Source organism: Arenibacter sp. F20364, assembly GCF_023015905.1.
GTDB lineage: Bacteria > Bacteroidota > Bacteroidia > Flavobacteriales > Flavobacteriaceae > Arenibacter.
This window is the reverse complement of the sequence record NZ_JALKBD010000011.1, coordinates 1-57671: the sequence shown is the minus strand read 5'-3', so window position 1 is coordinate 57671 and position 57671 is coordinate 1. Positions and strand designations below refer to the sequence as shown.

The 57671-nt window shown below is 38.6% G+C and carries 46 protein-coding genes and 1 tRNA gene (1 of these 47 running past the window's edge); 29 read left to right on the top strand and 18 right to left on the bottom strand.

All coding sequences use genetic code 11. The annotated features are described in order from the left end of the window. Positions 1-689: the beginning of a 1-deoxy-D-xylulose-5-phosphate synthase gene (locus MWU84_RS10970; RefSeq protein ID WP_246901621.1), read on the bottom strand. It extends 1090 nt beyond the left edge of the window; the window shows 689 of its 1779 coding nt (coding positions 1-689); its start codon is at positions 687-689; the stop codon falls past the left edge of the window. Between the two features lie 152 nt (positions 690-841). On the opposite strand from MWU84_RS10970, the gene MWU84_RS10965 reads away from it, so the two are divergent. After that, entirely contained in the window at positions 842-1291 is a 450-nt protein-coding gene (locus MWU84_RS10965; protein ID WP_246901525.1) for a nucleoside deaminase, read from the top strand. Between the two features lie 185 nt (positions 1292-1476). Here MWU84_RS10965 and MWU84_RS10960 read toward each other — a convergent pair whose 3' ends face one another. From MWU84_RS10960 to aspS, 4 genes are all read right to left on the bottom strand, one after another. Continuing rightward, positions 1477-1671, bottom strand: a complete 195-nt coding sequence (locus MWU84_RS10960) for a cold-shock protein (RefSeq protein WP_246901524.1) — start codon at positions 1669-1671, stop codon at positions 1477-1479. A 91-nt stretch (positions 1672-1762) separates the two neighbouring features. Then, positions 1763-2014, bottom strand: a complete 252-nt coding sequence (locus tag MWU84_RS10955) for a hypothetical protein (RefSeq protein ID WP_246901523.1) — start codon at positions 2012-2014, stop codon at positions 1763-1765. Between the two features lie 14 nt (positions 2015-2028). Continuing rightward, a complete protein-coding gene (locus MWU84_RS10950) occupies positions 2029-3822 on the bottom strand; it encodes a chloride channel protein (RefSeq protein WP_246901522.1) in 1794 nt (597 codons plus the stop codon). 54 nt (positions 3823-3876) lie between these two features. Next, complete coding sequence (gene aspS / locus MWU84_RS10945; protein ID WP_246901521.1) at positions 3877-5625, bottom strand: aspartate--tRNA ligase; 1749 nt, start codon at positions 5623-5625, stop codon at positions 3877-3879. Positions 5626-5804: 179 nt separating this feature from the next. Between aspS and MWU84_RS10940 the strand changes: the two genes are divergently transcribed. From MWU84_RS10940 to MWU84_RS10930, 3 genes are all read left to right on the top strand, one after another. After that, positions 5805-8777 carry a SusC/RagA family TonB-linked outer membrane protein gene (locus MWU84_RS10940; RefSeq protein ID WP_246901520.1) on the top strand — a complete coding sequence of 991 codons (2973 nt, stop codon included), beginning with the start codon at positions 5805-5807 and terminating at the stop codon, positions 8775-8777. Between the two features lie 17 nt (positions 8778-8794). After that, positions 8795-10075, top strand: a complete 1281-nt coding sequence (locus tag MWU84_RS10935; RefSeq protein ID WP_246901519.1) for a RagB/SusD family nutrient uptake outer membrane protein — start codon at positions 8795-8797, stop codon at positions 10073-10075. Positions 10076-10276: 201 nt separating this feature from the next. Continuing rightward, complete coding sequence (locus tag MWU84_RS10930) at positions 10277-10627, top strand: nicotinic acid mononucleotide adenyltransferase (RefSeq protein ID WP_246901518.1); 351 nt, start codon at positions 10277-10279, stop codon at positions 10625-10627. A 282-nt stretch (positions 10628-10909) separates the two neighbouring features. Here MWU84_RS10930 and MWU84_RS10925 read toward each other — a convergent pair whose 3' ends face one another. From MWU84_RS10925 to MWU84_RS10910, 4 genes are read right to left on the bottom strand one after another with little or no spacing between them, the layout of a single operon-like run. Continuing rightward, positions 10910-14398 (bottom strand): efflux RND transporter permease subunit, encoded by a 3489-nt coding sequence (locus tag MWU84_RS10925; protein WP_246901517.1) that lies wholly within the window; start codon positions 14396-14398, stop codon positions 10910-10912. 7 nt (positions 14399-14405) lie between these two features. Then, complete coding sequence (locus MWU84_RS10920; protein ID WP_246901516.1) at positions 14406-15575, bottom strand: efflux RND transporter periplasmic adaptor subunit; 1170 nt, start codon at positions 15573-15575, stop codon at positions 14406-14408. A gap of 31 nt (positions 15576-15606) precedes the next feature. After that, positions 15607-16947 carry a TolC family protein gene (locus tag MWU84_RS10915; RefSeq protein ID WP_246901620.1) on the bottom strand — a complete coding sequence of 447 codons (1341 nt, stop codon included), beginning with the start codon at positions 16945-16947 and terminating at the stop codon, positions 15607-15609. A 43-nt stretch (positions 16948-16990) separates the two neighbouring features. Next, on the bottom strand, positions 16991-17596 hold the full coding sequence (locus MWU84_RS10910; RefSeq protein ID WP_246901515.1) for a TetR/AcrR family transcriptional regulator: 606 nt from the start codon (positions 17594-17596) through the stop codon (positions 16991-16993). Positions 17597-17755: 159 nt separating this feature from the next. Between MWU84_RS10910 and MWU84_RS10905 the strand changes: the two genes are divergently transcribed. Then, positions 17756-18730 (top strand): polyprenyl synthetase family protein, encoded by a 975-nt coding sequence (locus MWU84_RS10905; RefSeq protein ID WP_246901514.1) that lies wholly within the window; start codon positions 17756-17758, stop codon positions 18728-18730. Positions 18731-18772: 42 nt separating this feature from the next. On the opposite strand, the gene MWU84_RS10900 is transcribed toward MWU84_RS10905, so the two are convergent. From MWU84_RS10900 to MWU84_RS10885, 4 genes are all read right to left on the bottom strand, one after another. Then, positions 18773-22183, bottom strand: a complete 3411-nt coding sequence (locus MWU84_RS10900; protein WP_246901513.1) for a HEAT repeat domain-containing protein — start codon at positions 22181-22183, stop codon at positions 18773-18775. A 66-nt stretch (positions 22184-22249) separates the two neighbouring features. Continuing rightward, positions 22250-23398: a lycopene cyclase family protein gene (locus MWU84_RS10895; protein ID WP_246901512.1), complete on the bottom strand. Its 1149-nt coding sequence runs from the start codon at positions 23396-23398 to the stop codon at positions 22250-22252. A gap of 134 nt (positions 23399-23532) precedes the next feature. Continuing rightward, positions 23533-24024: a thioredoxin family protein gene (locus tag MWU84_RS10890; protein WP_246901511.1), complete on the bottom strand. Its 492-nt coding sequence runs from the start codon at positions 24022-24024 to the stop codon at positions 23533-23535. 2 nt (positions 24025-24026) lie between these two features. Continuing rightward, positions 24027-26330, bottom strand: coding sequence for a TonB-dependent receptor (locus MWU84_RS10885; protein ID WP_246901510.1), 2304 nt, complete (start codon positions 26328-26330; stop codon positions 24027-24029). Between the two features lie 79 nt (positions 26331-26409). Between MWU84_RS10885 and MWU84_RS10880 the strand changes: the two genes are divergently transcribed. From MWU84_RS10880 to MWU84_RS10860, 5 genes are all read left to right on the top strand, one after another. Beyond that, entirely contained in the window at positions 26410-27072 is a 663-nt protein-coding gene (locus tag MWU84_RS10880; protein WP_246901509.1) for a metal-dependent transcriptional regulator, read from the top strand. Further along, positions 27069-27890 carry a ZIP family metal transporter gene (locus MWU84_RS10875; RefSeq protein WP_246901508.1) on the top strand — a complete coding sequence of 274 codons (822 nt, stop codon included), beginning with the start codon at positions 27069-27071 and terminating at the stop codon, positions 27888-27890. Before MWU84_RS10880 ends, MWU84_RS10875 begins: the two co-directional genes overlap by 4 nt. Before the next feature lie 71 nt (positions 27891-27961). Next, positions 27962-28366, top strand: coding sequence for a hypothetical protein (locus tag MWU84_RS10870; RefSeq protein WP_246901507.1), 405 nt, complete (start codon positions 27962-27964; stop codon positions 28364-28366). A gap of 33 nt (positions 28367-28399) precedes the next feature. Next, positions 28400-28813, top strand: a complete 414-nt coding sequence (locus tag MWU84_RS10865; RefSeq protein WP_246901506.1) for a DUF2141 domain-containing protein — start codon at positions 28400-28402, stop codon at positions 28811-28813. Positions 28814-28845: 32 nt separating this feature from the next. Next, the gene (locus tag MWU84_RS10860; RefSeq protein ID WP_246901505.1) at positions 28846-29232 is read left to right on the top strand and encodes a DUF423 domain-containing protein; all 387 of its coding nucleotides are present in this window, start codon (positions 28846-28848) and stop codon (positions 29230-29232) included. A gap of 3 nt (positions 29233-29235) precedes the next feature. Here MWU84_RS10860 and MWU84_RS10855 read toward each other — a convergent pair whose 3' ends face one another. The 4 genes from MWU84_RS10855 to MWU84_RS10840 form a co-directional block, all read right to left on the bottom strand. Continuing rightward, positions 29236-30768 (bottom strand): carboxypeptidase-like regulatory domain-containing protein, encoded by a 1533-nt coding sequence (locus tag MWU84_RS10855; protein WP_246901504.1) that lies wholly within the window; start codon positions 30766-30768, stop codon positions 29236-29238. A gap of 708 nt (positions 30769-31476) precedes the next feature. After that, on the bottom strand, positions 31477-33714 hold the full coding sequence (gene feoB / locus MWU84_RS10850; protein WP_246901503.1) for a ferrous iron transport protein B: 2238 nt from the start codon (positions 33712-33714) through the stop codon (positions 31477-31479). After that, positions 33711-33953 carry a FeoA family protein gene (locus MWU84_RS10845; RefSeq protein WP_246901502.1) on the bottom strand — a complete coding sequence of 81 codons (243 nt, stop codon included), beginning with the start codon at positions 33951-33953 and terminating at the stop codon, positions 33711-33713. The genes feoB and MWU84_RS10845 overlap by 4 nt, the downstream gene beginning before the upstream one ends. A 193-nt stretch (positions 33954-34146) precedes the next feature. Then, a complete protein-coding gene (locus tag MWU84_RS10840; RefSeq protein ID WP_246901501.1) occupies positions 34147-34821 on the bottom strand; it encodes an SCO family protein in 675 nt (224 codons plus the stop codon). A 162-nt stretch (positions 34822-34983) separates the two neighbouring features. Here MWU84_RS10840 and rseP point away from each other — a divergent pair, with 162 nt between their 5' ends. From rseP to MWU84_RS10745, 19 genes are all read left to right on the top strand, one after another. Then, positions 34984-36300: an RIP metalloprotease RseP gene (gene rseP / locus MWU84_RS10835; protein ID WP_246901500.1), complete on the top strand. Its 1317-nt coding sequence runs from the start codon at positions 34984-34986 to the stop codon at positions 36298-36300. Between the two features lie 104 nt (positions 36301-36404). Further along, positions 36405-36478 (top strand) — tRNA-Asn (locus MWU84_RS10830). 341 nt (positions 36479-36819) lie between these two features. After that, on the top strand, positions 36820-37113 hold the full coding sequence (locus tag MWU84_RS10825; RefSeq protein WP_246901499.1) for a helix-turn-helix domain-containing protein: 294 nt from the start codon (positions 36820-36822) through the stop codon (positions 37111-37113). A gap of 32 nt (positions 37114-37145) precedes the next feature. After that, complete coding sequence (locus tag MWU84_RS10820) at positions 37146-38342, top strand: primase-helicase family protein (protein ID WP_246901498.1); 1197 nt, start codon at positions 37146-37148, stop codon at positions 38340-38342. Between the two features lie 49 nt (positions 38343-38391). Then, positions 38392-38613, top strand: coding sequence for a hypothetical protein (locus tag MWU84_RS10815; RefSeq protein WP_246901497.1), 222 nt, complete (start codon positions 38392-38394; stop codon positions 38611-38613). Beyond that, positions 38597-39457: a toprim domain-containing protein gene (locus tag MWU84_RS10810; RefSeq protein WP_246901496.1), complete on the top strand. Its 861-nt coding sequence runs from the start codon at positions 38597-38599 to the stop codon at positions 39455-39457. Before MWU84_RS10815 ends, MWU84_RS10810 begins: the two co-directional genes overlap by 17 nt. A 213-nt stretch (positions 39458-39670) precedes the next feature. Further along, positions 39671-40231, top strand: a complete 561-nt coding sequence (locus tag MWU84_RS10805; protein ID WP_246901495.1) for a BfmA/BtgA family mobilization protein — start codon at positions 39671-39673, stop codon at positions 40229-40231. A 566-nt stretch (positions 40232-40797) separates the two neighbouring features. After that, positions 40798-43869, top strand: a complete 3072-nt coding sequence (locus tag MWU84_RS10800) for a type I restriction endonuclease (protein ID WP_246901494.1) — start codon at positions 40798-40800, stop codon at positions 43867-43869. Positions 43870-43924: 55 nt separating this feature from the next. Further along, on the top strand, positions 43925-44902 hold the full coding sequence (locus MWU84_RS10795) for a virulence protein RhuM/Fic/DOC family protein (protein WP_246901493.1): 978 nt from the start codon (positions 43925-43927) through the stop codon (positions 44900-44902). 21 nt (positions 44903-44923) lie between these two features. Continuing rightward, a complete protein-coding gene (locus tag MWU84_RS10790; protein WP_246901492.1) occupies positions 44924-46549 on the top strand; it encodes a class I SAM-dependent DNA methyltransferase in 1626 nt (541 codons plus the stop codon). Next, positions 46542-47792, top strand: coding sequence for a restriction endonuclease subunit S (locus MWU84_RS10785; protein WP_246901491.1), 1251 nt, complete (start codon positions 46542-46544; stop codon positions 47790-47792). Before MWU84_RS10790 ends, MWU84_RS10785 begins: the two co-directional genes overlap by 8 nt. Continuing rightward, complete coding sequence (locus tag MWU84_RS10780) at positions 47789-48499, top strand: hypothetical protein (protein ID WP_246901490.1); 711 nt, start codon at positions 47789-47791, stop codon at positions 48497-48499. The genes MWU84_RS10785 and MWU84_RS10780 overlap by 4 nt, the downstream gene beginning before the upstream one ends. A 138-nt stretch (positions 48500-48637) precedes the next feature. Continuing rightward, positions 48638-48862: a hypothetical protein gene (locus MWU84_RS10775; RefSeq protein WP_246901489.1), complete on the top strand. Its 225-nt coding sequence runs from the start codon at positions 48638-48640 to the stop codon at positions 48860-48862. A 9-nt stretch (positions 48863-48871) separates the two neighbouring features. Continuing rightward, the gene (locus tag MWU84_RS10770) at positions 48872-49168 is read left to right on the top strand and encodes a hypothetical protein (protein WP_246901488.1); all 297 of its coding nucleotides are present in this window, start codon (positions 48872-48874) and stop codon (positions 49166-49168) included. Continuing rightward, positions 49165-49884 carry an AbiV family abortive infection protein gene (locus MWU84_RS10765; protein WP_246901487.1) on the top strand — a complete coding sequence of 240 codons (720 nt, stop codon included), beginning with the start codon at positions 49165-49167 and terminating at the stop codon, positions 49882-49884. The genes MWU84_RS10770 and MWU84_RS10765 overlap by 4 nt, the downstream gene beginning before the upstream one ends. Continuing rightward, positions 49885-51837, top strand: a complete 1953-nt coding sequence (locus MWU84_RS10760) for an AAA family ATPase (RefSeq protein ID WP_246901486.1) — start codon at positions 49885-49887, stop codon at positions 51835-51837. It abuts the gene before it with no gap. Continuing rightward, positions 51834-52823, top strand: a complete 990-nt coding sequence (locus MWU84_RS10755; RefSeq protein ID WP_246901485.1) for a hypothetical protein — start codon at positions 51834-51836, stop codon at positions 52821-52823. The genes MWU84_RS10760 and MWU84_RS10755 overlap by 4 nt, the downstream gene beginning before the upstream one ends. Position 52824: 1 nt before the next feature. Beyond that, entirely contained in the window at positions 52825-55476 is a 2652-nt protein-coding gene (locus MWU84_RS10750; protein WP_246901484.1) for an AAA family ATPase, read from the top strand. After that, positions 55469-56695 (top strand): McrC family protein, encoded by a 1227-nt coding sequence (locus tag MWU84_RS10745; protein ID WP_246901483.1) that lies wholly within the window; start codon positions 55469-55471, stop codon positions 56693-56695. The genes MWU84_RS10750 and MWU84_RS10745 overlap by 8 nt, the downstream gene beginning before the upstream one ends. Before the next feature lie 413 nt (positions 56696-57108). On the opposite strand, the gene MWU84_RS10740 is transcribed toward MWU84_RS10745, so the two are convergent. After that, positions 57109-57597 (bottom strand): Cthe_2314 family HEPN domain-containing protein, encoded by a 489-nt coding sequence (locus MWU84_RS10740; RefSeq protein WP_246901482.1) that lies wholly within the window; start codon positions 57595-57597, stop codon positions 57109-57111. Positions 57598-57671 lie beyond the last annotated feature (74 nt).

The window sequence follows — 57671 nt, the reverse complement described above, 5'->3', positions numbered from 1 at the left end:
TTCAGCTCATTTAATAGGGAAACCAAATCGTGGCCATCTATTGGGCCCCAATAGTTAAAATTTAGACATTCAAATATGTTCTCGTCCTTGGCCGTACCTTTTTTAACATTGGTAAGGTATTTTTTCAAGGCACCTACACTGGGGTCAATCCCTATGGCGTTGTCATTTAGGATAATAAGGATATTGGCATTGGTGTCACCAGCATGGTTAAGTGCTTCAAAAGCCATACCACTGGCTATAGAGGCATCACCAATGACGGCAATGTGCTGAATATTCATTGCGCCCTTTATTTGCGAGGCCAAAGCCATGCCCAAGATTGCTGAAATGGAGGTTGAACTATGTCCGGTGCCAAAATTGTCATAGGGACTTTCTGCGCGTTTTGGGAATCCACTTATTCCTCCCAATTGTCTATTGGTATGGAATATGTCCCTACGTCCCGTCAATATCTTATGTCCGTATGCCTGATGTCCAACATCCCAAATTAGCTTGTCATTAGGCGTGTTAAATACATAGTGCAGGGCTATCGTTAGTTCCACAACGCCCAAGCTGGCCCCCAAATGTCCTTCTTTGGTGGCTACAATGTCTATTATAAATTCCCTTAATTCTTGGGCAAGATGTATTAAATCGACTTTTTCTAAGGTTCGAATATCCTCAGGGCCGTTAATATGTTGTAGAATTCCCTTGGGCATACTAAAAATGTTATGCAAAACTAATGTATTTAAGCATTGAATGTTGTGTTTTTTAGTGTCTGATTATAGGTTTTTCAGAATATTTTAAACAAATGGTAATTTTTTTGACCCTTCACCAATATTGTTTACTATTGTGGCTTAAATTGTTAGGTATGATCAATCCTTTTGATGACACTTATTTTATGAAAAAGGCTTTACAGGAGGCGGAAGCGGCTTTTGAAAAAGGAGAGGTGCCTGTTGGGGCCATTATTGTTGTTGAGAATAGAATTATTGCAAGGGCACATAATCTAACTGAGCTTTTGAAGGATGTTACTGCCCATGCCGAAATGCAGGCCATAACGGCAGCAGCCAATTTTTTGGGAGGGAAATATCTTCATAATTGTACCCTTTATGTAACCCTGGAGCCATGTCAAATGTGTGCGGGGGCCCTTTATTGGAGCCAAATTTCCAAAATTGTCTATGGGGCCAAGGATTTGGATAGGGGCTTTACGGCCATGGGAACTAAAATACATCCCAAGACCGAATTGGTGAGTGGGATTTTGGAGGAAGAAGCATCTGAAATATTGAAGCGTTTTTTTATTCAGAAGCGCAACTTGAATTAGAAGGGGGCCTTCTGAACTTGCCAAATCGGAATTGATAAAAGGCCAAAAAAGCACTACTTATGGGAGTGGGGCAGACGGTTTAATAGTGTTGGAAAGGTAGATAGGGTGTTGAATTGTTGTTAGAAAGCAAAAACCCCCAGCGTTGGACCAAGGGTTTAAAATTCTGTTTAAAAAATAGAATAATGTTAGCCAATTACCTGCACTTGAGCAGCAACTATTCCTTTACGCCCTTCTTCTTCATGGTATTCTACTTTGTCTCCTTCGTTAAGTTCAGTTCCGTTTAATGCAGTAGCATGAACAAAAATGTCCTTACCGGTGTCGTCGTTGGTTATGAAGCCATATCCCTTGGATTCATTAAAAAATTTTACTGTTCCAGTCATTGCAATGAAATTAAAATAATAATCGTTTAGATTACTAATTTATGTTTTTTTGGGCAAAATTGAATATAATCAATTTAAAAAAATACGAAAATTACTGGTTGTCAGTAGTTTCCTTTTCCTTTCCCTGCATTTTTCTGATGTTTTCCTCGGTAAGCATATAATCCTTCATTTTTTTGCCTTTACTGACCTTGATAAGAAATAGGGGCATGGCCACCAAAAATATTCCGACCGTACCAAAACCGATGCATTTATTGGATAGGGCCAAATCTTCATCATTTATGCTAAAGCCGTAAATGATGGAAGCTAAGGAAGCTAAAAGAATTAAAGAAATAAGATACTTCATTCTCAACAGGGGTTTTATGAGGTTAAATTTATCAATTTTCTTCTATAGGCGGTCAAAAGCTTGGACTTGGAGATAAAACCAACATACTTTTCATCTTTAATAACTGGTAGGTTCCATGCTCCGCTACTTTGAAACTTCTCCATTATATCCGTCATTTTATCTTTGTCCAATTCAATAATTTCCGGGGGAGTGTTCATTACATCTACTGCCTTCACTTCCTTGTACAATTTCTGATCGAACATAATAGGGCGTATGTCATCCAATAAAATAATCCCTAAAAGGGTGTTGTCTTCCTTGTCAATTACAGGAAATATATTTCTATTGGATTTTACGACCGCCTGGTGTACAATTTGTCCTAAGTTCATTTCAGGATAAATAGGGACAAAGTTGTTTTCAATAACTTTATCAATATCCATTAAGGTCAGTACGGCATGGTCCTTATCATGAGTTATTAATTCCCCTTTCCTGCCCAATTCCATGTTGTAGACAGAATGTGGGTGCACGTATTTGGTTATGGAAAACGAGATGGCAGAGGTGATCATAAGTGGAATAAACAATTCATAACCCCCGGTTACTTCGGCTATAAGGAATATTGCGGTAAGGGGAGCGTGGAGTACCCCAGCCATAAGACCCGCCATACCTACCAAGGTAAAATTACTTTCAGAAATTTGATTGGGAAAGATTCCAATACTGTTAATTACTTTGGCAATGCAATTGCCCATTATGCTGCCCATAAATAGTGTTGGGGCAAAGATTCCCCCAACTCCCCCTGCACCGAAGGTCAGGGTACAGGCTATGATTTTGAAAAAAACCAATCCGGCAAGCAGCCCAATTACTACCCATACATTGGCAAGGTCTAAATGAAAAATATTGTTTTCCAATACCTTTTCTGGGTGGCCTAAGATGAGGTTGTTGATAACATCAAAACCTTCCCCGTAGAGTGGGGGTACCAAATATACCAGAATACCTATGGCAATTCCCCCATAGAGCAACCTTTTGATTGGGGAAGCTATTTTGTCGAATATTTTTTGGGTCCGTTCATATACTTCCGTGAAATAAATGGAAGTCAATCCCGCAAATAATCCCAGTATGATGAAGAAGGGAATGTCGGATATTATAAAATCGTCCTCAATTTTAAAGGGCAAGAGTATATCGCTTCCAAAGAAAAAGTAGGACGTAATGATTCCTGAAAGGGAAGCTAGAAGCAAGGGCAGCATGGAGGCGATTGTTAGATCCAGGCTAAATACTTCAATGGCAAAAATGATGGCGGCAATAGGGGCTTTGAATATGGAGGACATGGCTCCTGCCGCAGCACATCCAATAAGTAAGTTCCTTGTAGTCTGGTTAACGTGGAACATTCTGGAAATATTGGAACTTATTGCTGCCCCAGTGGCCACAGTTGGGCCTTCCAGACCTACCGATCCCCCGAAGCCAACGGTAATGGGAGCTGTTAAAATGGACCCGAACATCTGATATTTGCGCATGATTCCCTTTTTTTTGGAAATCGCAAAAAGGGTTGATGGTATGCCGTGGCTCACCTTGTTGCGGATGACGTATTTAATGATCAAATAAACAAGGGTAAGGCCAATTATAGGGAAAACGAAGTAAAATGCAGTGTGGTAATACCTTACCAAATTGCCTTCCAATAAATGTTGGAAAAAGTGGGTGAGGTTCTTAAGGACAACGGCAGCTATCCCAGAAGTAAAGCCTACCAAAATACTGAGCAGGTGAGTAAATTGCGTTTGGGAGATATGTTTTGCGCGCCAAACCAAAAAATTGTTCAGCCAGGATTTTTTTAGTGCAGCCATGATTCTGAAAAAAATCCTGCAGCGTTAGAACACTGCAGGATTTTAAAGATAAGATTATAAATCCAATTTTAGGTGAAGTTCCTGCAACTGAGAACTGTCAATGGGGGCGGGGGCATCGATCATGACATCGCGACCACTGTTGTTTTTTGGAAAAGCAATAAAATCCCTTATAGTTTCCTGACCACCTAAAATGGCCACCAACCTATCCAGCCCAAATGCCAAACCACCATGGGGAGGTGCCCCGTATTGAAAGGCATCCATTAAGAAGCCAAATTGAGCCTTTGCTTCCTCCGCACTAAAGCCAAGATGTCTGAACATGGTAGCCTGTATTTGCTTATCGTGAATACGTATGGAACCCCCTCCAATTTCATTGCCGTTCAACACCAAATCATAGGCGTTGGCCTTTACAGCTCCTGGATCGGTATCCAATAACTCCAACTGTCCTGGCTTGGGGGACGTGAACGGATGGTGCATGGCATGGTAATGACCTGTTTCCTCGTCCAGTTCCAATAACGGAAAATCTATGACCCAAAGCGGAGCGAACTCATCTTTTTTACGCAACCCTAAACGCTGGGCTATTTCCATTCTAAGAGCACTTAATTGTGCCCTGGTTTTATTGGTATCACCGGATAGAACGCAGATTAAGTCCCCTGCCTTTGCTCTGGTGGCTTCTGCCCATTTTGTAAGATCTCCCTGATCGTAGAATTTGTCTACCGAAGATTTGAAGGAGCCGTCCTCGTTATATTTGGCATAGACCATTCCTTTGGCCCCTATTTGTGGCCGGCGTACCCAGTCTACAAGCGCGTCAATTTCTTTTCTAGTATAGGCTGCTCCCCCAGGGATGGCGATACCCACTACAAGCTCGGCTTCGTTGAATATTCCAAAATCCTTATGTTGCACAACGGCATTGAGTTCGCCGAATTCCATTCCAAAACGGATATCCGGTTTATCGTTACCATATTTTTTCATGGCCTCATCAAAAGTCATTCTAGGGAACTTGTCTATGGAGACCCCTTTTATTTCTTTTAACAAATGCCTGGTCAGTCCTTCAAAAACATTTAAAATATCTTCCTGTTCCACAAAGGCCATTTCACAGTCGATTTGTGTAAATTCCGGTTGCCGGTCCGCCCTAAGGTCTTCATCCCTAAAGCATTTAACGATCTGAAAGTACTTGTCCATCCCCCCGACCATTAACAACTGTTTAAATGTTTGGGGCGATTGTGGCAAGGCATAGAACTGGCCTTCGTTCATTCTGCTTGGAACTACAAAATCTCGGGCACCCTCCGGGGTAGATTTTATTAAATAAGGTGTTTCCACTTCAATAAAACCTTGGTCGGAGAGATATTTTCTAACCTCAATGGCTACTTTATGCCGAAAAATGAGGTTGTTCTTTACAGGATTTCTACGGATGTCCAGATATCGGAATTTCATGCGGATATCTTCGCCGCCATCGGTCTGGTCTTCTATGGTGAACGGAGGAACCAGGGATTTGTTAAGTATTTTGATCTCAGAGACCAGTACTTCCACATTTCCCGTAGGTATGTTTGGGTTTTTTGAAGTTCTTTCAATTACGGTTCCTTGGACCTGTATTACAAATTCGCGACCCAAGGATTTTGCGATTTCCATAATCTCTTTGGAAGAACGTTCCTCATCAAAAATGAGCTGGGTAATACCATATCGATCCCGAAGATCGGCCCATACCACAAAACCTTTGTCCCTTACTGTTTGTACCCATCCTGACAAGGTTACTTCTGCCTGTTGATGGGTTTCCCGCAATTCACCGCAATTATGACTTCTATACATCTTTTTATATCGTCTAAGAAAAGGCAAATGTAAGAAGTAATAGGGTAAGCTGAAAAAAATATACGCAATTAGGATATTGTAAAAATGTGTAACAAAATTTTGTCAAATTCTAATTTTTTTTAGAGAATATTAACAAAACTTACTTATTTTAGTATATAATTCTAACGAAACTTAATAATATGAAACAGAAATTAATTAAGAAGAACATGTTCTTATTTTTCTTAATGGCACCTTTGTTGTTATTGGCTCAGGATGTTGTTAGAGGAACGGTAACAGACTCGGGTCTGGGAGATCCACTTCCTGGGGTAAATGTGGTTATTAAAGGAACCACTACGGGGACTACTACGGATTTTGATGGTAATTACGAACTTTCTGTCGATAGTTTTCCATCCACGCTAGTGTTTTCCTCTTTGGGGTATGCCTCCAAGGAAATGCAGGTAAGCGGGCCAAGTACTTTAAATGTGGTTTTGGACGAATCGGCAACCGGTTTGGAAGAGGTTGTTGTAACGGGTCTGGCCACATCGGTTAAGAGAAGTAATGCGGCCAATGCTGTTGCTTCGGTATCTGCCGACGAGTTAACGGGGAGGACGCCTCCTCAAACTTTGGACGGTGCCTTGGCCGGGAAATTTGCGGGTGCGCAAATTACAGCCGCCTCCGGAGCACCTGGGGGTGGGATGTCCGTAAAATTAAGAGGGGTAACCTCCATTAATGGGCAGGGTCAACCACTGTATATTATAGATGGGGTATATGTGAACAATAATAGTGTATATGCGGGGGGATTAAACGAAATTTCCAATGCTGCAGGTGGAGGGGCTTCCTCTACCGATTCACAGGATAATGCATCGAACAGAATTGCAGATATTAATCCAGACGACATTCAAAATATCGAGATTCTTAAAGGTGCTTCTGCCTCCGCAATTTACGGATCAAGGGCAGCGGCCGGTGTAATTATTATTACAACTAAGAAAGGGAAGGCTGGGAAAACAAAAATAAATGTTTCACAGGCATTAGGATGGAATGAGGCGGTAAACCTGCTTGGACAAAGAAATTGGACCGCGGCCTTGGCAGAGAGTGTTTATGGAGAAGGGGCCTTATATACTGCAGCTGAATCTGCGGGAAGATTAAGGGACTATGAGAAGGTGATATATGGTGAAAAAGGATTTATCACCAATACCAATGTTAGTATTTCAGGTGGGGGCGAAAAGACCTCATTTTTTGGGAGTTTTACCAATAATGAGGAAGATGGAATTGTCAAGAGGACAGGAGCTTCCAAACAATCGCTTAGGTTAAATGTTGACCATAGGATAACAGACGATATTAAATTATCCTTGACCGGAAATTACTTGAAGTCCAGTGCGGATAGGGGATTCTTTAACAATGACAACTCCAATACTACTATAGGTGTTTCCCTTTTGTTTACTAGACCTTGGGACTATTTGCTTCCCGATGCGGATGGTAATTATCCTGATCACCCTGCTAATTCCTCCAATCAAATTCATACCCGTGATGTCATGACAAATAATGAATCTGTAAGCCGATTAATAGCAGGTGGGGCTTTGGATGTTAATTTATTTAGAAATGAAAATCAAAGTTTGAAAATGATTTTAAAGGCCGGTGTTGATACCTATACCCTAAAAACCACAGTTTTTTTTCCAAGGGAGTTGCAGTTTATGAGTCCAACCGTAGGGGGAGTTGATGGTTTGTCCTCTGACGGTACTACCCAGAATACCGATGCGAACTTTTCGGGATTTTTGGTACATAATTTCCGGACAGATAATGAGCTTAGCTTTACCACCCAAGCGGGTGTTACCAATGAACAATTCTCCCAAAATACAGTTAGGGTTACTTCAACAGGTTTAATAGCTTCGGAGCAAAACGTGGATCAGGCAGCCAATGTTAAAGTGGACCAATTTAGGTTGGAGCAGGAGGATGCTGGTTTTTTCGTTCAGGAAGAAGTTAATTACCAGGATAAAATTGTTGGAACCCTTGGTATAAGAGGAGATAAGTCTTCCAATAATGGTGATGCAAATAAGTTGTTTTACTATCCAAAAGCCTCAGTGGCGGCAAATATCCACAACTTTGATTTTTGGAATGTTGAACCGATCAATCAGATTAAACTGAGGGCAGCTTACGGGGAAGCAGGTAACTTTGCTCCCAATGGGGCGTTATTTACAACTTACATCAATTCTTTGATAAGTGGTAATGTAGGGATTATTACCCCTGCAACCCTTGGAGATCCATCTATACAACCTGAAAGACAAAAGGAGTTTGAAGTAGGTTTGGATGCAGGATTCTTTAACAACAGGGTAACCATGGAATTCACTTGGTATAATAAAAAAGTGGAAGACCTAATACTTCAGGCAGATAATGAGCCTTCCTCTGGACACTCTTTTCGTTGGGCCAATGCCGGTTCCCTAGAAAATAAAGGAGCGGAAATAGGTTTAAACGTAAACGCCTTTGACACGGAAAATTTTTCCTGGGATTCCGGTATAATTTGGTTTAGAAATAGATCGGAAATAACGAAATTGACTGTTGCTTCCTTTGATACCCAAGGTTTTGGTACCGGTTTGGGAACGTTTAGGATAGAAGAAGGTAAAAGTGCCACCCAGATTGTTGGGAATGACGAAAATGGTAACGTTGTGGCATTGGGAGATGCCGAGCCCGATTTTCAAATGTCCTTCAATAATAATTTCAAGTACAAAGATTTTACACTGTCATTTTTTTGGCACTGGAAGAAGGGGGGAGACAATGTAAATCTTAGTAGGCTGCTCTCGGATTTTGGTAACACTAGTGCCGATTACGATGAGATGAATTTGGACCCATCAGGAACTTTGAACAATGGTGATTATAGAAAAAGTGCATTTGGAGCGGGTTTTGCCGATCCCTTTGTTGAAGATGCATCTTATTTAAAATTAAGGGAGATAGGGTTGTATTATAACCTTCCGGAAAACACGTTACAGAAACTATTTAATGGCAATGTTTCCAATGTAAAAGTTGGACTTTCAGGACACAATATCATCAATATTTTTGATTATAACAGTTATGATCCAGAGGTATCCAATTTTGGTTCAGCTGCCGCAGGGATAGGAATTGAAGTGGCGCCATTTCCATCGTCCAAAAGATTTATGTTTCACTTGTCAATTGGACTATAACATTTAAAAATAATACTATGAAAATCACAAATAAAATAAAAGTTCTATTTATGACCATGATCGGACTGCTGGTTTTTGGTTGTACCATTGAAGATGGGAAAGATCTTAATGGACCGGAAACCGCATCTATTTCGGAAGGAGTATCCAGACCTGAACTTCCTCAAGTGGTATCTGGAATTTTAGCCGACATGAGAGATCGATTGAATACGCAGGTAGATGTTATTTCTGTAGTCGGAAGGGATTATTGGAGACATCAGAGTTCCGATCCCAGATGGACGGGAGATCTTATGACAGGTGTATTGGATGACAATGCCTTTTATCTTACAACTCCTTACGCCGCCAGATATGCGGTAGTGAAGGAATGTAACCTTCTGCTGGAAGGTTTGGAGAACACTACAACAGATTTTACCGATGCCGAGAAAGGGGCTATTAGGGGGTTTGCCAATACCATAAAAGCACATGAATTGTTGACCGTATTAAACATGTTATATCAAAATGGTATACGTACGGATGTAGCCGATCCTGATAATTTGGGAGGTTTTGAGGGCTACGATGCCGCACTTACCACCATTTTGGACCTGTTAAACAGTGCGGCCACGGATCTGGCTACTGGTGGTGATGTTTCCCCAAATACTTTGGGGGTTTCCTATTTGGAATTTAATAGGGCTTTGACGGCTAGGGTAGCGGCTTATCAAGGGAATTATTCACTTGTACTCAGTGCCTTGGACGATTCTTTCATGGACTTCACGGAAGACATGTACCTAGGGGCATATTACCAATTTGCGGCAGCGGGTTCGGATGAATTGAATCAGCTATTCTTTGCCCTTAATTCTACCGGAGCCAACGCTAGAATTGCACATCCGGATTTTATTAATTCGGCGGAGGCAGGGGATAATAGGTTAAATAAGGCCGTTTTAAGAACTGATGGACCACTTAATATTGCTGATTTAACCCCAGGCACCCATGATGTATATATTTATGAGTCCAACACGGATCCTGTAGCCATGATCAGAAATGAGGAACTAATTCTTTTATATGCCGAGGCTAATATGACCGATAATCCCGGAGAAGCTGAAATGGCGATAAATGTCGTTAGAAATGCTGCTGGACTTGGCCCAGTTGTTCCAGGCAGTGTGGATGAGGACAGGCTATTGTACGAACGAAGATATTCCTTATTTGCCGAGGGTCATCGCTGGATAGATTTAAGAAGGTTTGATAGACTGGATGAGTTGGTAATAGACAGGACGGGAGACAATAGGGTAACACAATTTCCTATCCCACAGAATGAGGGCCAATAATTTGGCTATGTAACGTAGCAAATTATCGATTAAAACAGAAGCTCCCTATTTCAGGGAGTTTCTTTATTTTGTAAATACTTCAAAAACAGGTATTTAGCGACTCAATGTAAATTTAATGTTAACTAAAGGTTTATTTTTCGTAAAATATATGTATCTTTATTTCGTTAAGAGATTATTGATAAATTTAAAATCCCAAATAAAATGAAAGGAATAACACTAATTTTTGCACTAATATTTTCAGTTGTAATCAACGCACAAGATATAAAACCTGAATTTGAACAAGATGGTGAAATGTTAAAAGCCACTTACTTTCATGACAACGGAGTAGTTTCCCAAGAGGGTCAATTCCTTAATGGAAAACTTCATGGGGAATGGAAAATGTATGATGAAGATGGAAAGAAAATTGCTATGGGGGAATATTCCGATGGAAAGAAATCAGGAAAATGGTTCTTCTGGGATGCCAAAAAATTAAAAGAAGTAGATTTTGTTGATAGCAAAATAGCCAATGTTACCGAATGGAACAGTGTGGGTCAATTGGCAGTCAATAAATAATAATTTTTTTTTGAATTGGAAACCCGGCGTATATCGCCGGGTTTTTTTGTTTTGGATCTTGCCGGAATCCGTTCTGGAGCGCATTATTCGTGTAAGGGAGAATGATATTAGACCATAATATTGCTTCCAAAGGCCAAGTTTTTCTTAAAGGCTTCTGGAGCCGATAATTCCCCGGGTATTTCCCTAACAGGGCAGTTGTCTTGTTGGACAAAGTACAGGTTTAGTGCAAAAAAAGAGCCGGTTTTGTCAAAACAGGCTCTTTTTTATTTGGGAGCAAATAACCTAGGCAGCTGCAACTTCCTTAGTTTTTGGCTTACCAATTCCTCTAACCCCTATTTTTATTCTGTAGGTTATGTTAAACAGCACAGGTACAATAATCAACGTTAGGAAGGTGGCTACGATCAGACCAAAGATTACAGTCCAGGCCAATGGTCCCCAAAATACTACGTTGTCCCCTCCCACGTATATATGCGGGTTAAATTCCGAAAACAAGGCAAAGAAGTCGATGTTCAATCCGATTGCCAAAGGGATCAACCCTAAAACAGTGGTGATGGCCGTTAATAAAACCGGCCTAAGTCTGGCTTTTCCTCCCTTAATAATGGCTTCTGTTGCATCTTCCATTGTCAATAGGGCTTTATCGTCCATGCCTAGTTTAACCTTTCTACGGTCTATAAGAATCTGGGTATAGTCCAATAGAACCACCCCATTGTTCACCACAATACCGGCCAAGGAAATTATTCCCATCATCGTCATCATGATCACAAAAGACCATCCAGTAATCATTAGACCTCCAAATACCCCAATAAAACTTAGGAAAATGGCTATCATAATAATCAGTGGTTTGGAAATACCGCCAAACTGAAATATCAATATCAACATAATAAGGCCCAGACCGGTGAAAAATGCTCCTACAAGGAACATCATCTGTTTATTCTGCTCTTCTATCTGCCCCGTATAGTCTATTTTGATATCGGCAGGAAGGTTTTTAAACTCTTCCATTTCCTTTTGAATCTCGGCTACAATGGCTGCCGCATCCGTAAAACCAGGTTGAAGTCCGGAATATACGGTTACTACACGTTTATTGTCCCTGTGCTTAATGGCACTAAAGGCCGAAGTATTTCTTTCGGTGGCCACAGCAGAAATAGGAATTTCCTTGATTTTGCCCGTAGATTGGTCCCTAAAAATAATATTTTGGTTGAAAAGGGCACTTTTATTATATCTTAAATCTTCGCTAAAGCGGACATTGATATCGAAATCATCCCCATCTTCCTTAAAGACTCCGGCTTTTTCACCAAATAGGGCCCTACGCAATTGGTTCCCCACTTGCCCTACAGAAACCCCTAGTTCACCTGCCTTCTTACGGTCTACGGCAACTTGCATGGAGGGCTTGCTTTTGTTTACGTCTATTTTTATTTCTTCTATCCCCGCAATATTCTTAGTGTTTATAAAATTTCTTATATCCTCGGCGGTATTGATCAACTGGTCGTAATCTTTCCCTTCCAATTCAATGTTAATAGGATAACCTGCCGGTGGGCCATTGGCTTCTTTTTCCACGGAAATGGCTACACCTGGATAAATACCACTTAGTCCGGACTGAACCTTGGCACGGATCTCCTCAGTATTCATGCCTCTTCTGTACTTGAACTCGCTAAAGTTAACGGTGACCTTGCCCTTATGTGGCATTTCTGCTGAAGAACCTCCATCTGCCAAAGGATTGCCCGCTCCTTCCCCTACTTGAGATACGGCAGAGGTCATCATAAAGTTTTCACCATTGTCCATATACTTATCTTCGTTGATAATGGCATATACTCTTTTTTCAATATCAAGGGTAATTTCATTGGTTTTTTCTATGGCCGTCCCCTCAGGATATTCTATATAGACATATATTTCATTGGGGATGTTGTCCGGGAAGAATTCTATTTTGGTCCTTCCGCTACCAACTGACATTCCGAATAGCATAAATACCACTACCAAAAGCATTGCCGTTATCCCAAAATACCAGTATACATTTTTCCCCCTCAAGGCATGTACCAATCTTACCTCATACCAGTTTTCAAAACGGGTCATTGTATTTTTCTGAAAACGCAGCGCCCATTTTTTCAATAGATATTTGTATATCCAAAACATAGCTGCCGTTACTATCAATACCGATCCCAGGCCTCTCACCGGGCCACCGAACAAGAGTATCAATAAGCCAAATCCGCCCATAATACTACTGATGCGTATCAACTGTTTTAAGGTCAGCTCTTTTTCTTCGGTATCCATAAAGTTGGAAACCAACATAGAGTTCATAAATATGGCCACAAACAGGGAGGATCCCAATACAACGGACAAGGTGATTGGAAAATAGATCATAAATTGCCCAAATATTCCTGGCCATAGTCCTAAAGGAACAAAGGCTGCAACCGTGGTTGCCGTGGAAATAATAATTGGAAAGGCAATTTCACCAATCCCCTTTTTCGCCGCTTCTATGCGAGGCATTCCCTCATCCATTAAACGATACACGTTTTCAACGACCACAATACCATTATCCACCAACATTCCCAATCCCATGATCATTCCAAACAAAATCATGGTATTAAGCGTGTAGCCTAACCAGGACAGGATCATAAAGGACATGAACATGGACATAGGTATGGCAAAACCCACAAAAAGGGCATTTCGGAATCCTAAAAAGAACATAAGTACCCCTACGACCAAAATAATTCCGAAAATGATATTATTGACCAGGTCGTCCACTTGGTTCAGAGTTCTAGTAGAGGAATCGTTGGCTATGGAAATATGAAGATCTTGGGGAAAATAGTTTGCCCTAGTAGTCTTAACTATTTCCTTGATCTTATCCGAAGCCGATATGGCATTTTGGCCTGCGCGTTTTTTTACATCCAACATCACCACACTTTCTCCAAATTCCCTGGCATAGGTGGTTTTATCCTTTTCATCAAAATGAATGGAGGCAATATCTTTAAGATAAACGGCCCCGTTCTCAGATTTTACCACAAAATCATCTAGTTGCCTTGGATTTTCTATCTCGCCCAAGATACGTATGGTGCGGCGTTGACCACCCATCTTTAAATTTCCTGCGGACATGGTCATGTTACCATTGCCTATGGCCTGCATTACATCGTCAAAACTCACTTTGGCCGCCATCATCTTGTAAACGTCAACAGCAACCTCCACTTCTTTTTCCTGTGCTCCGCGGATGTCCGCTTTTTTTACTTCTGGAAGATTTTCAATTTCGTCCTGAAGGTATTCGGCAAATTCCTTCAACTTTTCTACTGGATAATCCCCGGTAAAGTTGACGTTCATTATGGGAACTTCTTCAGAAAAATTTAGGTCGAACACATTAGGTTCTACTTTGGCTCCGTTAAAGGTAGGCCAGTCTTCACTTGCTTTTTCACCATCTACCTCATCCTTCACCTTTTGTTTTGCCGCTTCAACGGTAATTTCTTCGTCGAACTCAACCGTAATAATGGAGTAATCTTCCTGTGAGGTAGATATGATTTCTACTACATTACTGATGTTTTTTAATTCATCTTCCAAAGGATCGGTTATCAACCTTTCAATATCCTCCGCTGTATTACCTGGATAAGGGGTACTTATATAAATCTTGGTTTCTATGATTTCCGGAAAGTCTTCCCTTGGCATGGCCATATAGGAGGAGAATCCGATCCATAGGAAGATACCGATCATTACGTAAATAACGGAAGGGTTATCTATTGCCCATGACGATAAACCAAATTCTTTGTCTGCGTTTTTTTGTAATTTGCTCATGGACTTTTTAGTTTAAAACTTTCACTTTTTGACCATCCTTAACGCTTCTAGCGCCTTCTTTAATGATGTGATTTCCATTACTGATACCGGAAAGGATTTCCACATAACCGTTTTGGGACTTGCCCGTGGTTATGATCATCTTTTTGACTACAGCTTCGTTTTCGGCATTTAATTCCTCGGCCAAATAGGCATATTGCTCTCCTTCGGCATTTTCGGAAACAATACTTTGAGGAATAAGAATGGCATTTTCACTGGTGTAATCGTTCAATTGTACCTTGGCGCTCAAGTTGGGCTTAATGATCCCAGACTTGTTGGGTACAGGGATTTCTACAGTAAAGGACCTGTTGCCAGGATTAATAAAGTTTCCTGTTTGTCTAATGTTGGTCGTTATACTGTCGCCTAAAACGGGGAAATACACTTTGGCTTCCTTCCCATTTTTTATACTGCCCAAATAGTTTTCCGGTACTTCTACTACTATGTACATGTCCGAAAGGTTTACTATTCGGAAAACTTCAGATCCCTGACCGGGGGCAACCACTGTTCCTTGGTCTTTGATGACATCGTCTATAATTCCTGAAAATGGAGCTCTAATGGTGGATTTTTCCAACTGGCTCTGCATTTGTTTTACGGCATTTTCGGACGCTTCAAAATTGGTCTTGGCCTGGAGATATTGTATCTCAGAGCCAATTTTTTGTTCCCATAGCCTTTTTTGACGCTCAAAAGTGGTTTTTGCCAATACTGCTTGGGTTTTTAATTGCTCTAGTTGACTGCCCATACCACCATCGTCTATGCTGGCCAAGATTTGACCTTTACTTACCTCTTGGCCCTCTTTTACGTATACTTTGTGCAATACACCCTGCATTTCTGGATAGATAAGTACGTTCTGTTTTGTTTTAACGTCCCCTTGCAGATCCAGGTAGTGGTCAAATTTTATGGGGTTGGCTATAACCGTGGTAACTAAGGGAAGATTTTCATCTCCGCTCATGGATCCAATAACCGAATCCAACTTTTTCATTTCAGTTTCCATTACTTTTTGCTGCTCGAAGAGTTCACTTTTCTTGGCTCGCAAGGCATTGAGGTCTCCTCCAGAAATAAGGTCGTCCACTGATTTTTGATTGTCGTTCCCGCAAGAGACCAATAGGGATCCCAGTGCGAATATGTGAAGTATTTTTTTCATAAATGTTTATTTCTAGGTTGATGTTTTTCGTTTATAGTTCGCTGTTAAGTACCGTTTCCAATGCTGTTTTCTTGTTGATTACCTCTACCATGGATTGGAGGTATTCCTGTTGTGCCGTATACAGTTGCGTTTGCGCCTGTCTCAATTCGAAACTGGACGCAAGCCCTTCGGAATATTTAATTTCATTTTTAATTTCAATTCGCTCGGCCAGGGCCAAATTTTCTTTTGAAGTATTGTACTCCTCTATGGAAAATAGGTAGTTGCTCTTGGCTGTTTTATGTTGTAGTCTAATGTTTTGTTCGGTCTCAGACAATTGGGTCTTAGCCTTTTCCAGAGCAATTTTTGCCCTAGCTGTTTTTGCGCTTCTGCCCAAAGAGCTAAAGATCGGGATATGCAGGTCCAATCCTAGCACGGATGAATCGAACCAATCGGTTTCGCTACTGAAAAAGTTGAATTTATCACTGTATGAAGTGCTTCCATAGTTTACAAAGGCATTTAAGGTGGGCAAGGCTAGGCTTTTTTGTAATTTAAGCTCCAATTCCCTTTGCTGGTTAAGATTGGCAGCTATTTTAAAGTCGACATTTTTGTCCATAGCCAAATCTTCTTCCAATAGATCCAAGCGTATTTGCGCTTGGGCCAAATCGGATAAATTTTCACTTAGGGTGGTAGGGGCGTCAATATCCAAGCCCATAATTAAATTCAACATTTGTAAAGTAATCGACTTGAGACGTAAGGAATTTTTTAGTTGATTGTCAATAGACGACAAGGTAATTTGTAATTGTTCTACGCTTTCTTCATCCCCCAGGCCATTTTCAAAAAGTTTTTGCGTTTCAAAAAGATTTTTTTCCAAGTTGGCCTTGTTTTTTTCTAGAATGGCAATATTTTCTTGCGATAATAAAACGTTGCCATAAGCTTCAACGACAGAGGTGCGAACCCCCAATTCTGTCTTTTCCTTGTAGTTCTTGCTATAGGCGATAAAGGTCTTGGCGGCCTGAATGCCAACTAGGTAGGATCCGTCGAATATTTGTTGTTTTAGGGTTGCAGTGGCAATGGCAGTTTGCGGTTGCCCAAAAACAATGGGTATAAATGTTCCGGGTTCTTGTCCTGCCAATTCACCTGGTAATAGGGAAACGGGCTGCTTTAACTGATTTTGGTAGCTTACCGCCCCATCTATCTGAGGAAGTCCCGTAGCAATGGTTTCCCATTTTTGTTTTTGTGCATCCAATAGATCGCGGTCGGCATTAATGGCACCGTAATTATTTTCCAAGGCAAAGGCAATGGCCTCCTCCAAGGTGAAAGTATATGTTTGTTCCTGGGCGTAAGTCCAAGTGGTTGTAAATAGCATCAAAAGTGCTAAAAAACTGTTTTTCATAGTAGTGTAGTTAATGTTTTTTGATCGGTTCATTTAGCTGTTTTTATTCATGTGTAGAATCGATTATATCATTTAGTATCTTTCTGCCCTTTGGTGTTACAATTCCGCGCAAATGATATTCCAGAAAATAATCCTGTAATTCTTTTGGGGAGAAATTACCCTCAGGGAAAAAGCGGCCGTCCTTTATGCCAGCTACGCCCGAAATATAGATACGCGATATAAATTCTATGTTTAGGTTTTCCCTGTAAATACCTAGTTCCAAACCTCTTTTAATATTACTTACCGTGCATTGTTGCATAAGTTCGTATTGCTTTTCCCTAAGGTTGTCAAAAATTCTGGGATAGTATTTCTGTAACTGGTATTGGGGGGAAGATTTTTCATCCTTCAAATGGGATATGACAAACTTTTTGATGTCGTATAATTCTTCAATGGGATTCTTACCAGTGGCACAAATCAAATCTATTCCTGAATTAATCTGGTTAAATAAGCAGAAAGTACATTCCTGCACCAACCTTGTCTTGTTTTCGAAATGGGTGTAAATGGTCTTTTTGGATATCCCCATTTCATTCGCCAAATCGTCCATAGTCACACTTTTGAAGCCTAGGTTCAAAAACATATCCGATGCCTTTTCTAAAATTTTTTCCTTCATAGAGGGGGCAAAGATAATCTTGGAAACTAATAAAACAAAAAAAGTTTCCTAAGTTTTACATTTTCTTAACAATTTGGTTTACCTCCATCTTTTTTCACAGGGAATAGTTTCTTAGGATAAGTGATTTCTTTTAATGTATTTTTGAGAAAAATTGCCGTTATGCATAGCATTGAAGAATACAGATCCGATTTCATGGCCCATATGGAGAATAAGGTGAAGATCAAGGAGCCCGTAAATCTTTATGAGCCTATTTCCTATATTTTAAATTTGGGAGGGAAGAGACTGCGACCTGTTTTAACATTGATGACCACCGAAATTTTTGGAGGCGACTATAAAAAGGCTTTGGATGCTTCATTGGCCATTGAGGTATTTCACAATTTTTCATTGGTGCATGACGATATTATGGACGAGGCTCCCTTAAGGAGGGGAAAACAGACCTTGCACAAGAAATGGGACCTGAACACTGGAATTCTATCGGGAGATGCCATGTTGATATACAGTTACCAACTATTGGAAAGTTATCCTGAGGCTATATTCAAGAAATTGATGCAGGTGTTCAGCCAGACCGCTTTGGAAGTTTGTGAAGGGCAACAATATGATGTGGACTTTGAGAACAGGGAAGATGTTACTATTCCTGAATATTTAATAATGATCCAAAATAAAACAGCGGTATTGGTAGCCTCTGCTATGAAAATGGGAGCTATAATTGCGGATGAATCGGACGAGGTTCAGGATTTGATCTATGACTTTGGCAAGAACCTTGGGATCGCTTTTCAATTGCAGGACGATTATTTGGATGCTTTTGGAGACCCCAAAAGCTTTGGGAAGCAGGTTGGGGGTGATATTATTGAAAACAAAAAGACTTTTTTGTATTTACAAGCCTTGGAAACGGGAACCCCAAACCAGGTACAGGAGTTGGAACACCTTTACTCCATTAAGCCCAAAGATGCTACGGACAAAATAGTTAAAATAAAGGAGTTGTTTGTGGAAACAGGGGCAGTAAACCTTACCTTAAAGGAGATAGAAAGTTATACCGTAAAAGCATTCAACACCCTGGAACTTCTTTCCTTGGAATCGGCAAAAAAAGAGATATTAAGGCAGTTTGGAACTGCCCTAATGAAACGTGAAGTTTAAGTTGCTTTGGACCAACATCTATGAGTCATCAGCTTAAGGAAGTCAATCCTTTTTCATACCGGCCAAAAATTCAATTACATCCCGTATTTCCCTTTTAGACATAATTGTTCCCATTGGTGGCATGCCCGAAGCCATATTTTGTCTTTTGTCTATTCTGGACAAAGCAATTTCCATGGGTTCCGCATCAGAAGTTTTTAGTATCAGCTCATCTTCGGTTTCCTCCTCCAATATTCCTGTGACCGTTTGTCCATCTTTAAGGGTAACGGTAACCATTCCGTATCCTGGGGCCAAACGGGCACTAGGATTGATTAAGGCCTCTAGGATCTGTTCCCTGCTCAATATATTTCCAATATTGTCCAATGCCGGACCTACGGCGCCACCAGCACCGCCAACAGCATGGCATCTAACGCATTGGCCGGCAGAATTGGTGTTGAAATATTGATAACCTGCCCGTCTGTTTCCGCCATTTAGTGTTTCTGTATAGGCATCCAAACCATCTCCTTGGGCTTTTAGCGTGCCCAATTGGGCAATAAGTTCTTCGGATTTTGTAGCCTCAACAGCTTCTGTCAAATCGAGTATGACCCCGTTGGAAAGCTTTTTATTATTTCCCTGTTTTATCAGGGAGCTTAGGACATCCTTACTCTTTTCAAGGGGCATATCCCCTAATACACTCAACATTTTTTGTTGTTCAACAATGGATCCACTTCTAAATATTGGCTCTACAATGGTCGGTAACTTTTCTTTTGGGATATCTATCTGGGTCACTAGTCCAACGGCTACGGTACGTACATCCCGATCTTTATCAGCCATACCTATCTTCATGGCCTCCTCTATTTTGGTATAGTTTAAATCCCCAAGGGCGGTTAACATGGCCGATCGTACTTCTGGTGAAGCATGGCTTTTCATAATCTGTGCCAGTTGGGCATTATATCCATCAATTTCAAGTGCGCTTATGGCTTTGGCCGCTGCCACTAGAATTTCTGGGTTGTTATCCTTTAAAAATTCGGGAATATAATTCTCTATTTTCTGTTTTACTGCAATGGCATCCCTGTTAATTTCGCCCCTATATCGTCCATCTACCCTGTCCAGAACCGAAGGTGAGGCCCATGTGCCAATGGCCGCCAATGCTTCACCTCTAAGGACACTGGAAACAGATGTTCTTCTTGCAAAGTTGACCAGTAAGTCTAATTCCTTGTCGCCACCAACCCTAAGGGCGGCATTTATACTCCTGCGCAATAGAGGCTCTGATGTATATTTTTCCTCATTTAGCAAAGAAGCCAATGCAGGCAGGGCGGGTTCAATAGACCAATCGTCGTTGATGGCCCTGGCTGCCTCGGTAACTATATATTCATCCTGGTCCTTTAAAAATAGTGTTAACTGTTCATTCTGTAGACGTCTCAACACAAGGACGGCTGCAAGGCGCAAACTTCTGTTTTCGCTGTTGGCCAAGGCAACAATTGGGGCAATCTCCCCGATTCTCGTCAACGCCAATACCCCGGCATGCCTTAAATAAAGGTCTTCGTCATTATTAGCTTCCAACATGCTCAGAAGGGGTTGAACCGCATTTTTTTCTGCAACCCTGCCCAAGGCTTGGGCGGCGAAGAAACGAACCCTGGCATTTTCATGACCGAGCAAGGAAATTAAATCCGGAGCGGCTTTGTTGTATTTTACATCTCCCAAGGTTTTGGCCGCCTGTGCTACTATTTCTACATCACTGTCCTTTAAAAGACCCATGAGGGATTCGGCTGTTTCCATATTTTGTCTTGCCAATTGTCCAATTCCCCATATTCCGTGTACCCGGGCCAATTGATTTTGCTTTTGTGCAATAGCTGCCGTAAAAGCTTTTAATCCTTTGTTTTCCCTATTGGCCAACTCGAACTGAGCTTTTTGCCGAATACGCATATCGGGATAGGAAAGGAATTGGGTTAATTTATCAACGCTTTGATCCGCATAATCCAAGGTCATAAGTCGCTCTGTTTCCTTTCTTTCAGCCTCCAGATCGTTCTTATTTGGTGCCACATCCAATTTCCAGACCCGACCGTAATTTTTGGTGTCCCAACCATTCATCCAATCGGCAATATAAAGCGCACCATCCGGGGCGAAACGAATTCCTGTAGGTAAAATTCCGCTGAGGATGTCCTGTTCCTTATTTAGTTCAAAGGAGGCACCTTTTGGTTTTAGGTCGAAGCTCCATATGTGGGATCTACTTGGATTGCCCACAAACTCCACGAGAAAGAATTTGTTTCTCCATTCTTTTCCCAAAGCGGTACCTGGATTGTACGCCATTCCGGTGGGGCCATTGTGAAAGTTCATCAGGGGCGGAATAATATAGGCAGCCTGACCCTCCCAATGTGGGACGAATAGTTTTTCGTCCATCCAAACATTATATCCGTTGTTTTTTGGGTCGGTATACTTGCCATATTGCCAATTGGAACGCCAACCCGCATCGGATCCCTCCACTATATAAACCAATCGTTCACTTTCCCCGCGGTGATCACCGTCGTTGTCGGCAGTAATTATATTGCCGTATTCATCGAACACAAATTCGTGGGTGTTGCGGACCCCGGCCGCGAAAACCTCAAAATCGCTGCCATCTGGATTGGATCTAACAATAACGCCTTGGTTAGGGTATTTGTGATGTGTTCCGTCCGTAGTGGTAATATTGGCGCCTATATCGCCTATACCCCAGTATATTCTTCCGTCAGGACCTTCAATGGCGCCCGACATTCCATGGCCTCCAAAACCGATATGAACTCCATAACCATGGGATATGGATGTTTTATCGGTCATGATACCATCTCCATCCTCATCGGTAATTCTCCACATATCAGGGGCAATACCCACGAACATGTCATTTTTTCTAACCAATAACGCCCCTGCCACATCGGATACTTCGTCGTGAAAGTCGTTCAGTATTCTCGTGGCAATATTGGCCATGCCCGTACCGTTTTGGTCTTCCAGCCTCCATATTTCCTCCTTTTGTACCGTTAGGTCCCTCCAGTCATGGATACTATCCTTATTTAGGTCTTTTAACCACTCGTTTTCAGAACTTTTTTCGGTAGCGAAGGTTTCGTGCAAGAAGTTTTTTCTGTCTTCCACGGATTGTAGGGCAATGGATGGTGTCATCCAATGTCTAAATCCCCTGATATCAAATTCTGAGTTTTTTTGACGATTGGTCCGTGTTAGGTAAATACGCCCTTCATCGTCCACCGACATGGCAACCGGATCGGGAGCCAAAGAATCCGAGGCCCATAGGGACAGCGTTAATCCGTCGGCAACTTGGGCAGGAACACCTTCCCTTATTTCTTTAAATCTGCTTGTGGCCGTGGTAGAATCTTCTTTGATTACCAACAAGGGCTCCGTTGGCTTTGAGGGTTTATCATCACAGGATAAGGTGCAAATGCCAAAAAAACATAGAATTAAGGCAGATCTTAGAAAAGTTGTGGTTTTCATAGGGTTTTAATTAGTCTTAAACAGAATAAAATATAAGGGTATATGTCAATATCGTAAAAATGCCTGTTAAATTAAGAAAATCCTGCGTAAGAAAGCTAGGATAAATTCTTTTTTAGGGCATGAGGCAATAATCACTAGGTCTTCCCAGATGGTGGTTTTTTCATCCAAGAATTTAAATATTTTATGTGGGTTACTCCTCTTGAACAGTTGGCCAAAAATTAGTCGCCCCTTATTATTGTCCCTAAAAAGAATATCCAATAATAAAAGGTCATAAAACCAGAATCGATCTTTCTTAAAATAGGTATTTAGGGGCTTTTCTTTTTTTAAAAAAGGTATTAAAGCCATGGTTTTTTGATATGAGCGCATAAAGGTGTAGCCCGAGCTGGGCTTTGCCCATCCTCCGGCGATCCCGATATGCATGATATTTTCACTGTTGTGGGCGTTAAAATTATAGGAGGTCATGGGGATGTTACCTTTTTCTTTTTCCAAGATTTGATAATCCTGACATTTTAATTCATTTTTTAGATAGGATTTTATGGGCTCTTCATATTCCGACCGGGCTAGTACATTTTCAGAAAATAAGGTGTATTCTATCAAGGCTTCCGTTTCGGTAAAGGGCAGCACATACATAAACCTGGTATTCCCATGCTGTGGAATGGAAAAATCCATAAAAGTAGCTTGGTCTATGTCAAAAATAGGTTTTGTTGTTCTTACAAACCAGCCTATAAAGTGTTGTTTCAAGACCGGATACTTTTGCTGTTGTAACAATGGTCTATAGTCAAAAATACTATTGAATACCTTTTTGCCCCGAAAGGTATTGGTCTCGGTGTTGACCAATATTTCGTTGCCCTGGTCTTTAACTTCCTGCACCGTTCCTTCCAAAAATGTGATGTTGGAATGCTTTTTTATTTTCTCGTGGTAGGCCGTGTAAAAATCTTCTGCCTTCAGCATCTTATAGCGGTAGGGGGTAATGGGCATGCGTTTGGAATACCGGTCGTCTGCGACCAAAATATGATCCCAGGTCTTGTGAAGTATGGCATCAAATTCTCCATGTCCAATTTCCCAAAAACACCAGGTGCGATCATTTTGAAAATTAAAATTCTTTTCCAGCAACAGAATGGATTTTTCGGAAAAGAAATTGTCCTTGCCCAGGGCGTCTGCCATTAGTAATCCGGAGGCTCCGGCGCCAATAATTATATAATCGTATGTTGCCATGGAAATAATCGCTAAGGAAAAGTAATTACGCTGGATTATGAAAATTTATGCATCAATTCCTTATATCATTCCCAAAAATACGAATTCTATTCATAGGACTTATATTGCCCTTCACGTTAGTATATATGGTAACCTTAAGGCATTTTTTCAAAAATTTCCAGTAATTGTTCTGCATCCAAATATTGGAAATAGCGTGCTTGGGCATTAAAGGATGAATCCATAAATACTAAGGCGGGGAGGGAAAAGGGAGCATCTTGCCTACTGGCCAATAGAAGGGGTATTTCGTGCACGGGATTGCGTCTATGGGCCCGTTTATTGGTAAAAACTTGTTGCCCAAAAACAATGGTATCGGTAGTTTCCACGTTCATTCTAATGGCATAGAAATCCTTGTTCAGTTGTTTGACGACCATCGGGTCTTTGAAGGCCACTTCATCCATTTTTAGGCAGGGGGCACACCAATCCGCATAAAAATCTATGAATACTTTTTTAGGGTGTACTAGGAGGGAATCGTGCAATTGTTCAAAGCTGATCCAATTAACACCCATATGTTCTTGGGCAGCAACATTGTTCCAGGACAGCATTGTAGTTGCTATAAATAATAAAAATATTCTCCTTGGTCCTATCATTTTTAAAGGGATTTTATTCTTAACCCAACAAATACGGTTCTTGGTGCTCCCGGGCCATAGACGTAATTGCTATCCCTGTTTTTCCCAAGATCAAAATCCCCTTGATAGGCATTGGTCAAGTTTTTTACTCCGCCAAATACTTCCATTCCAGTGTCAATATTAGGAAATTCAAACTCGTATCCCATTCGTAGACTTAGTTCTGTGAACGATGGGGATTTGACATATTCATCCATTAGCTGACCAGTGCCTTCCCCACTGAAATGTACCAATTCCATAGGCCCGGTATAAACTATATTTGCACTAGCGCTAAATGTTTTGGTAGGAGTATAGGTAACTGTAGCGTAACCATAATTGTTCGGAGTTCTAAGAAACTCCCTTTTTGACTCTAAGCCTTCAATATTCTCTACGGCATCATCAAAAAGGCTGGACTGAAGGGTAAAGCCCGCTTCAATCTGAAGCAAATAATCAAAATTGGCCCTTGTTTCCAAGGTAATCCCTTTTACAGTGGCTCCACTCCCGTTTCTCTTTTCAAATCGTTCCCCAAATTCGTCCTCTCCCAAAGGGAAGAGATAAAAGGCGTCATTTAAATGGGTATAAAAACCTTCTAGGGTAAAACCTGCAATGAAATGCTCTGAGGCCTTGTCATAATTAACCGATCCGGTAAAACTGTTGGAACGTTCTTCTTTTAGAGAGTCGGATAGGGATATTCGGGAGATCCCTCCACCGGCAAAGGCGATGTGCAGGTCGGTATCAAAGGCCTGTGGAGCCCGAAAACCGGTACCCCACCCCAATCTAAATTGGGTCTCTTTATTCCATTTGTACAACAGGGAGAGTCTTGGGCTAATAATGGCATTGCCTAGCAAATTATGTTGATCGACCCTGAAGCCTGAAAGAAAATTAAGATCCTGGGTAATGTCCCAATCGTTTTGTACAAAACCACTTAAATTTCTTGTGGTCTGGTCTATTTTATAATTATAGGACTCAATAATATCGAGAACGTCATCATATACATATTCTGTACCAAGGGTTAACACGGTTTTGCCCCCTAAAAAGCTGTTGAGCGCATGATTGTACTGTACCCCTCCTTGATGGGTGCTAACATTTGAAATTCCATAGGGTGGGTCGGCCAAAAACCCGGATAATTCCGGTTCACCATCCGGGATTATGCCCGTATAATGATCGCGATCGGTGTATTGACCGCCATAATAAAGTATTAGGGCACTTTTTTCTTCATTGAAATTGATTTGGTAGTCCAAACTGCCCATGAGAACGTTATGGGTCCTTTCCTCGGATTGCTTTGCCAAGTGGGCGGGTTTATTGACCATCTCGCCCCCGTAGCGGTATTCATTGATACTGCTAATACTTACTTCGAGTTTCTGATTTTCCCGTGGTAGATAAAAGAAATTGGCACCAAATGAATTGTTGCGTAGTTGTGGTAGCTCCGAAAAATTATCGCCGTTGTCGTCATAGGTGTCCCTGTCCCGTTTGCTTACGAAAAAGGTGGCACCGGCATTTCTTTTTGGGTTAATGACTGTAGCGTTTCCGAGTAAAAGATGGTCGTTGCTATTTTTTCCTAAATTTTGATAGGTATAGGTTAAGGAATAGTCGTTTTGCCTAGGTATTTTGGTCATTACGTTCACCGTACCACCTATGGCACTGGACCCGTATAGGGCAGATACCCCGCCGCGGACTATTTCTATGCGCTCTATCATGTTGGGAGGAATTTGCTCCATCCCGTATAGGCCGGTGAGCGGACTAAAAATGGGACGACCATTGATCAAGATCTGTGAATATCCTCCTTGGAGACCATTCATACGCAACTGGGTGTAGTTACAAGTCTGGCAATCGGTTTCTACGCGTAGGCCAGGTTGAAATCTCAGCCCTTCGGAAAGATTGGTGGCCACCACATTATCCAGTGTTTTACTGCTGATCAAATTTACTATTACAGGGGAGTCTGTACGTCTTTTGTCGGTCCTCGTTCCCGTCACCACTACTTGTTCCAGCCCCATTACGTCTTCCTTGAGATCGAAATTTAATTTTGAGGGTAGGGAATTATTCAATTTAATTTCCTTGTGTACGGATTTGTAACCAATGCTTTGGCATATCACTGTATAGGTTCCAAATGGTGCAGATAGGTTATACTTCCCATTCTCATCGGTAGTAGTCCCTATTTGTGTGCCTTTGAGTTGTATGGTGGCGAAAGCTAAAATTTCATCGTTGGACATTACGGTACCTTCCAAAGTTGCTTTTTGGGAAAATAGTTGGAACAACGTCAAGAAGAGAACTGTGCACAGTGCATGTTTCATTAATACAAAATTAAATTTAGGCAAATCTAAAAATTTGTTTTTATAAATAAAAATGTATTTTTGCGTAAATAAGTATTTAATGACACGTTCGGAAGAAAATTATATTAAAACTATTTTTCATTTGGGTAGGCAGGGTACTCAGGAAGTAGCTACCAATGCTATTGCGGAACTTATGGAAACCAAGCCTTCTTCGGTTACCGACATGATCAAGAGACTTTCCGAAAAAGATCTAGTAAATTATAAGCGTTACCAAGGGGTTTCTTTAACGCCCTTGGGAAACAAAACGGCCTTGGGAATTATTAGAAAACATAGGCTTTGGGAAGTATTCTTGGTAGAGAAGTTGGATTTTTCTTGGGATGAGGTCCACGAAGTGGCGGAACAGTTGGAACATATTAAAAGTGATAAGCTAATAGACAGTCTTGATCGGCTGTTGGCATTTCCAAAGTTTGATCCCCACGGAGATCCCATACCTGACAAGAACGGCGGATTTAAGGAAAGGGATAGGGAGTTGTTGAGCGAAGTCCCAATAAATTCGGAAGGAGTATGTGTTGGGGTAAAGGATTCATCGGCAACCTTCTTAAAATTTCTGGATAAGAATGGTATAGCCTTGGGGAACCATATAACAGTGATGGAGATAGAGGAGTTTGATGGTTCACTGAACATAGATATAGATGGTAGAAAAATGCAAATTTCGCATGTCATTGCTTCTAATTTGTACATTAAAACCAATGATAAAATATGAAGGAGATTATTGACTATTTTGAATCTATAGATCCTATTTTAGCAGCGTTTTATGCAACCTTGTTTACTTGGGGACTTACGGCCCTGGGGGCAGGGTTGGTTTTTTTCTTTAAGACTATGAATCGCGCCGTGTTGGATGGCATGTTGGGTTTTACTGGCGGGGTAATGGTGGCGGCCAGTTTTTGGAGTTTATTGGCACCAGGTATAGAAATGAGCCCAGGAGAAGGCTTTGTAAAAGTAGTTCCTGCAGCAGTTGGATTTTTATTGGGGGCCTTGTTCCTTTTTGGTTTGGATAAGGTATTGCCACATTTACATATTAATTTTAAGGAAAACGAAAAGGAGGGTCTTAAAACACCCTGGCATAAAACCACCCTGTTAACCTTGGCAATTACCTTGCACAATATCCCGGAAGGACTTGCCGTTGGGGTATTGTTCGGCGGTGTGGCTGCCGGATTTGATGGTGCCACAATTGGTGGGGCCGTTGCCTTGGCCCTGGGAATTGGGCTTCAAAATTTTCCCGAGGGTTTTGCGGTTGCCATGCCTTTAAGACGGCAGGGTTTGAGTAGGAGAAAGAGTTTTATGTACGGACAGGCCTCCGCTTTGGTAGAGCCTATCGCAGCGGTATTGGGTGCTTGGGCCGTTCTTACTTTTCAGCCTATTTTGCCCTATGCGCTCTCTTTTGCGGCAGGAGCTATGATCTTTGTAGTGGTGGAAGAGGTGATACCGGAGACGCAACAGGATAAGTTTACCGATATTGCCACCATGGGATTTATAGGAGGTTTTATAATTATGATGACTCTTGATGTGGGTCTCGGTTAAAATATTTCAATTTGAAAAAGTAATCATCTATCTTCAATTCTATTATGGGAAATACTGAAAAAAGACATTGGGTGTTAAACATTCTAATTGTAATCACAATTATTGTAGTTGCCTTGGCTTTTACGGCGCATTACAAAAATTGGGTAAAGACAGAAAAGGAGGATCTGGAGATTTTATCGGGGATTTATTTTGTTAAAATACCATATGCGAATATGGATAGTATTGAGATGGTGGAAAGGATACCTTCCATGGAGCGCATCAATGGGTTCTCTGTTAAAGAAAGGGAAAAGGGGGTTTTTAAGGAGGATAGCTTAAGTAAAAATAAGGTTTATGTTTATGTGGATAAACTCTCACAACCTAAAATAAGGTTGGTATATCAGGATTCCTTGAAAATATTTTTAAATATGCCGGATAGCACGGAAACGGTATCAATGTTTCAATTTTTGTCCAACAAAATACATCCACCTAAGGAATAGATGATTAACTTTGGTTTTTAAGCTGTGGTGTCCATGAAGAAATTTATATGGTTGATGATCCTGACCCTTCCTTATTTTGGGGTTTCCCAAAATAGTCTATCCATAGAACTGCTTGGAGTTAAGTCATCAATGGGCAATATTAATGTTGCCGTTTATAATGGATCGAAAGGATTTTTGAAATTTGAGGATGTATTTAAGGTGGAACGTATAGCAGCTACAGAGGTTGCCACCCACTTTAAGATTTCCAATCTGCCCAGCGGGGAATATGCAGTGGCCATATTTCACGATGAAAATGCGAATGATAAGCTGGATACCAATTGGTTGGGAATGCCGAAGGAGTCCATTGCCTTTTCCAATGCCAAAATAAAGGCATTTGGCCCTCCAAGCTACAAGGAATGTGCGTTTGATCTGAATAGGGATTTGGATATAAAGATGGAATTCAATTAGGGTTAACAATCCACTTCATAAAAAATAGATTTATGGTACTTATAGCTCACGTTCTGGGTTCTCTTTTTGGTCTTCTTGCAGTAATTTTTGGGGCATTTGGAGCACACGCCCTAAAAAAGACCTTTAATGAACAACAGTTAAAAAGTTTTGAAACAGGGGTAAAGTATCAAATGTACCATGCCATTTTGTTGCTGGTATTGGGATTTAATTTAAATCTGGAAACCGCCTTGGAACGTTATATGATCTACTGCTTTATAATTGGGACATTTCTTTTTTCCTTTAGCATTTACGGTCTTTCCATTAGTGCAGCCAAGGGCAAGAAAATTAAGGTTTTGGGGCCTATTACACCCTTGGGAGGATTACTCTTGGTAATGGGCTGGACATTATTGCTCTATTCCTTTATCCAAAATTTCGTGTAGTATTCAATTAACCTCTACTTGAGCCGTAAAATCCTTAATGGCCTGATTGGGTTCCAAAATATTGTATCCCTTCCAAAATTCTGGATCGTAATTGGGCATGTATGTAGGTAGTACCGTATTTTTTTCCTCAATGGAATTGAACTCTTGGGCAGTTATATGTTCCGTATCAAAAAGTATCAGTTCGCGCTTATTTACACCGCTACTGGCCATATCCAATTTTAGGGAAAGCTCGTTCTGTTTGTTCCTTCCCTTAACGCGCTTGTTTAGTTCAATGATCTTCAAAGGTCTTTTAATTCCCACCTTGGCACCCAATTCTTCTTCCAAATAGCGCAGATGGTAAAGTCCATCGTCATCTTTAGAAAATATCATTTTGCCCCTATCCAAATATTGGTCCAAGGAAACCCCTAAAAGCTTGAAGGTTCTTATGGATTTAACATTGTTATAATCTAGACGGATTATGGCAAAATCATCGGCATTTATATATAGCCTTCCCTTGTAGTCGGCAGACCTCTTGGGCTCAAAATCCAATATATATACTGCATCATCGCCCCAATAGGTAAAATCGACCATTTTAAAATGATAGCGATTATTTTTTTTGATGAAGTTGAGGTCGGAATCTTTAAGAAAAAACTGTTTTTCCATAATTTTTCCCAAACTTCCCTTTTTAAAGGAAGCGAAGTTCCTCTTGCGGTCCTCTTCCTTTTTTTTCTTTTCTGCCAGTTCCTTTTTCAGGGCCTCGGCGTCAGTGGAATCGGTTTCGAAGGTCATAAATTCGTCCGCATCCACCTTGGTGCCAAATAGGCCCGATTTAATTTTGAAGTAGGAATCGGGCTTTATATTGTTCTGTAGGATATCGTTAAACTTTTCCTCCAAGGAAGTCAGGTCCAGTTCACTTTGCTTATCATAAAGGTCTGAAGCCTTAATGAGGGTCAGTTTTTGGTTGTCCTTTTCAAAATTGCCGTAAAAGTCTCCAAGAATCTCGGTATAGCGACTGGATTTTCTCGGGATGGAATTAAGGACACTGTCCAAAAACTTCTTGTTGAGGGCCTCTATGGTAGATTCCTTAAAGGTGTAATTCCTTTTAGTGAGGGTCTGGTGGTAGGAATCCCGAAAAAATACCCTTTTTTTAGTGAGGTTGGTACTGTAGTTTTGGTCGATATTGTTCTTTACCTGCTCAATAAGTTCTTCCGCGGTATACTGTTTATTGCTTACTATTACGGGATTTAATTCTATGGGCTTTGCACTTAAAAGAATGACATTTTCCTTGAATTCGTTCAATGGCTTGCCCAAGGCCTCGTATCCCATGCATGAAATAAAAAGGGAATCGGTTTCCTTAGTGTTCGAATCCAGGAGTAGACTAAAACGGCCTTCCTCATTGGTAATTACCCCTTTTTTGTTGGATAACTGTATGGTGACGTAGGGGATAGGTTGTTGGGTAGCGGAATCTTTTACAACAGAGGTGATAACTTGGGCCTGATGGTAGAAAAATCCGAAAACAATTAGAAGAGCAGTAAGTAAGAGTTTGTTTATTACCATGGTAGTGGGCTCTCGTTTGATATAGCGTTGATAATATTGATCGATATTAGAATTCCGATATTTTGAACCGTCTCCAATTGGGAAAATTTAATTATTCCCTTTATGGTCATGGCAAATTAATTGAATTTTCGGTTTTTTGGTTCTTTCCCCCTCCCTAAAAGGATCCAAAAAATTTGAGTTTTCGAGCATAATAGCTGTTTTAAATTAGAGCTTGGAAGTGGTCCAACGAATACCAAAATAAGGATTTGGATAACCGATAGCAATGGTCTTATGATTATTTTAAGACAGAATCGTTTTTTTTTAGGCCAATTGCAATACGTGTTAAGGTAGGCAAACTCCCTCGGGACAAGCCTGTCCAACCGATATAGGCAGGCCCGCAAGGCATTAAAAGGAACCTTATTTTAGATTTCGACGCCCGCCTGAATGGAGCGGGCAGGTAAGCGTTGGAGCAGCTGCCTCTGGTAAGCAGGTTAAAATCTCGATTATCGAGTAAATTGTTGCTTTTGCAAGCTTAATGACAACCACAATCACCATCGCCACAACCTTTGGAGCTGCGTTTTTTGCCGGCGAAAAGGGATTTGGGCAAGAGAAATTTATTTATGAGATACCCTAAGGCCAAGATTACAGTGATATAGACCAGAATGTGTTGTAGTATGTACATTTTTATAACTTGTTTCTTTTTTAAAATTCCGTTTTTTTGGCTGGCGGTTATTTTAAAATCTGATAGGCAATCAATGATACAATATACGCAAAAAGACTCATAAAAACTAGCTGTGCAGCGGGCCATTTCCAAGTATTGGTTTCCCTTTTTACTATAGCCAGTGTACTCATACATTGCATGGCAAAGGCATAGAAAAGCAATAATGATATGCCTGAGGCCAGATTAAATAATGGTTTTTTTGTTTTGGGATCCATTTCAGCGGCCATCCTGTTCTTTATGGTGTCCTCTTCATCGCTGCCTACGCTATAAATAGTGGCCAAGGTTCCAACAAAGACCTCTCTTGCTGCAAATGAAGTAAGTACTGCTATGCCAATTTTCCAATCGTATCCCAAGGGGCGTACTATAGGTTCTATGGCCTTTCCCATATATCCCATATAGGAATTTTCCAGCTTATAACTGGCAATTTCCTGGTTGGTGGCCTTGGCATTTAGGACCATTTCCTTTGTTTTTAAGGAGTCGTTTATTGCTGCTTGGTCCAAGGCATAAGCTTCGGTATTTAAACTATCCTGCAAAGCCAGTTTATAGGAAGCCATGGTGCTTTCTATATTGGATTTATTAAAGTCCGAAAACCCTTCTTTTTTAATTTGTTCAGTAACAATTTCCTCTGCATTTTCAAAATCATCCGAAAAGCCATTGGAGCCTAAAAACCATAGTATAATGGAGATGGCCAATATAATTTTACCAGCGCCCAAGACAAAACTTTTTGTCTTTTCCCAAACTGTATATACCACATTTTTGATAAGTGGTAGCTTATAATTGGGCATTTCCATAACAAAGAAGGTCTTGCTCTTTATTTTCATGATTTTGTTCAAGACCATAGCAGAGAGTACTGCGGCTCCAAAGCCCATGAGATATAGGAGCATTAAGGTCAGCGCCTGATAGCTTAGGCCTAGAAATCTTCCTTCGGGGATTACCAAGGCAATAATGATCAAATATACCGGTAAACGTGCAGAACATGTGGTAAAGGGGGTTACCAATATGGTTATAAGCCGTTCCTTCCAATTTTCAATGGTCCTTGTGGCCATGATGGCCGGAATTGCACAGGCCGTTCCCGAAATTAGGGGCACAACACTTTTGCCACTTAAACCAAAGGGACGCATCAATTTGTCCATTAAAAAAACTACCCGGCTCATATAGCCCGATTCTTCCAAGAGGGCAATAAAAAGGAATAAAAAGGCTATTTGTGGGATAAAGATGACTATCCCTCCTATTCCGGCAAGAATTCCTTCGGCTATCAAATTGGTAAATACTCCAGGAGGTAAGGTGTTCTTGACCCATTCGCTGGCAGCGGCAAAAGTTTCATCAATAAAATCCATTGGGTAACTGCTCCAATCGTAAATCGCCTGAAAAATCAATAAAAGGATAAGGAAAAAGATAGCATACCCAAATATTTTATGGGTCAAAATTTTGTCCAAGGTTGCCCTGAGGCCCTTGGCCGCATTAATGTCTACCTTATAGGCCTGTTTTAAGATGCCATTAATGAATTGATATCTAAGAATGGTTTCCTTTTGTTGCAGTCGTTTTAATTCGGATTTGGACTTGGTAGCAAAAGAGGCATCAATGGTAACAGGATTTTTTTCTATAGGCATAAAATTTACATCCTGTGTAATTACCAGCCATAGTTTATAGAGATCTTCTTTTGGAAAAGCGGTCTTCAGTTTTTCAAAATACTCCGGCGCAATTACCGTGGTGTCAACATTGGGGGTAATGGAAATATTTTTATAGTCGGCGATCAATTCCTTGATCCGTTCTATACCCGTACCTTTTCTGGTACTTACCAAAGCAATTTTGGTATCCAGTTTCTCTTCCAACAATTCAATATCCAAGGAAATACCCGTCCTGGACATACGGTCGGCCATATTGATGACCAAGATGACCGGAATTTTAAGATCCTTGATCTGGGTGAAGAGAAGAAGGTTTCTTTTGAGATTTTCTACATCGCTGATGACGACGGCAACATCGGGAAAATCCTTGTCATTTTTGTTAAGCAACAATTCAACCACCACACTCTCATCCAATGAAGTGGTATTTAGGCTATAGGTGCCCGGCAAATCCAGAATGTGGGCCTTTACGCCCCTAGGCAATTTACAGATCCCTTCCTTTTTTTCAACGGTAATCCCGGGGTAGTTCCCTACTTTCTGCTTTAATCCGGTAAGCTGGTTAAAAACCGAAGTTTTGCCAGTATTGGGGTTGCCTATAAGCGCAACATTAATCTGTTTGCTCATAGTGGGGAATCTTCAATAATTTCTAATTCTATTAAGTCTGCCATAGAACGCCTAATAGCTATATGGGTGCCGTTAACATTAATGTAAATGGGGTCTTTAAGGGGGGCAACTTGTACCAATTCTATTTCGTTGCCCGGGAGACAACCCAATTCCAATAGTTTAATGGGTAGAATACCATCGGCAAATTCTTTGATGATTCCTTTTTGTCCTCGCCTTAACTGTGCTACGGTTGTAGTCAATTTTTATTTAGATTGATTTTAATTAAGCACAAAAATAAAAGAAAAAGATGAAGTAAACAGTTAAAACAATAAAAAGTTGATGCTATAGAACGGTTGTAGCTTATGTTAGATGGTAGTACATGCTTTTTGGTGGATGCAAAGACTGTAATTGGGTTACTGTATCTATGATTATAAGCCTCATGGTCTTAATATATTACTCCTTATAGGAAGATTTCAGTATTTCCAGATCGCTCAGTAATGTTTCCATGGCCTCCGAGTTTGTGCCGTCATAAAAGCCTCTTATTCTTCTTTCTTTATCAACCAGGATAAAGTTTTCGGTGTGGATCATATCATAAGGGCCGCCATCACCATCGGTCTTAACGGCCATGTAGGATTTTCTGGCAAGTTCATAAATCTCCCGTTTATCGCCAGTGACCAGATTCCACTTGCTGTCATTGACGCCCTTTTCCAAGGCATATTTTTTTAGTTGTGGAACGGAGTCAATATCTGGGGTAACGGAATGGGAAAGCAGCAATACGTCCTTATCATCCATTATTTTATCCTGAAGTCCGGCCATATTTTTTGTCATTATGGGACAAATTGTGGGGCAGGTGGTAAAGAAAAAATCGGCAATATAAATCTTGTTCTCGTAGTCTTTTTGTGTTACCAATTTTCCGTTTTGATTGGTAAATGCAAAATCGGCTATGGTGTGGTATTTTTTTACATGCTGTAGGGTGCTGTCTACCAGTTCATAATTTACCATGGCGGGTTGGTAAACGGGTAAAACTTTTTTGGGCTGCAAGGCATTGTAAAATAGGGAAATGATCACCCCGGAAACAATAAGCAGTACAATGCCGAAAAATTTGAATTTGGCAAAAAACGAACGCATGTTTTTTTTGTAAAGGTAGGGCAGATAACAATATATTTCAAGCATCTAAGGGGTGATCCCTACTAAAACTTTCTTAAAAAGATCCCTAGGCGGAATAGTTTTTTTTTTAAGACCATGTAATAATGTACTTTTGTGCGTTTTTAAAGTTTAAAAAAATACTTAATGACGTTAGCACTACAGATTGTACAGTTTGTACTCATCATATCCATTTTGGTGATCCTTCATGAAATGGGCCATTTTTTCCCCGCAAAATATTTTAAGACCAAAGTAGAAAAGTTCTATTTGTTTTTTGATGTTAAGTTTTCCCTTTTTAAGAAGAAAATAGGGGATACGGAATACGGAATTGGTTGGTTGCCCTTGGGAGGTTATGTAAAGATAGCCGGGATGATAGATGAGAGTATGGACACCGAGCAGATGAAGGAGGAACCAAAGCCATGGGAATTCCGTAGTAAACCGGCTTGGCAACGTCTTATTATTATGACCGGTGGGGTAATCGTCAACTTTTTGTTGGCCTGGGTAATCTATACTTTGTTGTTATTCAACAATGGGGATACCTATATTCCTTCGGACAGCTTAAAGTATGGTATTGTGGTAGATTCCATTGGAGAGCAATTGGGGCTGAAAACCGGGGATCAAATTTTAATGGTGGATGATAAGAAGACCAGAAAATTCAACGAGGCCGTTTTGGATATCATCCTAGGTGATGAGGTAACGGTTAAAAGGGATGGCCGCGAAATTACGGTGCCCTTATCGGATGAAGGAAAGGAGACGGTTTTTGCTACCCAGGGTAAGAATTTCTTAGGTTATAGATCAAAAGCCATTATTGCAAAAGTGTCACCTAATTCAGTAGCCGAAAAGGCAGGTTTGATGCCCGGTGATGAAATTATTGGGGTCAATGGAGTGGATACCAAATATTGGGACGAATTTAGAAGTAAAATAGGGGCTTCCGCCAATCAGAAATTGGATATCAGTGTTTTGCGCAACGGAACGACCGAACATTTGGCATTGACTGTTCCCGATGAAGGAATAATAGGAATTGAATTGGATCTTACCGATCTTAGGGTTACCGATAATTACAACTTCTTAGAGGCTATCCCAGCAGGTTATAAGCGTACAATACAGGTTTTAACGGATCAAATAAGGCAGTTTAAGGTAATATTCAATACCAAGACTGGGGCTTATAAGCAAGTCAAAGGCCCGATCGGGATTGTAGAATTGATGTCTCCCACCTGGGATTGGGTATTTTTCTTCAATTTCATGGCCATGTTTTCGGTTTGGTTGGCATTTTTGAATATTCTTCCGATTCCGGCATTGGACGGGGGACATGTAATGTTTTTGCTATACGAAATAATTTCTGGCAGAAAGCCGAGTGAAAAGGTATTGGAAACGGGTCAAATTATTGGTTTTGTTATACTTATGGGGCTAATGGCAGTGGTATTCGGAAACGATATCTGGAATATCATCAAGAAGTTTTTATAGTGGAATTGAATATTTTTAAAATTAAGTTGCAAAACAGCCATTTTTTGTTTGGCGTATTTGAAAAAACATTTATATTTGCACCCGCTTAGGCGATAAAAATACACTCCTCCTTAGCTCAGTTGGTTAGAGCATCTGACTGTTAATCAGAGGGTCCTTGGTTCGAGCCCAAGAGGGGGAGCTACTATAAACAAAGGCTTTGCAGAAATGCAAGGCCTTTTTTTATTGACCTAGGTCAAACATAGGTCAAACAAATTCTTCAGGTTCTATTTACTAACTTTCTTTACTGAGTACAGGGTATTTCATTAAAAATATCACTAGTTCTTACTATATGAGAAATGTTATACCGCGCTCTCTATCAAATACCTTTATATGACAAGTGCGTGTTGCGTAATTCTAAACGATTTTTAAGAATCGTTATTAATCCCTCAAATAATATTGTTTTTTTTAGTTAAAATTTTCTAGATCTTCTTTTTGTGCTATTTGCTTCTCTAATTTGAAGAAAACTAAAAAGCGAATATCATGGAAGAAAATGAAAACGTAGTGGGGCTGCTATCCGATATCAAAGGACTGTTGTCCCACACCAAGAAAGTAATGAACGTGGAAGATTTGGCAGCATATACCGGACTCTCCAAAAGCAAGATCTACAAACTGACCCAGTTAAAGCTCATCCCAATGGGCAACAATGCCCATATCCGCCAGAAATTTTTTGACAAGGATACAATAGATAACTGGCTATTGGGGGAACCCGATGTTTCGGATGAAACCTTAGAACACCAATTTAACCAGCAACTATTGAAAAATAGAAGGAAGTAGGTGATCTATTTCAGCTTCATTATAACAGAGCTATGAAAGACACACCATACATCCGCGTGGGCACCTCCTATTACAAATTGGTATGTGTCCCGACCATTGCCGGGAATTTCAACGAAATTATTGTTCCATGGACCCTGGAGGCCATCCGCCAAGATCATGGTAGGAGTTTTATCGGTGGGATTAAAAAGTATGATGGATTCACCTGTCTCCCCAGCCATATTCATTTTAAGCAAGATTGCCACGGTTTCTATAATACCTATGCTCCCTTGCCCCATAAACTGCGAGAGGGAGCTTTTCACTATACGATACAACTATTGGAGCATATTTTCGGTCCCCAGTTAGATTTAGGTCTAGATTATCTGCAGCTGTTATATGTAAAGCCGGTCCAGGTGTTGCCTATACTGTGTCTTGTATCCAAGGAGCGGTCAACAGGTAAGACCACTTTTCTTAAATGGCTAAAAACCATGTTCGACAATAACTTGACCTATCTCACCAATGATAGCTTTAGCAGTCAGTTTAATGCCGATTGGGCCAACAAGCTTTTAATCTGTATAGACGAGGTACTCTTTAATAAAGAAGAATTGACCGAACGGATCAAGTACCTGAGTACGACCAATTTCAACAAACTGGAAGCCAAGGGGAAGGATAAGAGGGAAGTAGAATTCTTTGGGAAGTTCATCCTTTGTAGTAACAACGAGGAGAATTTTATCAAGATAGATAATAACGAAACCCGTTTTTGGGTATTAAAGATTCCATCCTTGAAAAAGGAGGAAACACGATTTTTGGAATATCTTGAAAGGGAGATACCTGCATTCCTATTCTATTTGCAACAACGAAAACTGACCAGTCCCAATAGGACCCGGATGTGGTTTTCTCCTGCCCAGATAAAGACGAAGGCCTTGGAGAATTTAATGCAAAACAACAAGAACAGGGTGGAAAAGGAACTTGCCAGTATAATCCTGAGCGCAATGGAAACCTTTGAATTGGAAGAGGTGCAATTATGCCCGTTGGATGCCCTACACCTCTTGAACCAAACCCGGATTAAAACGGACCTTACCCAATTGAGGCATATCTTAAAAAAGGACTGGAAGCTCGTCAATCAGGAAAATTCCTTGGCCTATGGGAAATTGATGATCTGGCGGGAAGGAGGGATGGGGGTGATTGATGCCAAGGGTAGGTACTACACTATAAAAAGGGAGTTTCTGTCGGAACATTTTGGGGAAGAATAGTAAAACGATGAAACGATGACCAAACGATGAAGCGGTTAACATACTGTTTATGCACATTATGGGCGATTTCGCATCATTTGTCGAAAAATTCGCTGATGAAAAGAAAAAACAACCTACCAATTATACTTTTTTTGATGAAACGATGAGAGATAGAGTTAAGGTCAATAAATACAGGGGATTGGGCCGTCATCGTTTTGTCATCATTTTGTCATCAAAAATAAACGATGACAAAGTCGAGAGCCAAATGATAGGATATGCAAAGAACCAATAAAATATCGTGTGAAAGAGCCAGAGATTATCCCATCGGAAAAGCGCTGGCAAATCTCGGGCACTTTCCTACAAAGGAATCTAAGAAAGAAGCTTGGTTCCTCAGTCCGTTCCGCTCAGAAACGCAAGCCTCTTTCAAGGTATCCAAGAAACTGAACAGATGGTATGATCATGGAGCGGGAAAAGGTGGCAATGTAATTGACCTGATATGTTTAATAAACGGTACTTCTGTAAAAGAAACCTTGGCTTGGTTGCAAAAGGGTCAGATCTCTTTTTCTTTTCAGCAGCAGCCTTTATTTACCATGCAAAATGGAAATGATATTCAGGTCCGTTATGCACAACCCATAACACATTTTGCATTGATCGGATATTTACATGCACGTAAAATTTCGCTTTCTACGGCAGTCAAACTTTGTCAGGAGGTCCATTACATTTTCCGGGGTAGGGACTACTTCGCCATAGGGTTACAGAACAGTTCCGGGGGATGGGAGTTACGGAACAAATACTATAAGAACTCCAGCTCCCCAAAAGACATCACTCACATCAAGAATGAGAACAATAGGTTGATAGTTACCGAAGGCATGTTTGATATCTTGAGCCTGATGGATATGGGTAATAATCTTATGGAAAAGAATGACCTTTTAATATTAAACTCCCTGGGCTTTATAGAAAAATCGTTTGACATGTTTGACGCCTATAAATCTGTAGCGCTTTATATGGATAATGATAGAGCAGGTAAAAAAGCAGTTGATCTAATGTTGAAAGAAAATCCAAAATGTAAGGACAGATCAAATTTATACAAGGACTTTAAAGATGTGAACGCATGGTGGACTGCTCAAAACCAATGACCCGAATTGGAAGTAATGCAAGCAATATGGTGTGAGCAAAGTGGAATAGCAAGAGGGTAACGGGCAAAGCCACGTTACGTATTTATTTTGGCTCACAACATATTGACAGATAGATAGTTAGGTATATTTTGATTTTTTACATTTTATAAATTTGCGACAAACGCCCTGTAAATGCCCATTTTCAGGGAAGAATTTGCGACAAATCAGAAAATTATGAACTCATTTAAAAGTATACGCTTTAAGAGTGAAACAGCCAAGCATTTCCAAAAATTTTCGAGGCGGTTTTTCAAGACCCATACGGAGGCACTGCAAACGATGCTGGATTTCTTTTTCTATAACGAGATTTCTCCAAAGGAATCTCTTGGACCCAATGGAAGGACCATAACAAACCTGATCAAAAAAAGGTTCAATGCCATGGCGGCCATGATGAAGAATTTGGAAAAGAATGGGGTACTTCCGACCAAGGCCATGATAGAACTTTTATTTGAACACTCCCCCCAAAAGAAACGGAAACAAGCTCCCTTGTTGATGGAGGGTGGGGAAGACGACCCAGAAAGGGATAGGTTCTTTAAAAAGGTGGAGGAGGCCATTGTCATAGAAAGGAAATATACCAATCTTAAACGCGACCTAAGGCAGAACAGGGCAGAATTTATTGCTCTTTTGAACAAGGTACAATTGGTGAAGAGCAGTTTTGGGAAGTCCAGGTTACAATTGGACATGGCCCTGGAAGATTTTGAAAAGCTTAAGATAAAAATAGAAAAAGAATTGCCATAGGATAGCCCTATTGGATGATTCCGTAAAATAAGTCCAGTCCTTGCGGAAGTTGAAAAACCTCTGGATCTTTCAACCTCCTCAGGCCCGCTCATAAAAGCCTAGTGCGTAGAAAGAACGCCATAGGCTTTTATCCTTGCCAACGCACGGTTATTGCTATGGATCAAAAAATGATGTTCCAAATTTACCTAAGCAAGTGCGCCCTGTCCGATTTTTGATTTACGATTATCTTCCCGAACACTACAAAAATCGGACAGGATCCAGGCGCAGTTAAGTTTTGGTAAGATTTGGGGTTGTATTCCGTTTTTTAAAAGTTCGTTTTGGGGGACACTCAAATTTGAAGTTAATCATTCGAAAGATAGACTGCTTCGTTCGTTTAGGAATTAGCTCATTAAAGAATTAATAACTGGCTGAGATTTGAATTTAGAATTATTGCAAAGTTTTACCGTTAAGTCCCAAGAGAATTTATAATTTGGCTCTATTTACTTGTAGGAATTTTAAGGTAAAAAGGTATATTTAGAGTTTAGTAAAAGTTCCCCGCTTAATGCATTAAAGAAATTTAGTAATTAATGATTTTTAACGAAGATTCAAGAGTAAAAATTCCTTCCATTTTACACTTAATGCAATTGGGGTATAATTACTTGTCCTTAAAGGATAGTACCTGGGATGCGGGAACCAATATATTCACTGAAATATTTCAAAAGCAAATTGCTGCAATTAACTTCGGCATAACTCCGACCGATATTAAAAAAGTATATGATGAAGTTACTTTGTCATTAGAAAATGAGGATTTAGGTCGTGCCTTTTACCACAAACTTATAGACCAATCGGGATTTAAATTAATCGACTTCGAAAACTTTGAGGAGAATAACTCCTTTCATGTAGTAACTGAATTGCCCTATCAGAAAGATGATGAAACTTTTAGGCCGGATATTATAATATTGATCAATGGTATGCCATTGGTCTTTTTAGAGGTTAAAAAGCCGAACAATAGAGATGGGATTTTAGCGGAACATAGGCGCATGAAAACGCGTTTCCAAAATAAGAAATTCCGAAAGTTTATCAACCTTACCCAGCTCATGGTGTTTTCCAACAACATGAAGTATAGTGACGATGATTCCCAAATGTTGGAAGGAGCCTTTTATAGTACTACCAACTATTATAAACCCAGCTTTAACTATTTCAGGGAAGAGGAAACCTTTGAATTAAATACCATTCTGCAGCCCATCACGGAGGACGAGGAAAACTTTGTTCTAAAGGATACCAACTTATTGAGCATAAAGAACTCACAAGAGTATATATCCAATAAACATCCGAATACACCGACCAACTCTATTTCCACTTCCCTGTTCCAAAAAGAGCGTTTAAAATTCATTTTACAATATGCTTTTGCTTATGTAGAGGAAGAAAAAGGTTTGGAAAAGCATGTGATGCGTTATCCACAACTATTTGCAACCAAGGCAATCGAAAAAAAGCTCGAGAAAGGAGTTAAAAAAGGAATAATTTGGCACACCCAAGGTTCCGGTAAAACGGCATTGGCTTTTTTCAATGTAAAATATCTTACGGATTATTATCAGAAGAGGAACATCATCCCTAAGTTTTATTTTATAGTAGACCGTCTGGATTTATTAACTCAAGCCGCGAAAGAATTTACAGCTCGTGGACTTGTGGTACATAAAATAGATTCAAGAGAAGCATTTACCAAAGACATTAAATCTACCGAGGTAATCCATAATAGTTCGGGTAAGACAGAAATTACCGTAGTTAACATTCAGAAGTTTAAGGACGACCCTGATGTTATAAAAAATAACGACTATAATTTAAGTGTACAACGCATTTTCTTCTTGGATGAAGTGCATCGCAGTTACAACCCAAAGGGTAGTTTTTTAGCGAATTTGGAACTGGCCGATACCCATTCCATAAAGATTGGACTAACAGGCACCCCTCTATTGGGAACGGAATACAATTCCAAAACCTTATTCGGTGACTATATCCATAAATACTACTACAATCTTTCCATAAAGGATGGCTATACCTTACGGCTGATTCGAGAAGAAATTGAGACCAATTATAAACTTGCCCTACAGAAAACCCTGGAAGAGATTAAAATACTTCAGGGTAATACGGACAAAAAGAAGGTCTTTGCCCACTATAAGTTTGTGGAACCTATGCTAGACTATATTGTAAAGGATATGGAGCAAGCTAGAATTGCTATGAACGACAATAGCATTGGAGGTATGGTGGTCTGTGACTCTTCGGATCAAGCCAAGATGATGTATGACATCTTTCTGGAGAATTACGCTGATAAGACTGAACCGAATTTGAATCTGGCCGCCGAGGAACCTATTACCTACGCCACTAAAAAGAAAGAAGCCAGCGACGTTAAAACTGCCAAGGTTATTCTACATGATATTGGCACCAAACAAGAGCGCAAAGATTGGGTATCCGACTTTAAGGCCGGTAAAATGGATCTCCTGTTTGTTTATAATATGCTCCTAACCGGTTTTGATGCGAAACGGCTAAAAAAGCTCTACATAGGGCGTAAAATTAAGTCGCACAATTTGCTGCAAACCCTAACCCGTGTCAACAGAACTTACAGGAATCATAAATACGGTTTTGTAGTGGACTTTGCAGATATTCAAAAAGAGTTTGACAAGACCAATCAGGATTACTTTAACGAGCTGCAATCGGAACTAGGGGATGAAATGCAGCATTATTCCAACCTCTTCAAATCTGCTGAAGAAATAAAAGAGGAGATAGAAGAAATAAAGGATATTCTTTTCAAATTCAATACCGTAAATGCTACCGTTTTCGGGGAGCAAATTTCTGAAATAAACGAACGCACCGAAATACGGCTTATCGCAAAAGCTTTAAACAATGCGAAAGAACTGTACAATCTTATTCGTCTTTCCGGTAATTTTGAATTGCTGGAAAAACTGGATTTCAGAAAATTATCGGTACTTTCCAGACTAACCAATGATAGGTTGGCACTTATCAACACCAAAATTGCCTTAGAAAATAATGTAGGTACGGACAATATTTTAAACACCGCCTTAGAAGATGTTATTTTTGCTTTCACAAAGGTGAAGGAAGAAGAAATGGTTTTGGCAGACGAGTTAAAAAACACCTTGCAGCGTACTAGAGAAATGTTGGGTGGTAACTTTGACCAGAAGGACCCTGTTTTTGTGTCTTTAAAAGAAGAATTGGAGCGACTCTTTAAAAAGAAAAATTTAAGTGAGGTTACCAAGGAAGAAATGGAAGCCAATATTAAGGCCTTGAACGACATTTATGATAGGGCGAAAAAACTGGAGCGAGAAAACCAATTGCTAAAAGCGAAATATGATTATGACGCCAAATATGCCCGCATTCATAAACGCCTAATCGAAAAGGATCCGTTGACCGAAAGTGAAAGAAAATTATTCGATGCCTTAATGGGTTTAAAAACGGCTGTAGATAAGGAAATCATGCAAAACTCTAAAATATTGGAGAACGAAAGTTATGTGGAACGAATGGTAATGCGCTTGGTGGTAAACCAGTTTAAAAAAGAACAGCATATAGACATCAATACCACCGATGTAAAGCGCATCAATAGTATTATAGTTAGAGAATACATGAACGAATACAACGGTTACGTTGCATAAGGTCCAAAGAATCAACTGTCGCTAAATTGGAGTTAGTTGAAAAGTAAAATTTAAAATGAAAGAACAAAACCAAATCGTAATATATCAGTCTGATGATGGAGCAGCCCAACTTCAAGTTAATCTTCAAGATGATACTATTTGGTTAACACAAGCTCAAATTGTAGAAGTTTTTAATTCTAGTAAAGCTAATATTAGCGAGCATATAAAAAATATTTTTTCTTCTGGTGAATTATTGGAAATGGCAACTGTTCGGAAATTCCGAACAGTTCAACAAGAAGGTGAAAGAGAAGTAACTAGAAATAGGGCACACTATAATTTAGATGTTATAATTTCAGTAGGTTATCGTGTAAATTCAAAAAGAGGTACCCAATTTCGTATTTGGGCGAATCAAGTATTAAAAGATTATTTGGTTCAGGGGTATGCAGTAAATGAAAAACGCTTAGCACAAAAAGAACAAGAAGTACAAGTTTTAAAAGACGGTATTCAAATTTTAAGTAGGGCTATTGAAGAAAAAATTGAAGACAATCAATGGCTTACAGTTTTCACTAAGGGCTTAAGTTTATTAGATGATTATGATCACGAACAATTAGATACAAAAGGATTAACTACAAAAGAAGTCAATTATCCAAGTTTGGCAGATTATCAAGAACTCATCAACCAAATGTTAACCGAGTTTGATTCGGATGTTTTTGGTAAGGAAAAAGATAAAAGCTTTCAAAGCTCGATTGCCCAAATTGGAAAAGGATTTGGAGAAGCTGATTTTTACCCAACACTAGAGGAAAAAGCAGCCATGCTCCTATATCTAGTGGTAAAGAACCATTCTTTTGTAGATGGAAACAAACGAATAGCAGCAGCATGTTTTCTTAAATTTTTGCAGCAGAACGACATGCTTTTCAATAGTCAACAACAACCTATTATAAGCAACGATACTTTAGCGAGTTTAACGTTGTTCATTGCTTCCAGTAAACCTCAAGAAATGCAAACGGTAACCCGTTTGGTAATTAGCGTATTAAACAGAAATAATAGTAAATAAAAAAACAGGGAAAATAAAATAATGACAAGCACAGCACAATTTGAAACCCAGACCAAAGTACTTATAGACGACCTTAAAAGCGTCTGTGCCAGCTATGGTTTAGGGAATGACGGGAATGAATTTAAAATCATTACCCAGGTATTTTTATATAAGTTCTTGAACGATAAATATGTTTATGAACTAAAACAGTTGGAACCAGCTCTAGCCAAAGCGGAAGATTTTGATGCAGCCTTAAAAAAATACTCCGATGACGACTTGGAATTGTTGAGCATGCAGATTAGCGTGAATACGGCCCGTATTGCTCCAAAAAACTTTTTGTCCCGTTTATTCGAGCAACAAAATCAACCAAAGTTTGCCGAAATTTTTGACCAGACGCTGATGGATGTTGCCAAAGCGAACAGTGATATTTTCTCCGTGCTTACCCAAGGAGGCGAAAAAATAGTCTTGTTCGAGAATTTGAGCAAGTACGTATCCGACAATAGGGATGCTTTTTGCAAAGCATTGGTGAATAAGTTGGTGGGCTTTAGTTTTGAACATATTTTTACCCAGAAGTTCGATTTTTTTGCTACTATTTTTGAATACTTGATTAAGGATTACAACTCCAATAGCGGCGGTAAATATGCAGAGTATTTTACGCCTCATGCCGTAGCCAAGATCATGGCAGCCTGTTTGGTGCCCGAACAAAATGTAAACAACGTAACCTGTTACGATCCCAGTGCGGGGTCTGGAACTTTGTTGATGAATCTGGCCCATGCCATTGGGGAGGACAAGTGTACCATTTACTCCCAGGACATCTCCCAAAAGTCATCCGCCTTATTGCGTTTGAACCTTATTTTGAACAATCTGGTACATTCCATTCAGAATATTATACAAGGAAATACCATTTTAACCCCATACCACAAACAGGAAAATGGGCAACTTGAAAAGTTCGATTACATCGTCTCCAACCCTCCGTTTAAATTGGATTTTTCTGATTATAGTGCTGATCTGGACAGTAAGGCCAATAAGGAACGTTTTTTTGCGGGCATCCCAAAAGTGCCGGCCAAAAAGAAAGAATCCATGGCCATTTACCTGCTGTTTATACAGCATATTATGCACAGTTTAAGTGCCAAAGGAAAAGCTGCCATTGTAGTGCCTACTGGTTTTATTACTGCCCAAAGTGGTATTGATAAAAAGATTAGGCAAAAACTGGTCAAGGAGAAAATGTTGGCCGGAGTGGTAAGTATGCCCTCCAATATTTTCGCCACTACGGGTACCAATGTGAGTATTTTGTTTTTGGATAAGGAAAACAATGGCGATGTGGTTTTGATTGATGCCTCTAATTTGGGAACCAAAGTAAAAGAAGGGAAAAACCAAAAAACGGTATTGTGCGAAGCCGAAGAACAGCAGATTATAGATGTGTTTAATGCCAAAGAGGCCAAAGTCGACTTCTCTGTGGTGGTTTCTTATGACGATATTAAAGCTAAAAACTACAGTCTAAGCGCAGGGCAATATTTTGAGGTTAAAATTGATTACTCAGATATTACTGCGAAAGAATTTACAATTAAAATGAATGAGTTTGAAGGTAAATTAAAGAATTTATTCGCTGCATCTAAAAGTTTAGAAAAAGAGATTCAAGAGAATTTGAAAAGTTTGAAGTATGATTAATATCTCAAAAACTACATTAGGAAAATTAATTGAATTTCAAAGAGGATATGATTTACCTAAATCCGAAATGATTGATGGAGTTTATCCAGTTCGCTCTTCAAATGGTATACTTGGTTATCATAATGAATATAAAGCTAAAGGCCCTGGTATAACAATAGGACGAAGTGGAACTGTCGGAATACCTCATTTAATTAAATCAAATTTTTATCCACATAACACTTCTTTATTTATTAAAGATTTTAAAGGAAATGATGTAGAATATATTTTCTATCTGCTTACTAATCTAAAATTAGGAGACAGAAAAAGTGGTTCTGGAGTTCCTACTATGAATAGAAATCATTTACATCCTTTGGAAATTTTAGCTCATTTAGATGTTTTAACCCAAAAAAAAATAGCCAAAGTACTTTCCGATTTAGATGCCAAAATAGAAGTCAACAACAAAATCAATGCGGAGTTGGAGGCCATGGCCAAGCTTATTTATGACTATTGGTTTGTACAGTTTGATTTTCCGGATCAGGACGGCAAACCCTATAAGTCTTCTGGTGGGAAGATGGTGTATAATAAAGAGCTGAAACGGGAGATTCCAGAGGGTTGGGGTCTAAAGAAGTTGTCCAACTGTTGTAAGATTATTGATTGTTTGCACTCTAAAAAATCAGATTACCATTTTGAAAATGAAAATTGCTATTTGTTGCAATTGGATAATATTAAAGATGATGGCTTATTGGATTTGTCTAAAAAATATTATGTTTCAAAAGAAGAATATATGAGATGGACTTACAGAATTGAGGTTCAAGATAATGATTTGGTAATTACAAATGCAGGTAGAGTAGCAGGGCTAGCCCAAATACCCAAAAATGTAGTCGCTGGAATAGGCAGAAATATTACCGCTATCAGACCTACTACAATTCTGCCAACATTCTTGTATTATACTTTTCAAGGAGCCGAAATGAACAGGCAAATAAAATTAAATACTGATACGGGGTCATTTTTTAAAAGTTTAAATGTTAGGGGCATTAAAGAATTATTGGTGATAAGGCCTCCAAAGTATTTGGAACAAAGTTTTGAAGAAATTGCAATAAAACATAGAAGGAAAAGAGAATTAAATTCACTTCAAAACCAGAAACTTTCAGAACTTCGTGATTGGTTATTACCAATGTTAATGAACGGGCAGGTAACTGTTGGTGAAGCAGAGGAGAAGTTGGGTATGGTTGCGGAGGAGAATATTAAATACAGAGGTTTATGATGTTAAGGGATAATTTTCCAACAACTAAAGAAGATGCAAAAAGCTTTGACGTAGAAATACGCGATGAAATAGGTGTGTTTAAAGTATTTGAGCTAGAAGACTCTTCTTCGTTGGCTTCGTTAGAAAAGACTATCATCAAAGTCAATGAATTTTTGGTAAAAAATGGCTTTGATTCCATTTCCCCAATAGAATTTATCAAAAATGACTTTAATTATGAATCTGAAGATGAGAGGGTGTCATTAAGCAAACACGGTTACCTTGAAGAGTTTGTACTTTTCATTGAAAGAGAGAACTACATTAACTTAAATAAGGATACAGTATTTCTACTCAATGAGTTTTTTAAAAACTTAAAAATGAAAGCAATAGGCTATAGTCCTGCACGAAATTTAAATACGGTTTTAAAAGAAATAAGTGAATTGCCTGTGCGTCCAAAACAGAATGCCTTCGTATCCTTGGAGTACGATAATAGCACCTATCATATTGCTTTTTCAGATTACAAAATTGAGTTCTCTAATTATGTACAAAATTTTGATACAGATGAAAATGGAAACAAAAGTAATTTTGAGAGTTATGAAGCAAGTTGTTTTTCCTATGGATTTAACGGACAAACCGATGTTATAGGTGATTACGACCAGTTTCGAGAAGAATTGTTATTTGCCTTAAATAAGGTAAATGTTACTGATATAAGTATTAGTGAAGAAGAATGATACCACAAAGGAAAAATGATAAGGCTATCATTGACAAGGTGTTACCTGTGATAGTATATAGAAAGGTGTATATTAATGAGTTTAATGAAAAGTTGGTTGTGGTTGCAGAGCACATCTGAACTTATAAAACATAATAATATGGCAGTTTTAGGAAAACTAATTAGAGAAAAAAATGAACATATCAACTTCAGGTCTGGTGATGTGGTAGGCGATGTTATTATTGAGAGAGACTACTTGCAACTACGCACTTACGCAAAGGGCGATTTAGACAGAGAGAATGGTTCAAAACAAAACATTCAATTCGATAAAAAAATGGCTAGGGAGTTTAGAACCTTTTTAGATGAGTTTATTGAGGGTAATTAATCTTTAGTTATGTATACCAAGACCAAACCAAATATATCTTTCATAGAATTTATTCAATTGGCTGGCCCCGTGGTGTCTTTCAATAGTTTAGAAGGCTATGAATATGTGGTTAAAAAGCTTAATGGAAGCACCATGCATTTTATTCGAACTTCTACGGGTGCATTGTGGGACATGGATTTGAAACAAGTTCATAAAGCATATTTGGAGCTTAAAGATTTCAAAACCAAAAGTTTTGAGAAGTATGTTCCGAGAAGGCATTCACCGGCTTTAGGATTGTTATTTCATTTGAAATTATTGGTGCGATGAAAAAATTTATAGACATAACATCATCTGAATCTATTGACCTCCATAAGCCCATTTTTGAGAATGCTAGAAAATTGCATAATGACGCTATCCTCCTAGCAACCTATAAATCATCTTATAGTACGGCAACTTCACTTTTGATATTAAGCTTAGAAGAACTAGTTAAGGCTGTTTTAGTCTTACTTCATAGTCAAGGATATAGGATTTATGAATTGGAGGATTCTAAAAAGTTCTTTTTTGACCATAAAATTCGACATCAATTAATACAAATAATTGAAGCGGGATTAGGCTTTTTCGAGGTGAGCAATGTATGGAAAAATCGAAGGAAGAACACTCTCGTGAATAAAAAATCAAGTAAAACAGGTCTTATTATAAAAGGCCTTTTAGATATTATCGTGTCCGCCCATCCTATTTTGAATTCTCAAAAAAGAATCGAGAAACTTCGAGAATTTAATACTATGAAAAATAATGGTTTTTATGTAGACTATAGGGATAAGCTACTTACACCTATTGAAACAGTGGATAAGAATGATTTTAACGAGGTAAAGTTAATCGAAGATAGAATAATTAAGTTTTATAAATTATTAAAACTATTGTTTCACCCAAATATAGTAAATCATCTTTCCAAAAATGAAATTGACAAATTAAAAGAAGATTTAAGGTTCTTTACTGATGATATAATGAGGGACTTTTCGTTTAAAGAATTAAAAAATATTTAGATGAGGTTAGCTGCAATTTTTATTCCGAATGGTGTTTTAAAATATATTTTTGGAGAAGAACATACTGGTATTACTTTAAATTTAGGAGGAAGAAATATCTACAAATTCGAAGAACACAATGATAAGTTAATGTTAATCGAAAAAAAACCAAACCCCCATTATATTGAAAAGTTTTGGGGTGAAAATTTATATTTAGTTTCAGCTATTGTCGGTGCTAATGGAACAGGGAAGTCGTCAATTTTAAACGTGTTTAGATATAATTCGTTTTGCTTTTATGTTTATGAGTTTACAAATAAGGATGAATATAAAATAGTGAGAGACACAAAAGCAATCAATGATATCATTTATTATTCTCCATTCTTAAATATCGAAAATTATAATTACATAAACAGCAATTTTAAGGATATTTCCAAATATGCGTTAATGGTAGAGGATGCGGAATATGAAAATATTGAATTATCTGCTCAACTTGAACTCCATAATTCTGAAAACTTAAAAAGATGGATTAAATTCAGACAAATAAAAAATATTGAATCTTATTTGACGAATATATACCTACCTGTTTTTGATAAAATAATTGTCAAAATCAATTATTTAGTTCCTAAGGTTAATGACACACCATATAAATTCAGACCTTTTTTTCAACGATTTGAAAATTTGAAAAAAATTGAAGAAGAAAAAAAGTTTCAAGTGCTTAGAAGTTCATATCCTAATTTTAATATTAAAAATAGGCCAAGGTTATTTGGCCATAGTATAAAATTGGAATTAGAAATTCTTCAACGTGTAATAAATAAAGTGCAAAATATTCTTGAAAATTCAGGTAATGATTATTTAGATAGGGGTTTTATAAAAAACAAAATAGACGTAGATAACCCAGTATTTACTGAAATCAAAAGTTTAAAAGAGGCCTTCTACTGGTTTATTGACAATGCTTACATTTCATTAGCAAAAGATAGTGGTAATATACTTCTTCCTGTAACTGAAATTAAAAATTTAATAGAAGTATTGTTATCTCATATCCCAGGAAGTGATAACGAAATTAAAAATTTTACTGAGTTCGAAGTTACTTTTGAAGATTCTTTAGAAATAGTTAATGCCTACGAAAAGTTTATTATTGCTTTTAAGGAGCATTTTACATTAGATAGAAAAATACTGTTGACATTTCGTCCAAATAAAAATTTAAGTTCGGGAGAAAAGGGGATGTATAATCTATTTGCAACTCTTTATGATTATCAATTCAAAATAGATCAAGGCATTTTAGAGGATTTTAATAGTTATACTAAAAGAGACCATCACAATAATAATAATCTTATACTCTTAGATGAGGCTGATATTGGCTTTCACCCACTATGGAGAAGAAGGTTTATTTATTCTATGCTGCCACTATTTAATCTAATATTTCCAAATAAAAAGCTTCAAATAGTATTTACTACCCATGACCCCCTGACTCTTTCAGATATTCCTAATAGGAACATTGTTTACTTAAAAAAAAATGAAATGAACGAAACAAGTGTCTTAGAAAATCATAAACAAAAATCTTTTGGAGCAAATGTGCATGATTTGTTAGCAGATAGTTTTTTTCTTCAGGATGGTTTTATGGGTGAATTTGCTAAGAATAAAATCCAAGAAGTATTAAATGGGTTGAATTATGAAATGCTTAGATTAGAATTAACTGAATTAAAAGAAAAAAAATCAGGCGATTATTCAGAATTGACAAAAGCCAAAGAAAAAGAATTTGATCAACTTAAAGCTATTGTTATTGTTAAAGATTGGAGTTACTATAAATCAATAATTACAATCGTAGATGAACCAATTTTAAAATTCAAAATGATGGAGATGTTTAATGAGGCTTTTCCTAAAATTATTGATAAAAATGAAGCACTTGCAAATGCAAAAAAAATATTAGGTGATGCAGGTTTAAGTTTAGATGACTTGATAGACGATATTGTATGATTTATATCGGACAACAACTACAAGCATTAAATAATTATAGTAGTCAAGCTATTTGTTGGCTATCAATCAAGATAAAGGGCAGGAGAACTCCAAGAAATCCTATGGGTCATAATTGTGGCAAAAAAACTTGTATATATTGTCTAGGAAACGGCAAAAAAAGAAGTGGTCTAGATCGTGTATTTGTAGGTGTTTTTACGGACAAAGCTATAAAATCTTTAATAAGCGCAGAGCCAAATCAACTCATTTTTGAATATGATTTGTTAAAAGCTTCATTTCTCGCAATCCGTGGTACAACAATAAAGAGATTCAATAAAAATTGTATGCTGCTGTTCGTTGATTCTGGTTACAAAGATTGGTTTTTAAAGGAAAAAATTAATTATTCCGTTGCTAAGGAAATAGATCAACATACATGTACTTACTGCAATAAGGAATATATATTTGTATATAAAAATAAGGAAGGTGGTAAAGGAATGGTTCCTCAATTTGACCATTGGTTTTCTAAAACAGATTATCCGTTATTAGCTTTGTCTTTTTATAATCTGATCCCATCTTGTGCCACCTGCAATACAATTAAATCGAAGGCTAAATTCAATTTAAATAGCTTCTTACATCCCTATGTTGATTCTAACATTTCTTCAACATACAGTTTTAGTTATATGCCGACGGGGGTGCATTCAAATAGAATTGTTTTTAAGAAAGAAGGGCTTAATTCTAAGGGAATTAACACAGTTAATGCTTTAAACCTTCCAATGATTTATAAAGGGCATTCTGAAAAAGAACTTCAAGATTTAATTGACCTTAAATATAAATACTCGGAAAATTACTTGACCATTCTATTGGAAAAGACATTCGGAGACCTGGGAATATCAGAACAAGAAAGGTTTAGACTAATTTTTGGTATTGAAATAGATGAAGATAATTATCATAAACGTCCATTTAGTAAATTCAAAAAAGACATAATAAAAGTGCTAAAAACTATAACATAATATGCCATTCCAACCAGAAAAAATTAAACGTTCACATGTATTAAAAGCCTTTCAGGAAATTGATGCTGAAAAAGTAGATATAAGACCTTCTACCAAATGGGACATAGTATACAATGGCAAAAGATACCCGCCCAAAGATGTTGGCCGCTTAGCTCATGAATATGCCACTGGGGAATATTTCTGGCAACCAGGTGGAGGTGAGGACACCAATAAATATTTTAAGAAATTGGGATTCCTTATCGTCAATAAGACAAAGCCTTTGGATGATGTCGTAAAGGCCTTAATACCCAGTTATAAGCATATTATTACAACACATGATAAATATGATGAAATATATAAGTGGGAGGCTGTAGGTAACTTTCAAAATCATTGGGATTTGGATGCCGATGATTTGGTCCCAATGATAGACAAGTCGTTCCCGGGCAACAATAATTTATGGACAAGCCGTAATTATTACCCCATTAACATGCTAAAAACATTCGCAGAAAACAATGCACCTAAGGTCAGGACTGCTCTTCAAAATCTGTTTGATGAAAACTCCCCTTTGGATGAAAGAATTTCAGCATACCAAAATGTTTTGGATGAATTATTGAGAGAAGATAATGTAATAAGAAGTGCTAGTAACAAACACCATTATCATGATGCTAGATCAATAAGTCTACTGCTGTCATTCCAGGCGCCAACAAAATATTTTCTATTTAAGCATGGTGTTCTAAAAAAGTTCTGTGCTCGTCTCGAAATTGATATGCCAAAAACTGGCGATATTGTTAACCAAATCCTAATCAATAATGAGGTTAACCTGTTGGTAAAAGAGATTCTGGTTCAAGATAAAGAATTATTGGAACTTCATAAAAATAGACTTACTCCAAATTCCTTTGAATCTGACGATAACAATATACTAACTCAAGATTTTATTTATTCAATTGTAAACTATATGGATAAAGATAACGTACCAGCATATTATTGTGTGGGTTTCACTTTCGACGATAGCGAACCAAAAAATCAGCTTCCACGGTTTTTGGAAGAGGATCTATGGGAAAATGGCTATTCTGATAAAAATATTGAAATAGTAAAAGAGGTTCCCATTGGCTCTATGATAGCCGCTAAAACAACTTATACAGAGGGTGACGGATCGAAAACGCTTTCTGTATTAAAAATTCATGCAATAGGAAAAGTTATTGAAAATCCGAAAGACGGTAATTTTTTAAGTGTAAAATGGGAGAAAAATTTAAAACCATTTGTCTTGTATGGCAAAGGTGGTTACAGAAGTACCATCTCTCAAGTCAGAAATCAAGAATCTATTGATTTGATATTCAATCTCAAAAAGGATTTATTGCCAAATAAATCAGAAATTATGAGGGACATTGAAATATCATTAAATCAAATATTATATGGGCCTCCAGGAACTGGTAAAACCTATAAAACTAAAGATTTGGCTGTTCAAATAGCCAACCCCAGGTTTGAAGTTGATGATGATTTGGGAGAAGTTGAAAAACGTTATGTGATTACCAAAGAATACAATCGTCTTTATAACAATGGCCAAATTGTTTTCACCACCTTTCATCAATCCTTTAGCTATGAGGATTTTGTTGAAGGCATAAAGCCTGAAACTTTGGACAATAACGTTACCTATTCGGTGGTTCCGGGAATATTTAAGGAAATATGCGAAAAGGCCGACACTAAAGATGCTTCCAATTTCGAAGAAATCTTGACCCAATTTAAGGCAGATGTTATTGAGAAGGAAAAGATTACCATTAATACCGGATCAATAGAATTTGACGTCTTTTACAAAGGCGGAAAAACTTTCAAAATAAATCCCAAAGACTCCAAAATTGAAAATCCCCAATATCCAGCATCTATTGAAAATATTTTGCAATTGTACAAGGGAGCTTCTATTCAAAACATTTACAATCCATCTTATGTCAGGGGTATTTTAAATTACTTGTTCGCAGAATATGGTTTAAAAAAATATGATTCTATAGGCGTCCAGAATAATAAAAATTATGTGCTTATAATAGATGAAATCAACCGCGGTAATGTATCGGCTATTTTCGGGGAACTAATTACCCTGCTGGAACCCGATAAACGCCTAGCTGCGGATGAAGAAATAACTGTAAAACTACCTTATTCAAAAGATGAGACTTTTGGAGTTCCTCCAAATCTTTATATAATTGGTACTATGAACACTGCCGACAGAAGTGTGGAGGCACTGGATACAGCCCTAAGAAGACGGTTCGTTTTCAAGGAGGTTATGCCGGATCCTACGCTACTGGCAGCAATAACTTTTAATGGTTTTAATCTTGAACAAGTACTAATCACCATTAACGATCGGATTGAGGTTTTATTAGATCGGGACCATACCATTGGGCATTCGTACTTTATCAAGTTAGAGAGTAATGATACAGAAGGGCTTTTAAACGTTTTCAATAACAACATTATTCCACTTTTACAGGAATACTTTTATAACGATTATGAAAAAATCGCCCTAGTTTTGGGTAAAGGTTTTATTGAAGAAAAAGTAACCAAGAAGGTTGAGTTTGCAAAATTTTCAAAAATAGAAGAGCCTGAGACCGGTGTTATTTATAACCTTATAACAACAATTGATGATATAGAAAAGGCCGTAAGTCTGTTATTAGGGATATCCAATGAGTAAGCGCAAAAACATATTACAAGTCTTTGAGCATAGTACGTTGTACTATGGACGGGAATATAACGACATAACTTTTGAAGAAAAACATTTTAACGCTTTAGCGAAGCTTAACCAGCTTCATAATAGCCAATATTTTACCATACTACATAAGGGTATTAAATTCTCACAATATGTTGGTGTTATTCAAATAGATGGTTTAACAATCGAGATTTTACCAAAAATAGACGGAGGTGCTGCCAATGAAATGCTATGGCAAAAAGTATTGATCAATATGCTTCGTGCTACTAAACGATTAAAAGTCAATAAGGTTGGCCAAGCCAATGTAAGTAAACAGCAAATACATTTGTTGGACATCTATTTTGAATGGTTTCTAAGCGAAATCCAATTATTAGCGCATCAAGGTTTAATAAAACAATATCGCACTAACAGGGGCAATGTAAAGGCTTTAAAAGGGAGGCTGGAGTTTGCCTCTCATCTCAATAAAAATATCATCCATAAGGAACGGTTCTTTACGGCACATCAGGTATATGATTACAACCATCAAATCCATCAAATTTTGTCATTGGCCTTGGATATCATTAGCCAGTTTTCGTCCGGTACATATCTATATTCAATGTGCAGAACAGTACAGGCCAATTTTCCAGAAGTTTCCCCGATTAATGTAAATGCCAGTACTTTCAAGAAGCTGACTAATAATAGAAAGACCCAGCCGTACAAATCTGCCCTAGAAATTGCCCGACTCATCATTTTGAATTTTGCTCCCAATATTTCAAGTGGAAAGGAAAACATGTTGGCCCTGCTCTTTGATATGAATAGTCTGTGGGAGGAGTATGTTTTAATAATGCTCAAAGCTGTTATTAAGGAGGACCTAGTAGTCAAAGGCCAGGAATCAAAGTCGTTTTGGAACGGTATTAAAATCCGACCTGATATTGTTATTCATAAATCAGAGAAAACATTTGTAATCGATACAAAATGGAAAAATATAGGAGGCTATAAGCCTTCCACCAATGATTTAAGACAGATGTATGTTTATAATGAGTATTGGGGCTCAAATAATGCCTTATTGTTATATCCCTCCTTGGAAACTGAAAAACCAGAATTTATCCCTTTTGAAGGCGACGAAAATCATAAATGTGCCCTCGGAAAATTGAATATTCTGGATGGCGATCAATTAAACGTAAGTATTGGTGAAGAAATTCTGGAAATGCTAGAATTAAATTAATGGAATTCTAAACTAAACCAATATTCTAATTATGGCGATGCACATGCATATTAGAGAATATAATTCGAAAGCAGAATCGCTTCGACTCTCTTGCGAATGTGGATGGGAAGGAAAGGCAAATGAAGCACGTAGAGAATTGCACGAAGCTGTCATGGATTTTGAATGTCCCAAATGTGATAAAATGCTATTGATTGTTAATCTTATAACAGATGCTCAAAAGTATTTTGATTGGAAGGAAACGAAAGAATGAAATTGTAATAGGCTTAGAATTCAAATACCTATTAAGAAGTCAAGTTGTCAAATAGTTGTGATTTAAGAAGTTGTTCCAATTGGTTCAAGCCCAAGTGGTATACTACTTCTAAGAGTTTGTTATGAGTCACCTAAGTTAGTCAATATTAGGATTGGAATATTTGCTATTTTAGGTTCTCTAAAATATATTTTAAGTCGATTAAAAATTTTGAAAGATTACCGAAAATTTCATTTATATTATCCAATACTTTATCTGACTCCAAAGAATCGCCTCCTTTCAAAGAAATTTGCTTTTTGCCATCAGGGGTTACTTCCAATATCGTCCTGTAGTCCTTTTGATTTATTGGAAATTTATGGGTAAGGCTGTTTCTGTAATTATTTCCTATTTCGGTGGATTTATAGAATAAGTCCAATAATTCCTTAATTTCTACATTTTTATTTATGGCGCTATTAACGACTGAGCCGAAAGTGACTCTATGCTCCAAAATTCCTAAATCAAGGTATACATTTAAAAGTTGGGCTATTGTATCTCTTGCAGAAAAGTAAAAATAATAGAATATTTCGGCATAATAATCAAATAGAATATGATCAACTAATTCCTTATTGGCTATTTCGGAGTTATGACGCCACCCTTTTCGGTCAAATTGCGCCACTTTGAAAGATCTTACAATTATAAAAAAAATTTAGGTTTATATACTCTTTAAAGTTCCTTTTCTTAATGATTCAC

Bases quoted from the DNA above. Each gene is read 5' to 3' on its own strand.
- MWU84_RS10880 (WP_246901509.1), top strand. From the start codon at position 26,410: ATGACACGTTCGGAAGAAAATTATATTAAAACTATTTTTCATTTGGGT.
- MWU84_RS10935 (WP_246901519.1), top strand. From the start codon at position 8,795: ATGAAAATCACAAATAAAATAAAAGTTCTATTTATGACCATGATCGGA.
- MWU84_RS10840 (WP_246901501.1), bottom strand. From the start codon at position 34,821: ATGCGTTCGTTTTTTGCCAAATTCAAATTTTTCGGCATTGTACTGCTT.
- MWU84_RS10745 (WP_246901483.1), top strand. From the start codon at position 55,469: ATGAGTAAGCGCAAAAACATATTACAAGTCTTTGAGCATAGTACGTTG.
- MWU84_RS10860 (WP_246901505.1), top strand. From the start codon at position 28,846: ATGGTACTTATAGCTCACGTTCTGGGTTCTCTTTTTGGTCTTCTTGCA.
- MWU84_RS10895 (WP_246901512.1), bottom strand. From the start codon at position 23,398: ATGGCAACATACGATTATATAATTATTGGCGCCGGAGCCTCCGGATTA.
- MWU84_RS10785 (WP_246901491.1), top strand. From the start codon at position 46,542: ATGATTAATATCTCAAAAACTACATTAGGAAAATTAATTGAATTTCAA.
- MWU84_RS10765 (WP_246901487.1), top strand. From the start codon at position 49,165: ATGAAAAAATTTATAGACATAACATCATCTGAATCTATTGACCTCCAT.
- MWU84_RS10875 (WP_246901508.1), top strand. From the start codon at position 27,069: ATGAAGGAGATTATTGACTATTTTGAATCTATAGATCCTATTTTAGCA.
- MWU84_RS10775 (WP_246901489.1), top strand. From the start codon at position 48,638: ATGGCAGTTTTAGGAAAACTAATTAGAGAAAAAAATGAACATATCAAC.
- MWU84_RS10800 (WP_246901494.1), top strand. From the start codon at position 40,798: ATGATTTTTAACGAAGATTCAAGAGTAAAAATTCCTTCCATTTTACAC.
- MWU84_RS10760 (WP_246901486.1), top strand. From the start codon at position 49,885: ATGAGGTTAGCTGCAATTTTTATTCCGAATGGTGTTTTAAAATATATT.
- MWU84_RS10885 (WP_246901510.1), bottom strand. From the start codon at position 26,330: ATGAAACATGCACTGTGCACAGTTCTCTTCTTGACGTTGTTCCAACTA.
- rseP (WP_246901500.1), top strand. From the start codon at position 34,984: ATGACGTTAGCACTACAGATTGTACAGTTTGTACTCATCATATCCATT.
- MWU84_RS10955 (WP_246901523.1), bottom strand. From the start codon at position 2,014: ATGAAGTATCTTATTTCTTTAATTCTTTTAGCTTCCTTAGCTTCCATC.
- MWU84_RS10930 (WP_246901518.1), top strand. From the start codon at position 10,277: ATGAAAGGAATAACACTAATTTTTGCACTAATATTTTCAGTTGTAATC.
- MWU84_RS10825 (WP_246901499.1), top strand. From the start codon at position 36,820: ATGGAAGAAAATGAAAACGTAGTGGGGCTGCTATCCGATATCAAAGGA.
- MWU84_RS10820 (WP_246901498.1), top strand. From the start codon at position 37,146: ATGAAAGACACACCATACATCCGCGTGGGCACCTCCTATTACAAATTG.
- MWU84_RS10960 (WP_246901524.1), bottom strand. From the start codon at position 1,671: ATGACTGGAACAGTAAAATTTTTTAATGAATCCAAGGGATATGGCTTC.
- MWU84_RS10855 (WP_246901504.1), bottom strand. From the start codon at position 30,768: ATGGTAATAAACAAACTCTTACTTACTGCTCTTCTAATTGTTTTCGGA.
- feoB (WP_246901503.1), bottom strand. From the start codon at position 33,714: ATGAGCAAACAGATTAATGTTGCGCTTATAGGCAACCCCAATACTGGC.
- MWU84_RS10920 (WP_246901516.1), bottom strand. From the start codon at position 15,575: ATGAAAAAAATACTTCACATATTCGCACTGGGATCCCTATTGGTCTCT.
- MWU84_RS10915 (WP_246901620.1), bottom strand. From the start codon at position 16,947: ATGAAAAACAGTTTTTTAGCACTTTTGATGCTATTTACAACCACTTGG.
- MWU84_RS10780 (WP_246901490.1), top strand. From the start codon at position 47,789: ATGATGTTAAGGGATAATTTTCCAACAACTAAAGAAGATGCAAAAAGC.
- MWU84_RS10770 (WP_246901488.1), top strand. From the start codon at position 48,872: ATGTATACCAAGACCAAACCAAATATATCTTTCATAGAATTTATTCAA.
- MWU84_RS10790 (WP_246901492.1), top strand. From the start codon at position 44,924: ATGACAAGCACAGCACAATTTGAAACCCAGACCAAAGTACTTATAGAC.
- MWU84_RS10900 (WP_246901513.1), bottom strand. From the start codon at position 22,183: ATGAAAACCACAACTTTTCTAAGATCTGCCTTAATTCTATGTTTTTTT.
- MWU84_RS10810 (WP_246901496.1), top strand. From the start codon at position 38,597: ATGCAAAGAACCAATAAAATATCGTGTGAAAGAGCCAGAGATTATCCC.
- MWU84_RS10910 (WP_246901515.1), bottom strand. From the start codon at position 17,596: ATGAAGGAAAAAATTTTAGAAAAGGCATCGGATATGTTTTTGAACCTA.
- aspS (WP_246901521.1), bottom strand. From the start codon at position 5,625: ATGTATAGAAGTCATAATTGCGGTGAATTGCGGGAAACCCATCAACAG.
- MWU84_RS10890 (WP_246901511.1), bottom strand. From the start codon at position 24,024: ATGATAGGACCAAGGAGAATATTTTTATTATTTATAGCAACTACAATG.
- MWU84_RS10815 (WP_246901497.1), top strand. From the start codon at position 38,392: ATGCACATTATGGGCGATTTCGCATCATTTGTCGAAAAATTCGCTGAT.
- MWU84_RS10750 (WP_246901484.1), top strand. From the start codon at position 52,825: ATGCCATTCCAACCAGAAAAAATTAAACGTTCACATGTATTAAAAGCC.
- MWU84_RS10940 (WP_246901520.1), top strand. From the start codon at position 5,805: ATGAAACAGAAATTAATTAAGAAGAACATGTTCTTATTTTTCTTAATG.
- MWU84_RS10805 (WP_246901495.1), top strand. From the start codon at position 39,671: ATGAACTCATTTAAAAGTATACGCTTTAAGAGTGAAACAGCCAAGCAT.
- MWU84_RS10865 (WP_246901506.1), top strand. From the start codon at position 28,400: ATGAAGAAATTTATATGGTTGATGATCCTGACCCTTCCTTATTTTGGG.
- MWU84_RS10925 (WP_246901517.1), bottom strand. From the start codon at position 14,398: ATGAGCAAATTACAAAAAAACGCAGACAAAGAATTTGGTTTATCGTCA.
- MWU84_RS10950 (WP_246901522.1), bottom strand. From the start codon at position 3,822: ATGGCTGCACTAAAAAAATCCTGGCTGAACAATTTTTTGGTTTGGCGC.
- MWU84_RS10905 (WP_246901514.1), top strand. From the start codon at position 17,756: ATGCATAGCATTGAAGAATACAGATCCGATTTCATGGCCCATATGGAG.
- MWU84_RS10755 (WP_246901485.1), top strand. From the start codon at position 51,834: ATGATTTATATCGGACAACAACTACAAGCATTAAATAATTATAGTAGT.
- MWU84_RS10965 (WP_246901525.1), top strand. From the start codon at position 842: ATGATCAATCCTTTTGATGACACTTATTTTATGAAAAAGGCTTTACAG.
- MWU84_RS10795 (WP_246901493.1), top strand. From the start codon at position 43,925: ATGAAAGAACAAAACCAAATCGTAATATATCAGTCTGATGATGGAGCA.